This window comes from Lonepinella koalarum (genome assembly GCF_004565475.1).
Taxonomy (GTDB): domain Bacteria; phylum Pseudomonadota; class Gammaproteobacteria; order Enterobacterales; family Pasteurellaceae; genus Lonepinella; species Lonepinella koalarum.
The window spans coordinates 1-47,954 of the sequence record NZ_SRHX01000013.1 but is presented as its reverse complement, the minus strand read 5'-3'; the positions used below and the strand labels follow the sequence as shown (position 1 = coordinate 47,954).

At 38.5% G+C, this 47,954-nt stretch carries 47 protein-coding genes and 1 rRNA gene; 26 read left to right on the top strand and 22 right to left on the bottom strand.

Going from position 1 to position 47,954, the window contains the following annotated elements:
- Positions 1-447: 447 nt before the first annotated feature.
- Entirely contained in the window at positions 448-1,002 is a 555-nt protein-coding gene (gmhB, locus tag E0709_RS11670) for a D-glycero-beta-D-manno-heptose 1,7-bisphosphate 7-phosphatase (RefSeq protein WP_132302932.1), read from the bottom strand.
- Positions 1,003-1,164: 162 nt separating this feature from the next.
- Here gmhB and metN point away from each other — a divergent pair, with 162 nt between their 5' ends.
- Genes metN through E0709_RS11655 form a run of 3 tightly spaced genes read left to right on the top strand, consistent with a single transcriptional unit; the run spans position 1,165 to position 3,739 of the window.
- Positions 1,165-2,202 carry a methionine ABC transporter ATP-binding protein MetN gene (gene metN / locus E0709_RS11665; RefSeq protein WP_132302931.1) on the top strand — a complete coding sequence of 346 codons (1,038 nt, stop codon included), beginning with the start codon at positions 1,165-1,167 and terminating at the stop codon, positions 2,200-2,202.
- The gene (locus tag E0709_RS11660) at positions 2,192-2,881 is read left to right on the top strand and encodes a methionine ABC transporter permease (protein ID WP_132302930.1); all 690 of its coding nucleotides are present in this window, start codon (positions 2,192-2,194) and stop codon (positions 2,879-2,881) included. The genes metN and E0709_RS11660 overlap by 11 nt, the downstream gene beginning before the upstream one ends.
- A 27-nt stretch (positions 2,882-2,908) precedes the next feature.
- Positions 2,909-3,739: a MetQ/NlpA family lipoprotein gene (locus E0709_RS11655; RefSeq protein ID WP_132302929.1), complete on the top strand. Its 831-nt coding sequence runs from the start codon at positions 2,909-2,911 to the stop codon at positions 3,737-3,739.
- A gap of 177 nt (positions 3,740-3,916) precedes the next feature.
- On the opposite strand, the gene mnmE is transcribed toward E0709_RS11655, so the two are convergent.
- Entirely contained in the window at positions 3,917-5,275 is a 1,359-nt protein-coding gene (gene mnmE, locus E0709_RS11650) for a tRNA uridine-5-carboxymethylaminomethyl(34) synthesis GTPase MnmE (RefSeq protein WP_132302934.1), read from the bottom strand.
- Positions 5,276-5,518: 243 nt separating this feature from the next.
- Between mnmE and sodA the strand changes: the two genes are divergently transcribed.
- Positions 5,519-6,160 carry a superoxide dismutase [Mn] gene (gene sodA, locus E0709_RS11645; RefSeq protein ID WP_132302928.1) on the top strand — a complete coding sequence of 214 codons (642 nt, stop codon included), beginning with the start codon at positions 5,519-5,521 and terminating at the stop codon, positions 6,158-6,160.
- Between the two features lie 171 nt (positions 6,161-6,331).
- Positions 6,332-6,694: a YgiW/YdeI family stress tolerance OB fold protein gene (locus tag E0709_RS11640; protein WP_132302927.1), complete on the top strand. Its 363-nt coding sequence runs from the start codon at positions 6,332-6,334 to the stop codon at positions 6,692-6,694.
- A gap of 35 nt (positions 6,695-6,729) precedes the next feature.
- Here the strand turns inward: E0709_RS11640 and E0709_RS11635 are convergent, their stop codons facing one another.
- Complete coding sequence (locus E0709_RS11635; protein WP_132302926.1) at positions 6,730-7,893, bottom strand: amidohydrolase; 1,164 nt, start codon at positions 7,891-7,893, stop codon at positions 6,730-6,732.
- A gap of 196 nt (positions 7,894-8,089) precedes the next feature.
- Between E0709_RS11635 and E0709_RS11630 the strand changes: the two genes are divergently transcribed.
- Genes E0709_RS11630 through E0709_RS11605 form a run of 6 tightly spaced genes read left to right on the top strand, consistent with a single transcriptional unit; the run spans position 8,090 to position 12,866 of the window.
- Positions 8,090-8,848 carry an amino acid ABC transporter ATP-binding protein gene (locus E0709_RS11630; RefSeq protein WP_132302925.1) on the top strand — a complete coding sequence of 253 codons (759 nt, stop codon included), beginning with the start codon at positions 8,090-8,092 and terminating at the stop codon, positions 8,846-8,848.
- Between the two features lie 14 nt (positions 8,849-8,862).
- Complete coding sequence (locus E0709_RS11625; RefSeq protein ID WP_132302924.1) at positions 8,863-9,282, top strand: GNAT family N-acetyltransferase; 420 nt, start codon at positions 8,863-8,865, stop codon at positions 9,280-9,282.
- Positions 9,283-10,263, top strand: a complete 981-nt coding sequence (locus tag E0709_RS11620; protein WP_132302923.1) for a glutathione S-transferase family protein — start codon at positions 9,283-9,285, stop codon at positions 10,261-10,263. It begins immediately after the preceding gene.
- Positions 10,264-10,266: 3 nt separating this feature from the next.
- Positions 10,267-11,274 (top strand): glutathione S-transferase C-terminal domain-containing protein, encoded by a 1,008-nt coding sequence (locus E0709_RS11615; protein ID WP_132302922.1) that lies wholly within the window; start codon positions 10,267-10,269, stop codon positions 11,272-11,274.
- A gap of 41 nt (positions 11,275-11,315) precedes the next feature.
- Positions 11,316-12,143: a transporter substrate-binding domain-containing protein gene (locus E0709_RS11610; protein ID WP_207905265.1), complete on the top strand. Its 828-nt coding sequence runs from the start codon at positions 11,316-11,318 to the stop codon at positions 12,141-12,143.
- Between the two features lie 9 nt (positions 12,144-12,152).
- Positions 12,153-12,866, top strand: a complete 714-nt coding sequence (locus E0709_RS11605) for an amino acid ABC transporter permease (protein WP_132302920.1) — start codon at positions 12,153-12,155, stop codon at positions 12,864-12,866.
- 70 nt (positions 12,867-12,936) lie between these two features.
- Here E0709_RS11605 and E0709_RS11600 read toward each other — a convergent pair whose 3' ends face one another.
- The 6 genes from E0709_RS11600 to epmA all read right to left on the bottom strand — a co-directional run bounded on the left by E0709_RS11600 (position 12,937) and on the right by epmA (position 19,040).
- Positions 12,937-13,548 carry a YfgM family protein gene (locus E0709_RS11600; RefSeq protein WP_132302919.1) on the bottom strand — a complete coding sequence of 204 codons (612 nt, stop codon included), beginning with the start codon at positions 13,546-13,548 and terminating at the stop codon, positions 12,937-12,939.
- A 3-nt stretch (positions 13,549-13,551) separates the two neighbouring features.
- Positions 13,552-14,829, bottom strand: a complete 1,278-nt coding sequence (hisS, locus tag E0709_RS11595; RefSeq protein WP_132302918.1) for a histidine--tRNA ligase — start codon at positions 14,827-14,829, stop codon at positions 13,552-13,554.
- Between the two features lie 23 nt (positions 14,830-14,852).
- The gene (locus E0709_RS11590; protein WP_132302917.1) at positions 14,853-15,842 is read right to left on the bottom strand and encodes a 2-hydroxyacid dehydrogenase; all 990 of its coding nucleotides are present in this window, start codon (positions 15,840-15,842) and stop codon (positions 14,853-14,855) included.
- 14 nt (positions 15,843-15,856) lie between these two features.
- Positions 15,857-16,969, bottom strand: coding sequence for a flavodoxin-dependent (E)-4-hydroxy-3-methylbut-2-enyl-diphosphate synthase (gene ispG, locus E0709_RS11585; protein WP_132302916.1), 1,113 nt, complete (start codon positions 16,967-16,969; stop codon positions 15,857-15,859).
- 11 nt (positions 16,970-16,980) lie between these two features.
- Positions 16,981-17,979: a RodZ domain-containing protein gene (locus E0709_RS11580; protein ID WP_132302915.1), complete on the bottom strand. Its 999-nt coding sequence runs from the start codon at positions 17,977-17,979 to the stop codon at positions 16,981-16,983.
- Between the two features lie 89 nt (positions 17,980-18,068).
- Positions 18,069-19,040, bottom strand: coding sequence for an elongation factor P--(R)-beta-lysine ligase (epmA, locus tag E0709_RS11575; protein WP_132302914.1), 972 nt, complete (start codon positions 19,038-19,040; stop codon positions 18,069-18,071).
- Between the two features lie 293 nt (positions 19,041-19,333).
- On the opposite strand from epmA, the gene frdA reads away from it, so the two are divergent.
- The 10 genes from frdA to E0709_RS11525 all read left to right on the top strand — a co-directional run bounded on the left by frdA (position 19,334) and on the right by E0709_RS11525 (position 28,322).
- On the top strand, positions 19,334-21,142 hold the full coding sequence (gene frdA, locus E0709_RS11570; protein WP_132302913.1) for a fumarate reductase (quinol) flavoprotein subunit: 1,809 nt from the start codon (positions 19,334-19,336) through the stop codon (positions 21,140-21,142).
- Complete coding sequence (locus E0709_RS11565) at positions 21,135-21,905, top strand: succinate dehydrogenase/fumarate reductase iron-sulfur subunit (RefSeq protein ID WP_132302912.1); 771 nt, start codon at positions 21,135-21,137, stop codon at positions 21,903-21,905. The genes frdA and E0709_RS11565 overlap by 8 nt, the downstream gene beginning before the upstream one ends.
- 8 nt (positions 21,906-21,913) lie before the next feature.
- Positions 21,914-22,306 carry a fumarate reductase subunit FrdC gene (gene frdC / locus E0709_RS11560; RefSeq protein ID WP_132302911.1) on the top strand — a complete coding sequence of 131 codons (393 nt, stop codon included), beginning with the start codon at positions 21,914-21,916 and terminating at the stop codon, positions 22,304-22,306.
- A gap of 12 nt (positions 22,307-22,318) precedes the next feature.
- A complete protein-coding gene (frdD, locus tag E0709_RS11555; RefSeq protein ID WP_132302910.1) occupies positions 22,319-22,663 on the top strand; it encodes a fumarate reductase subunit FrdD in 345 nt (114 codons plus the stop codon).
- Positions 22,664-22,847: 184 nt separating this feature from the next.
- A complete protein-coding gene (gene manX, locus E0709_RS11550) occupies positions 22,848-23,843 on the top strand; it encodes a PTS mannose transporter subunit IIAB (protein ID WP_132302909.1) in 996 nt (331 codons plus the stop codon).
- A 10-nt stretch (positions 23,844-23,853) separates the two neighbouring features.
- The gene (locus E0709_RS11545) at positions 23,854-24,654 is read left to right on the top strand and encodes a PTS mannose/fructose/sorbose transporter subunit IIC (RefSeq protein ID WP_132302908.1); all 801 of its coding nucleotides are present in this window, start codon (positions 23,854-23,856) and stop codon (positions 24,652-24,654) included.
- Positions 24,655-24,667: 13 nt separating this feature from the next.
- The gene (locus E0709_RS11540; RefSeq protein ID WP_132302907.1) at positions 24,668-25,504 is read left to right on the top strand and encodes a PTS mannose transporter subunit IID; all 837 of its coding nucleotides are present in this window, start codon (positions 24,668-24,670) and stop codon (positions 25,502-25,504) included.
- Positions 25,505-25,587: 83 nt separating this feature from the next.
- Positions 25,588-26,061, top strand: a complete 474-nt coding sequence (locus tag E0709_RS11535; RefSeq protein WP_132302906.1) for a DUF986 family protein — start codon at positions 25,588-25,590, stop codon at positions 26,059-26,061.
- On the top strand, positions 26,058-27,251 hold the full coding sequence (gene manA / locus E0709_RS11530; RefSeq protein WP_132302905.1) for a mannose-6-phosphate isomerase, class I: 1,194 nt from the start codon (positions 26,058-26,060) through the stop codon (positions 27,249-27,251). The genes E0709_RS11535 and manA overlap by 4 nt, the downstream gene beginning before the upstream one ends.
- A 330-nt stretch (positions 27,252-27,581) precedes the next feature.
- Entirely contained in the window at positions 27,582-28,322 is a 741-nt protein-coding gene (locus tag E0709_RS11525) for an HAD-IIB family hydrolase (RefSeq protein ID WP_132302904.1), read from the top strand.
- Between the two features lie 29 nt (positions 28,323-28,351).
- On the opposite strand, the gene iscX is transcribed toward E0709_RS11525, so the two are convergent.
- The 9 genes from iscX to trmJ form a co-directional block, all read right to left on the bottom strand.
- Positions 28,352-28,546 carry a Fe-S cluster assembly protein IscX gene (gene iscX, locus E0709_RS11520; protein WP_132302903.1) on the bottom strand — a complete coding sequence of 65 codons (195 nt, stop codon included), beginning with the start codon at positions 28,544-28,546 and terminating at the stop codon, positions 28,352-28,354.
- Entirely contained in the window at positions 28,546-28,887 is a 342-nt protein-coding gene (fdx, locus tag E0709_RS11515; protein ID WP_132302902.1) for an ISC system 2Fe-2S type ferredoxin, read from the bottom strand. The genes iscX and fdx overlap by 1 nt, the downstream gene beginning before the upstream one ends.
- Before the next feature lie 31 nt (positions 28,888-28,918).
- Entirely contained in the window at positions 28,919-30,766 is a 1,848-nt protein-coding gene (hscA, locus tag E0709_RS11510; protein WP_132302901.1) for a Fe-S protein assembly chaperone HscA, read from the bottom strand.
- Positions 30,767-30,788: 22 nt separating this feature from the next.
- On the bottom strand, positions 30,789-31,304 hold the full coding sequence (gene hscB / locus E0709_RS11505; RefSeq protein ID WP_132302900.1) for a Fe-S protein assembly co-chaperone HscB: 516 nt from the start codon (positions 31,302-31,304) through the stop codon (positions 30,789-30,791).
- Positions 31,305-31,327: 23 nt separating this feature from the next.
- Complete coding sequence (gene iscA / locus E0709_RS11500; protein ID WP_132302899.1) at positions 31,328-31,651, bottom strand: iron-sulfur cluster assembly protein IscA; 324 nt, start codon at positions 31,649-31,651, stop codon at positions 31,328-31,330.
- A 48-nt stretch (positions 31,652-31,699) separates the two neighbouring features.
- Entirely contained in the window at positions 31,700-32,083 is a 384-nt protein-coding gene (iscU, locus tag E0709_RS11495) for a Fe-S cluster assembly scaffold IscU (RefSeq protein ID WP_132302898.1), read from the bottom strand.
- A gap of 20 nt (positions 32,084-32,103) precedes the next feature.
- Positions 32,104-33,318 carry an IscS subfamily cysteine desulfurase gene (locus E0709_RS11490; protein ID WP_132302897.1) on the bottom strand — a complete coding sequence of 405 codons (1,215 nt, stop codon included), beginning with the start codon at positions 33,316-33,318 and terminating at the stop codon, positions 32,104-32,106.
- A 33-nt stretch (positions 33,319-33,351) separates the two neighbouring features.
- Positions 33,352-33,816, bottom strand: a complete 465-nt coding sequence (gene iscR, locus E0709_RS11485; RefSeq protein ID WP_132302896.1) for a Fe-S cluster assembly transcriptional regulator IscR — start codon at positions 33,814-33,816, stop codon at positions 33,352-33,354.
- Between the two features lie 64 nt (positions 33,817-33,880).
- On the bottom strand, positions 33,881-34,618 hold the full coding sequence (trmJ, locus tag E0709_RS11480; RefSeq protein WP_132302895.1) for a tRNA (cytosine(32)/uridine(32)-2'-O)-methyltransferase TrmJ: 738 nt from the start codon (positions 34,616-34,618) through the stop codon (positions 33,881-33,883).
- Positions 34,619-34,804: 186 nt separating this feature from the next.
- On the opposite strand from trmJ, the gene suhB reads away from it, so the two are divergent.
- The 5 genes from suhB (at position 34,805) to E0709_RS11455 (ending at position 40,215) form a co-directional block, all read left to right on the top strand.
- Positions 34,805-35,608 (top strand): inositol-1-monophosphatase, encoded by an 804-nt coding sequence (gene suhB / locus E0709_RS11475; RefSeq protein ID WP_132302894.1) that lies wholly within the window; start codon positions 34,805-34,807, stop codon positions 35,606-35,608.
- Between the two features lie 171 nt (positions 35,609-35,779).
- Positions 35,780-37,588 carry an aryl-sulfate sulfotransferase gene (locus E0709_RS11470; RefSeq protein WP_209300510.1) on the top strand — a complete coding sequence of 603 codons (1,809 nt, stop codon included), beginning with the start codon at positions 35,780-35,782 and terminating at the stop codon, positions 37,586-37,588.
- Between the two features lies 1 nt (position 37,589).
- Positions 37,590-38,342 (top strand): ABC transporter permease, encoded by a 753-nt coding sequence (locus E0709_RS11465; RefSeq protein WP_132302893.1) that lies wholly within the window; start codon positions 37,590-37,592, stop codon positions 38,340-38,342.
- Between the two features lie 25 nt (positions 38,343-38,367).
- Positions 38,368-39,159, top strand: coding sequence for an ABC transporter ATP-binding protein (locus tag E0709_RS11460; RefSeq protein WP_132302892.1), 792 nt, complete (start codon positions 38,368-38,370; stop codon positions 39,157-39,159).
- Between the two features lie 9 nt (positions 39,160-39,168).
- Positions 39,169-40,215, top strand: a complete 1,047-nt coding sequence (locus E0709_RS11455; protein WP_132302891.1) for an ABC transporter substrate-binding protein — start codon at positions 39,169-39,171, stop codon at positions 40,213-40,215.
- A gap of 245 nt (positions 40,216-40,460) precedes the next feature.
- On the opposite strand, the gene E0709_RS11450 is transcribed toward E0709_RS11455, so the two are convergent.
- The 4 genes from E0709_RS11450 to rrf form a co-directional block, all read right to left on the bottom strand.
- The gene (locus tag E0709_RS11450) at positions 40,461-42,248 is read right to left on the bottom strand and encodes an ATP-binding protein (RefSeq protein ID WP_132302890.1); all 1,788 of its coding nucleotides are present in this window, start codon (positions 42,246-42,248) and stop codon (positions 40,461-40,463) included.
- Between the two features lie 99 nt (positions 42,249-42,347).
- Positions 42,348-45,935, bottom strand: coding sequence for a bifunctional proline dehydrogenase/L-glutamate gamma-semialdehyde dehydrogenase PutA (putA, locus tag E0709_RS11445; protein ID WP_132302889.1), 3,588 nt, complete (start codon positions 45,933-45,935; stop codon positions 42,348-42,350).
- Between the two features lie 87 nt (positions 45,936-46,022).
- The gene (putP, locus tag E0709_RS11440; RefSeq protein WP_132302888.1) at positions 46,023-47,546 is read right to left on the bottom strand and encodes a sodium/proline symporter PutP; all 1,524 of its coding nucleotides are present in this window, start codon (positions 47,544-47,546) and stop codon (positions 46,023-46,025) included.
- 284 nt (positions 47,547-47,830) lie between these two features.
- Positions 47,831-47,946, bottom strand: a 5S ribosomal RNA gene (rrf, locus tag E0709_RS11435).
- Positions 47,947-47,954: the final 8 nt, after the last annotated feature.

Below are 47,954 nucleotides of genomic sequence, written 5' to 3'. Positions count from 1 at the left end.
GTTAAGCCTGCCGCCAGCGTTCAATCTGAGCCATGATCAAACTCTTCAATTCAAGTTTTTTTTAAACTTAATCAAGTTCAATCGCTCAATAAATACTGACTTTTGCAAGGGCGTATGCAATACGCCCTTACATTAAAGTTCATTTTGTAGGGGCGTATGAAATACGCCCCCAATGAATTTCTAAGTTAAGCACCTATCAAGACTTCAAGTTTTTAAAATTTTTTTTAAACCGAAATCAATCAACAAGTGCCCACACAGATTGTCTGATAAATTTTTAAAGAACGTTTTTGCTTTTCCATATTACTATTTTAAAGCGAAAATAAAACGACGCACGTTAGAAAGTTTATATTTTCACAACTGTGCGTCGTTGTGTGGGGCGTATTATAGAGATCTGGCAATCCTTTGCAAGTGTTTTTTGTAAAAATATTGAGAAAATTATTTGAATGTTTAATTTTTCAACTGTTTAATTAATTTTGGTAAATCTGCTACACTTTCTATCACATAATCGGCTAGCTTTTTTCCTTGTTCGGTTACTGGTTTGCCTGTTTTCACCAAAACTTTATTTGCTACATTCGCTTTCATACCTGCTTGTAAATCTTCGATTTTATCTCCAATCATAAAAGATTTACTCGGGTCAATGTTTAATTCTTTAATTGCTTGCAATAACATTCCCCCTTTTGGTTTACGACAATCACAATCTTGGCGAAACTCCCCTTTTCCATCAGGGTGATGCGGACAATAATAAATCCCGTCCAAATCCACTCCACGATCCGCCAATGACCAATCAAACCATTCCGTTAATTGCAAAAACTGTTCTTCCGTAAAATAGCCACGCGCAATCCCTGACTGATTTGTCACCACCACCAACAAATAACCCATGGATTTCAGTTCTTGCAAAGCTTCAATACTACCATCAATGAATTGAAAATCATCAATTTTATACACATAACCATGATCAACATTCAGTGTGCCGTCTCGATCTAAAAAAATCGCTTTCTTCATTTTCTTTCCTTTAAAACCACATTTATTCTGTTATTATCCCACAAATATTATAATTGATAACAATATATTCTAAAAAGCTAACGAATAATGATTGACATAGACATATAGACGTCTAAAATAGATAAAATTATCTCTTTTTTAATCATAACTTAAAGGGCTTATATGATTAAGCTAAAAAATATCACTAAAATTTTTGATATTGCAGGAAAAAAATTAACCGCATTAGATAACGTTTCATTAAATGTACCGGCAGGTAGTATTTGTGGCGTAATCGGTGCGTCTGGAGCAGGCAAAAGTACTTTAATTCGTTGTGTTAACTTATTAGAACGTCCAACATCTGGTTCAGTCATTGTTGACGGTAAAGATCTGATGGCACTTAACGATCATCAACTTATCGCAGAACGCCGTAATATCGGCATGATCTTCCAACATTTTAATCTACTCAGTTCCAGAACAGTGTTTGACAATGTAGCTTTACCATTAGAATTAGAAAAAGCCAACAAACAAAAAATCCAACAAAAAGTCACCGCACTTTTAAATTTGGTTGGATTAACTGATAAAAAAGATGTCTATCCTGCTAACTTATCCGGTGGTCAAAAACAACGTGTTGCCATTGCCAGAGCCCTAGCCAGCGATCCACATGTACTTCTCTGTGACGAAGCTACCAGTGCATTAGATCCAGCCACCACGCAATCTATTTTAAAATTATTGAAAGATATTAACCGCACTTTAGGTATCACAATCCTATTGATTACACATGAAATGGATGTAGTGAAACGTATCTGTGACCAAGTCGCCGTAATTGACCGTGGTTCATTAATTGAACAAGGCACTGTCAGCGAAATCTTTTCTAATCCCAAAACCGAGCTTGCACAAGAATTTATTCAAGCGACATTCCAAAACCATTTACCAGAAGAATATTTAGCCTTGCTCACGGACGCTCCGAAATCCCCAAATTCATCACCGATTATTCGTTTTGAATTTACGGGGCGTTCCGTTGATGCTCCATTAATTTCACAAACATCACGACGGTTTAATGTGTCTTTTAATATTTTATTGTCACAAATTGATTACGCAGGTGGCACAAAATTTGGTTTCACTATTGCTGAAGTAGAGGGTGATGAAGATGCTATCACTCAAGCAAAAATTTATTTAATGGAAAGCAATGTTCGCGTGGAGGTACTCGGTTATGTGGGATAATTTTATCAACGGCTTTATGGGTCAAATCACACCCCAAGTATGGCAGCTCATCGGCTTAAGTACCTATGAAACGATTTATATGAGCTTTGCTGCAACAGTCTTTGCTATTGCTTTCGGTTTACCATTAGGGATCTGGACATTTTTGACCCAACAAAATCAAGCCTTAGCAAGTCCTAAAATTAACCGAGTGTTAGAAGCAATAATTAATATCGGGCGTTCTATCCCCTTCATTATTTTATTATTTGACTTAATGCCTGTCACTCGTTTTTTAGTGGGAACCACTTTAGGCACGACCGCCTCAATTATTCCATTAGGTGTCGCTGCCATGCCGTTTTTTGCTCGTTTGACATCCAATGCACTCGGTGATATTCCAAGTGGCTTAACCGAAACGGCAAAAGCCATGGGAACAACCGTGTGGCAATTAGTCACCAAATTTTATCTGCCCGAAGCCTTGCCAATGCTGATTAAAGCGACAACACTTACCTTAGTGACACTTATCGGTTACTCCGCGATGGCTGGAGCTGTTGGTGGTGGTGGCTTAGGTAATACAGCCATTTCTTATGGTTTACACCGTAACATGCCTTATGTACTTTGGGTGGCAACTATTATCCTCGTATTAATCGTTATGATCTGCGAAAGATACGGCAACAAACTCGCTGATCATTTTGATCATCGTTAATTAAACTTTACTTATAAGGAACATTCCATGAATTTTAAAAAATTACTCACTATCACTGCACTCACATCAATATTTGCTTTAACAGCATGTAACGATGATAAAAAAGCAGAAGTAGTTACTCCACAACCAACAACACAAACCATTACGGTGGGTGTAATGGCAGGACCTGAGCATCAAGTTGCTGAAATTGCGGCTAAAATTGCCAAAGAAAAATATAACCTAGACGTTAAATTCATTGAATTCAACGATTATGCTTTACCAAATCCAGCGGTAAGTAAAGGTGATTTAGATATCAATGCCATGCAACATAAACCGTATTTAGATAGTGACACTAAAGCGAACAATATTACTAACCTTGTTATTGTTGGTAACACATTCGTTTATCCATTAGCGGGTTACTCCAAAACCATTAAAGATGTCTCAGAATTAAAAGAGGGAGCCAAAGTCGCTGTACCTAACGACCCATCTAACCAAGGTCGTGCCTTAATTTTATTAGAAAAACAAGGTTTAATTAAATTAAAAGATGTCAACAACTTAAATGCAACACCTCTTGATATCGTAGAAAATCCAAAAAATCTACAAATTAGTCCGGTTGATACGGCAGTTGCGGCTCGTGCCTTAGATGACGTAGATTTAGCAGTGGTAAACAATACTTATGCTAGCCAAGTAGGGTTAACTACAACTGATAACGGTGTTTTTGTAGAAGACAAAGACAGCCCTTATGTAAATATCATTGTAGCTCGCCAAGATAACAAAGACAGCACAGCAGTACAAAACTTTGTAAAAGCCTACCAGACCGAAGAAGTTTACCAAGAAGCAGTTAAACACTTTAAAGATGGTGTAGTGAAAGGTTGGTAATTTTAATCTGCTGGTGTAAATAGTGAAAATGCGCTAAAAAAATGTTCTGCACCCCAAAAGTTGGACTCATAACCAACCTAGTAGGGTGCAAATTTTATGGATAATGACAAGCTTATCAACTAAGGGTTGCCTAACTATGAAATTAGTAGAAGACTAAAAAATATTACATTTTTTGATCTACTTACCGATACAAAACGAACTAAAAATATTCCCTAGCAAATCATCCGATGTAAACTTACCTGTAATTTCACTTAAATATGTTTGTACTAAGCGTAATTCTTCCGCTAACAACTCCCCAGCGTGAAATTGAGTAAGTTGAATATGCCCGAGTTGTAAATGTTCTGCGGCTTTTTCTAAAGCTTCTAAATGACGGCGACGGGCTAAGAAACCTCCTTCAGTGGTAGTCTGATAGCCCATAGTTTGTTTTAAATGTTCACGTAATAAGTCAACACCTTGTTGGGTTTGAGCAGATAAACGGATGGTAATATAGCCATTTTCTTCACTTAATCCTGTATTTTCTCCACTTAAATCGGTTTTATTGCGAATAATCGTTACAGGGAGACTTTCAGGTAATTTTTGCAAAAATTCTAACCGCACTTTATTGAGATCTGCACTATCAGCATCCGTACTATCTAACATTAATAACACTCGATCTGCCTGTTCAATTTCGTGCCAAGCACGGTTAATCCCGATACGTTCTACTTCATCTGTAGCATCACGTAAACCTGCAGTATCAATAATATGCAGAGGCATGCCATCAATATGAATGTGTTCACGCAATACATCGCGAGTTGTACCCGCGATATTTGTTACAATAGCAGCGTCTCGCCCTGCTAACGCATTAAGCAAACTGGATTTACCCGCATTCGGACGTCCTGCAATGACCACTTTCATACCTTCACGTAAAATTGAACCTTGTTTAGCTTCGGCTCTTACTTTATCCAGTTGAACAATAATTTCATTTAATTTATTCTCAATTTTTCCATCTGCTAGGAAATCAATTTCTTCATCAGGAAAATCAATGGCTGCTTCAACATAAGTACGTAAGTAAATCACATTATCGACTAATTGATTCACTTTATTGGAAAATTCCCCTTGTAAGGATTTTAACGCAGAACGTGCCGCTTGTTCCGATGTGGCATCAATTAAATCCGCAATAGCTTCCGCTTGAGCAAGATCGAGTTTACCATTTAAAAATGCTTGTTCAGAAAATTCTCCGGGGCGAGCCAAGCGTACACCTTGCACTTGTAAAATACGCTTAAGCAGCAAATCTAACACCATCTGACCACCGTGTCCTTGCAACTCCAACACATCTTCTCCGGTAAAAGAATGAGGGGATTTAAAAAATAACGCGATGCCTTGATCTAATACGGTATCATCAACATTTTTAAAAGGTAAATAATTCGCAAAACGTGGCTTTAACGCCTTTCCTACCACGGCTTGAGCCACCTCCATTGCCAAAGGTCCTGATACGCGCAAAATGCCTACACCACCACGACCAATAGGTGTAGCCTGTGCGACGATTGTTTCTATTATATTATTTTCGACTGTCATAAAACTTTCCTAAAATAGATATCTAAATTTTTCTAATTCTACTTTAATACATCCATTATTGTAATAGTCAAACAATCTTTTATTTTTTCAAACTAACTTAGCAGTTTACTTAACAAAAATTTACATTTTTAATGATCTACATCAAATTTTTTGTTAATATAGTTATGGCATTTGTAGATTCGTTCTACAAAAACATCTACTCACTCATTAAAAAAGGAAAATATTATGGCTTATACTCTACCAGAATTAGGCTATGCCTATGATGCATTAGAACCTCATTTTGATGCTCAAACCATGGAAATTCACTACAGCAAACATCACCAAGCGTATATTAATAATGCTAATGCCGTATTAGAAAACTCACCAGAATTAGCTGAATTAGCCGCTCAAGGTTGCCCGGGCTCATTCTTAAAAAATCATTTAGCTAACGTACCTGCCGATAAATTTACTGCGTTGCGTAACAATATCGGTGGACACACTAACCACAGTTTATTTTGGAAATCATTGAAAAAAGGCACAACTCTACAAGGTACATTAAAAGCTGCCATTGAACGTGATTTTGGTTCTGTTGAAGCATTCAAAGCAGAATTTGAGAAAGCTGCAGCCACTCGTTTTGGTTCAGGTTGGGCGTGGTTAGTGTTATTAAACGATGGGAAATTAAGCGTTGTTTCTACCGCTAATCAAGACAATCCATTAATGGGTAAAGAAATTGCTGGTTGCGAAGGTTTCCCATTATTAGGCTTAGACGTTTGGGAACATGCTTATTACTTAAAATTCCAAAACCGTCGTCCAGATTACATTAAAGAATTCTGGAATGTAGTAAACTGGGATTTTGTAAACGAACGTTTTGAAAAAAATGCTAAATAAATTTAAATAAACACGACAGGAATCGGCTCAAATGAGCCGATTTTTTTCTCAAAAATAACCCTTTCTTAAGATTTAATTAAGATTTCCATGTTTTAATTAACATAAATTAAAACTGAACAGTTTTCCCCAAGCAATGTACTAGCACTACAATATATCAATAAGGAGAAAAAAATGAAAAAATTACTAACTATTGCACTAATTGCTGCATCAACTATCGTATTTGCTAAAGCTAACGATAATCTAAAAGGTGGTTTTAGCGGTGGTTATAGTGGAACCCAAACCACGGTAGCGCAAGCCTTAAAAGCGAAAGATGATACTCAGGTTATTTTAACGGGTTACATCACAAGACAAATTGATCATGATGAATTTTTGTTTAAAGATTCAACAGGTGAAATCAAAATTGAGGTGGAAGATCGCGCTTGGAATGGTCTAAATATTTCACCAAATGACAAAATTATGATTCAGGGTAAAGTGGATCAAGAGGCGTTCAAAGCCGCTGAAATTGAAGTTTATAACATTCGGAAAGCAGACTAATGTCTGAATAAGCAAAACGGGCGAAAGCCCGTTTTTTATGAATGTAATGCTAAATATTCCGTTGCCAATGTAGCTAAATAATTTGCTGTTGGAAAAAGTGCAGTATCATCTACTCGGAATTTGGGGTGATGTAAAGCATAAGGTCCGCCTGAACCAATCATAATAAAGACCCCTGCGATTTTTTGTTGGTAAAATGCGAAATCTTCTCCGATTGGGCTGGCATCCACCAATTTTGCTTCAAAGCCATTTCGGCGAGCGACATCTAAAGTAAAATCAATCCATTCAGGACTATTCATTACAGATGGTGGTCCAGCATGCCAATATAATTGAATATCCGCATCAAATGCTAATTTGATGCCGTCAATAATCGTTCTAAAGCGTTGCTCAATTTGCTCACGCACAGCTTGATTGAAACTTCTCACCGTACCTTCTAAATAAGCATTATCAGGAATCACATTCCACGTATTACCACTATGCACTTGAGTAATTGATACCACGGCATTTTCATTAGATGCCACATTACGACTCATTATTGATTGCACCGCATTAATAAGCTGAGCCAAAATAATGATCGGATCATTACCATCGTGCGGACGTGCAGCATGAGCTCCTTTAGCATTAATTTTAATTTCAAAACGATCTACGCCTGCCGTCAGAGCATTTGGCTTCGTCCCCAATACCCCTACTGGCAAAGTAGGATCATTGTGAATACCAAAAATCACATTGGCATCATTCAACACGCCCGTGTTAATCACATCCAATGCTCCCAATCCTGTTTCTTCGGCAGCTTGGAACAAAATTCGCACCGTACCTTTAAGGTCTGCTTGACGTTGCTTTAATAAAATCGCCGCCCCTAACGCTGCGGTCTGGTGAAAATCGTGACCACAAGCGTGCATTACACCATCCTTTTTGGAAGAATAATCCACTCCACTTTCTTCTAAAATCGGTAACGCATCAATATCTGAGCGTAACACCACGATTTTCCCTGTTGGCTCACCTTGAATTTCGGCAACCAATCCTGTTTTAAGCGGTAAATCTAAAATCGTAATCTGATGTTGTTCTAACACCGCACGCAAGGCTTTGGTCGTTTCCACTTCCTGATTAGAGAGTTCTGGATATTGGTGACGTTCACGGCGAAATTGAATCAAATATTGGGTTAATTCACTATATTGGTTATCCACAGATTCAAAGATTTTCATAAAACTTTTCCATATTTTTGTGTTTTCTTGACTAAAATCTTCATTTATTGAGTACCATAAAACTCCATATAGTCTATCTTATATTTATTTTTTATTATATTACTTATCGTTATAACTAAGGTCAATTTGTTATAGGACAACATTTTCGCTTTTGATTATTATTACTATTTCAACGAAGAACATAATAATAACAAATATGATCACAGTTACTAATCTGATTAAAAAATTCCACCACAATAACGTCTTAGACGGTATCTCCTTTGAGGTACAAAAAGGCGATATTGTGGCAATTATTGGTTCATCAGGGGCAGGAAAATCTACTTTATTAAGAGCCATTAATTTTTTAGAACGCGGCGATGCGGGCAAAATTGAAATTGATGATGTCCGTGTGGAGATTGAAAAAGCTAAAAAAGCGGATATTTTGGCGATTCGTCAGCGTACGGCTATGGTGTTTCAACATTTTAATCTATTTGAACGCAAAACTGCTTTGCAAAATGTCATGGAGGGTTTAGTGGTGGTGAAAAAATTACCCAAACAACAAGCTCAGCAAATTGCGGAAGAAAAACTTGCCAAGGTAGGCATGTTAGACAAAGCCCATTTTTATCCGCAACATTTATCAGGTGGACAAAAACAACGCGTTGCCATTGCACGAGCCATCGCTTTAAATCCGCAATTATTGCTGTTAGATGAACCCACTTCCGCCCTAGATCCTGAGTTGGTGGGGGAGGTGTTGGAAACCATTAAAGCTTTAGCCAAAGAAGGCAATACCATGTTGTTAGTTTCCCATGAAATGAATTTTGTGCGTAAAGTGGCTAATCGGGTGCTGTTTTTGGATAAGGGGAAAATTATTGAATCTGGCACTGCACAGGACGTTTTTGAGCATCCTAAACATGAGCGTACCAAGAAATTCTTGGAAACCTATTACAGTAGTTTTTATTTTGATTATGCCATTTAAAGCTTAGGGAAAAAATGATGATCACAGAAGTATGGCAATTAGCGTTAGTTTACGAAGTGCGTAAATCATCTGTTGTTATTGATGAAAATTTACCCATAGACAAAGAGTTTGATGAAGAATATGGTAAAACCTATCACTATGTTTTAATTGAACAAAATGGTGTTGGTATTGCTACCGCAAGACTGAATATCAGCAATAAAGATTATGGCAAAATTGAACGTGTTGCGGTAGCAAAAGGCTTTAAAGGGCAAGGCTATGGGCGACAAATTATTCAAAAAGCAGAAGCTGAACTTAAAAAATTAGGCTATCACAGAATTGTGATTAAAAGTCGTCAATCAGTCGTGGAATTTTATCAGAAACTCGGCTATGTGGCTGATGAAAACAGCAAAGAAGATGGCTTTATTGCCACAATTATGGTGGAAAAGGAAGTATAAATGTCGAGCATAATCAATCAACATGAACCCTTAAATAAATCCGTTAGCCCATTAGAACTTAGCCAAGACGGGCGTTTTGTACGACAAACATCTCGCTTTATTACACCATTTGGTGATCAAGCAGGTCAACTTCCTATTGAATCTAATCGTTATCGTCTACTGGTTTCTTACGCTTGCCCTTGGGCGCATCGTCAACTGATTGCATTGAAATTATTGGGATTAGATAAACACATTTCTATTGGTGTGGTCAACCCCGTACGACCTACGAATACAGATAAAAAAGATTGGGCGTTTGATGAACCCGATTCCGTATTAGGTATTCGCTATTTAAGTGATATTTATCTCGCCACTGATCCTGATTATATTGGGCGTTTTACCGTGCCAGCAGTGGTAGATTTAAGCACAAAGAAAGTCGTGAATAATGATTTTTTAAATCTACTCCGTCATTGGCAACTCGCTTGGAAAAGCTTGCATAAAGCCAATGCATCTGATCTGTATCCTGAACCGTTAAGAACACAAATCGATGAATTAAATGAACTGATTTTTAATGATGTCAATAATGGCGTATACAAGGCAGGATTTGCTACCAGTCAAACGGCTTATGAACAAGCCTATGATCAATTATTCTCTACGCTAGATAAACTAGAGCAGCGTTTAGCACATTCTCGCTATCTATTTGGCGATCAAATTACCGACTCCGATATTCGCCTGTATGTGACCTTAGTACGTTTTGATGTGGCTTATTACAACGGCTTTAAATGCAATCGTCAGCGTTTAATTGATTTTCCCAATTTATGGGGTTATGCCCGAGATTTATATCAACAAGATGCGTTTAAGCAAACCACACATTTTGATCACATTAAAGCTCATTATCATTTAAGTGCAACCATTAACCCTTATCAAATTTTACCGAAAGGCCCTGATTTAAGCTTGTGGGATAGTCCACATCATCGGGAACAACTCGCACAATATGGAGAATAAAAAATGACAACGACACCAAGATACAGACCCAGTGAAATTGAAAATGAAGTGGATGAAAAAGGCTATTTTCATCGTCAAAAAAACCGTTTTACCGACTCTTTTGGCGAAAGTGCGGAGCAAAATCCGATAGAATCAGGGCGTTACCGTTTAATTTGGGCAGAAACTTGTCATTGGTCTAATCGAGCGGCGATTGTAATTGAATTATTAGGTTTAGAAAAAGCCATTAGCGTCAATAAGGTAGGTATTAATAGTGGATTTAGCCGAGAAAAATCCTTAGGTTGGGAATTTATCTATGATGAAAATCATCATGATCCCGTACTCGGCGTGCAATATTTAAGCGAGCTTTATTATAACTCCGATCCCAATTATCAAGGTCGCCCCACTGTGCCAGCGTTAGTGGATATTACCACTAAAAAAGTGGTCAATAATGATTACACATGGCTCACCAATTATTTAGAACGTGATTTTAAGGCTTTTCATAAGGCGCACGCCCCCGATCTTTACCCTGAACATTTACGCCAACAGATTGATGAATTTAACAATTTTCTGTTTGATAACGTCAATAATGCCGTTTATAAAGCGATGTTTGCTCAATCGATTGAAGCCTATAACGATGCCTACAATAGTTTATACCGAGCTTTCGATCTGATTGAACAACGCCTTGAAACTAAACGCTTTTTATTTGGCGATTTTGTTACTGATGCCGATATTCGGTTATTTGTGACCTTAGCACGTTTTGATGCGGGTTATGCAAAAAATCTCGGGCCTTTACGCAATCGCATTGTCGATTTTAAAAATATTTGGGGCTATGCCCGTGATTTATATGAAATCCCTGCTTTTAAACATAATACCTATTTTAAAACCTTTGCCAAAAAACAGGGTGATCGTTCAGGCGTATTTATTGATTATTACACGCGTTTTTGGGACAAAATTGATTATGAGGCATTATGGAGCGAACCACATCAACGCCAAACATTAAGCCAAACCCCAGATGAAAAATTTATTTATTAATTTCACTTTTAACCTTTAACTTTTAACCTATGGAGAACCATATGATGAAAAAATTTGCTTTTATTGTTTTAGCCAGTTTATTGAGTTTAACCGCTTGTGGTGATAAACAAGATAACACCACCAGCACGCAAGCCGCCAAACCGCAAATCACCATTGCCACCAGTGCTGCCCCAAAACCCTTTACTTATGTGGATCAAAACAATCAGTTAGTGGGTTATGACATTGAAGTGGTAAAAGCCATTTTTGATAAAATTGGTAAATATGACATTCGCTTTGAAGCGACAGAATTTCCCTCTGTATTATCCGGTTTAGATTCTGGGCGTTATGATGTGGGAGCAAATAATTTTGGTATGAATGAAGTGCGTAAAGCTAAATATATTTATACCGATCCTATTTTTAAAAATAAATATGCCATTGTGGTACGTCCAGAACGTGATGATATTACCAATTTTGAACAACTGCGTGGTAAAAGCACTGAACTTACCCCAGGGTTAAACTATGCTACTGCATTGGAAGTGTATAACGAAAGTTTGCCCGATAATAAAGTGATTTTAGAATACAGCGAAGCGGATCTTGCCTCTATTTTACAACGTGTTGAATCGGGTAAATATGACTTTCAATTGTTAGATAAAGCTATGGGCGAACAATTTATCAAAGAACATGGTTTTAAATTAAAAGCATTGCCTGTGCCTGATGATGAAGTGAGTAAAATCGGTACGCCATTTAGCTATTTGTTAGTGAGTAAAACTGAAAAAGGGCAAGCCTTAACGGAGGAAATTAACCAAGCCTTAAAAGTGCTGATTACAGAAGGCAAATTGTCAGAAATCAGCAAAAAATACTTTAATGATGATTTTGCACCAAAACAATAAAGGAAAAATATGGGCGATATATTTAGTTTAGTAGCAATTTGGGACACCATCCCAAAATTGTTACAATATTTACCTGTCACCCTTGAAATTACCGTGCTTTCTCTCTTTTTTGGTTTAATTTTAGGTTTTCTGTTTGCCTTAATTAAAATCAACAAAACGCCAGTCATTCGGCAAATGGTGGCAGTATTAGTGTCTTTTGTGCGTGGCACACCGCTGATCGTACAACTGTATTTAACCTATACGGGGATTCCTTTGTTGCTTAAATATTATAATTATAGCTATGGCACAGATTATAATATCAATGCGGTCCCTGCTATGTTGTTTGTGTTAGTGACGTTTTCCATTAACCAAGCTGCCTATAATTCGGAAAATATCCGAGCCGCATTGCAATCGGTAGGTAAAGGAGAAATTGAAGCAGGACATTCTATTGGTATGACCTATTTTCAAATTATGCAGCGTATTATTCTCCCCAAAGCCTTTGTCTATGCCTTGCCTATTTTAGGTAATACCTTAATTGGCTTGCTAAAAGGCACATCGTTGGCATTCGTATGTGCTGTAGTGGAAATGACTGCTCAATCCAAAATTATTGCAGGTGTTAGCTATCGTTATTTTGAAGCTTATTTAGCATTAGCGTTAATTTATTGGGTAGTGACCATTATTATTGAGCAAATTGTGAATTTCATTGAACGAAAAATGATGATCCCAGACAATATATTAAGATAAAAAATATAAAACAAAAAAGCCTATATAATCAAACAGATAAATAGGCTTTTTCTTCATTAAAGAATCTATGTTACAAATTATTCAACAACACCTTCACTTCTTGCTGTTCCAATGCCGAGCCATCTTTTAACACTTTCTCAAACTGTTGTCTAGCTGCATCTTTATCGCCTTTGGCTAACTGAACTTTGCCATTTAATAAGTTTTTTCTCGCCGTCCAACTAGCATCTTTCACTAAATTTAAGGTACTTAATACATCATCAAATTTATCTTGTTGTAGTTGCACTTCTGCTAACCGAATACCCGTCACAGAATTTAGAATTTCATCTGGTGCCTGTGTCATTGCCTCTTTTAAATCGGCTTCTGCTTGAGAAAATTCTTGATTTTGTACCGCACTTTTGGCTTTTTCTAATAACGCTAAAGTCGCATAACTCGTTTTACTATGCTCTTTTACAAAGGCATCAATTTGTGCATTTTTAGTGGTCGCGTCCGTATTGCTATAAATCACCTGATCGTATTGTGCTGATATTTCTTGTGCTTTAGTGATTTGGTAATCTTGCCAAAAACGCCAACCAAATACTCCTCCTGCCCCAATAATCACGGCTGCGGTAATGCTTTTATAATTTTCTTTCCACCAAGATTTAATTTCATTGAGTTCTTGTTCTTCTAAACTGGTATAAGCCATAATTTATTCCTTAAATACTTGCGTTAAATAAGCCACTAATTCATCAACTGCAACTGCTTGTTGTTCGGTGTTGCCTAATAAATCTTTTACCATAACTTGGTTAGATTGTATTTCACTTTCGCCAATCACAATAGCGAGTTTTGCCCCGACTTTATCGGCACGTTTAAATTGTTTTTGGAATTTGCCACCACTACAGTGAGTCATCACGCGCAACTGCGGTAATGCTGAACGCAGTTTTTCAGCAATTTTGAAAGCTGCCAAAGTAGTGCCGTCGCCTGCAAAAACAAGGTAAATATCCACCGCACGTTGTACTGGAATAGATTTATTTACTTCTTGTACTAACAACACTAAACGCTCTAACCCCATCGCAAATCCAACACTTGGCGTAGCATGTCCGCCTAATTGTTCCACTAAGCCATCATAACGACCACCACCGCAAACTGTGCCTTGAGCGCCTAATGCGGTAGTCACCCATTCGAATACCGTTTTGTTGTAATAATCTAAACCACGCACTAATTTCGGGTTAATTTCGTATTGAATACCCATTTCATCTAATAAGGTACAGAGTTGAGCAAAATGTTCACGGCTTTCATCGTCTAAATAATCAAGTAATTTAGGTGCATTGTTTAACACCTCTTGTAACGCCTGATTTTTAGTATCTAAAATACGTAATGGATTTTTCTCTAAACGATCTTTTTCTTCATCACTCATCAAATCCACATGATTTTGCAAGAAATCAACCAATGCCGAACGATAATTTTGCCGTGCCTCTAGCGAACCGATAGAATTGAGTTGTAAAGTGACATACTGATCGATACCTAATTCTTTCCATAAGCGAGCAGTAAGTAAAATCAATTCTGCATCAATTTCTGGATTGGCAATCCCAAAAATTTCTACTCCTGCTTGATGAAATTGACGATAACGCCCTTTTTGTGGACGTTCATGACGGAACATCGGTCCGATATACCACAAACGTTGTTCATTATTATAAATCCAGCCATGTTCTATTGCTGCACGTACACAACCTGCGGTACCTTCAGGGCGGAGCGTAAGTTGCTCATCGTTATCCCAAAAAGTGTACATTTCTTTAGAAACCACATCAGTGACTTCACCAATGGCACGAGCGAATAAGGGGGTGCTTTCCACGATTGGCATACGCACTTCACTGTAACCGTAGCTTGCCAATACTTGACGCACCTTATTTTCAACCCATTGCCACAGCGGTGTATCGGTCGGCGAACTGTCGTTCATGCCACGAATAGCTTGAATGGTTTTTGCCATAATTTTGTCCTGTTTCTCCTGTTTTATTCTACTTGATTCGGGCAAATTTCACCTAAATTGACTTGCTGAATATTTGCCAAGGTGACATCGGAAATATTCAATAAGGCTTCTTCCGTTAAAAAGGCTTGATGTCCAGTCAGTAACACATTATGGCAAGATGAAATACGACGGAATACATCATCTAAAATGACTTCGTTGGATTTATCTTCAAAAAATAACGACTGTTCATTCTCATACACATCCAAGCCTAAAGCACCGATTTTACTCTGTTTTAGGGCTTCAATAGCGTCCTTGGTGTTAATCAATGAACCACGGCTGGTGTTAATGATCATTACGCCATCTTTCATTTGCTTAAAGGTTTTTTCGCACAATAAATGGTAGTTATCTGGCGTAGCCGGGCAATGTAAAGAAATAACATCTGACTGGGTAAAGAGATCATCCAAACTCACATATTTACCGCCTAAAGCTTCTACTTGCGGATTTTCAAAGGGATCAAAAGCCAATAATCGCATACCAAAGCCTTTTAAAATACGCATAGTAGCAATCCCAATTTTACCCGTACCGATAATACCCGCGGTACGACCATGCATATTAAAGCCGATTAAACCTTCTAATGAGAAATTTGCATCTCGAGTACGCTGATAAGCACGATGAATATGACGATTTAGGCTCATCATTAAGCCCACCGCATGTTCTGCCACCGCTTCTGGGGAATAGGCTGGTACTCGCACGACGCTTAAACCTAATTGTTTTGCCGATTTAAGATCCACATTATTAAACCCTGCGCAACGTAACGCCACGATAGTTACACCATACTCTGCTAACTTTTTCAACACCGCTTGATCAGCATTGTCATTAACAAAAATACACACTGCTTGACAGCCTTCTGCCATTTTGGCAGTGTCCACATTTAGTTGAAAATCAAAGAAATGCAGATCAAAGCTGTATGTAGTATTAGCTTGTTGCAAATACTTGCGATCATAATTCTTACTACTAAAAACGGCAATTTTCATATTTTTCCCTTCTATTAAAGCTGTGAAATATCAATACGTTGTGATTGCCGTGCCACTTTGGCACGAATTTTGGCTTCAAGCTGATCAATGAGATCATCATTATCAAAGCGTTCTTTCTGACGCTCACCATCTAAATAATAACCGCTTTTTTTGTTACCACCGGTAACACCTAAATCAGATACCAAGGCTTCACCTGGTCCATTCACCACACAACCAATAATTGATACATCCATCGGCGTAATAATATCTTCAAGTCGTTGTTCTAACGCATTCACTGTTCCTATCACATCAAATTCTTGACGAGAACAGGTTGGACAAGCAATAAAGTTAATGCCACGAGAACGAATGCGTAAGGATTTCAAAATATCAAAGCCTACTTTGATTTCTTCCACGGGATCCGCCGCTAATGATACTCGCAACGTATCGCCAATCCCTTCCGCTAAAAGCATGCCTAAACCCACCGCACTTTTTACCGCACCTGCTCTGGCACCACCAGCTTCGGTAATACCAAGATGTAACGGCTGTTTAATCGCTTTGGCTAACAAACGGTAACTTTCCACCGCTAAAAACACATCTGACGCTTTTACGCTCACTTTAAATTGATCGAAGTTTAAACGATCTAAAATTTCAACATGACGTAACGCACTTTCTAATAAGGCTTCTGGGGTTGGTTCGCCGTATTTTTCCTGCAAATCTTTTTCCAACGAACCTGCATTTACGCCAATACGGATCGGAATATTATTATATCTAGCACAATCTACTACGGCTCGAATGCGATCTTCACGTCCGATATTACCGGGGTTAATCCGTAAACAATCCACACCGTATTCTGCCACTTTCAGGGCAATCCGATAATCAAAGTGAATATCCGCCACCAACGGCACATTCACTTGCTGTTTAATTAATTTAAAAGCTTCGGCTGCGTCCATGGTTGGCACAGAAACTCGTACAATATCCGCCCCAACTCGCTCAAGAGCTTTAATTTGAGCAACCGTCGCTTCTACATCTGTGGTACGAGTATTGGTCATAGATTGTACGGCAATGGGAGCATCGCCCCCTACAGGCACTTTACCTACATAAATTTTTGTCGATTCACGACGTTTAATGGTTGGTTTAAAATCTGACATAATTCTCGTTATTATGGTAATTTAATGCGAGCAACACGACCATCAATTTTCAATGGGTAGTTTTCGCCTTTGTAAGTGATTTTGACGTTCGCTGGAGCCCCAATAGTTAATGCATAAGGACCTTTACCATCAAGGGTAATCACTTCGCCTTGTTTATACTCTTTTTGTGCCACTAAATTATGACGTTTTGCATCACGTACGGCAATCCAGCTTGTCGCCGTAGTGACTTCAATTTGTAAATCCCCTGACACAGGATTATCTACTGTATTTTGAGTATGATTATCCGTAGCAATCGAATCCGTAGTATCCACATTATCGTTCACGCTATGTTGCATAAGAATCCCCTGTGCTGGACTATCTACACTTTCCGTGGTATTTTCTTTTTCTTGTGGGTTAATGGCTGTCGATGTCATCGCATTACTATTATTTTCTGGATTATTTTGCACCGCACTTTCTACTATTTGTGCGTTAGCTTGTGCTGAATCCACAATAGTCGTCTCTGTCATGGTTGCTACATGATCACTATGCTCTAGCGCTTTATTCTGTCCTTCCGTTGAGACATAATTTTGCACTAAATTATCGCGCTCAGAATTAGTTTGTTGATAATTTTCCCACCACCAAAGGGCAGTCATTCCAATCACAAATAAAAGTACAAGAGCCGTTAACCAACCTACCCACCGACCATGTGAAGAGTGGGGATTCACCACTTTTTTGACTTTAACATGCTTATTTAAATCATTTCTTACCACGCCACCAAAATCAATAGCGCCATCTTTCCATAAGCTATCTGGCAATTTCAAAAATTCAGCATAATTACGCACATATCCTTTCATAAAAGTAGCAGGAATATTTTTCTGCACAAATTCATTATTTTCGATACTTTCTACCACAATAGGACGTAAATTCACTTTTTCTGCGGCTTGTTCAATTGTCAAATTGAGCTTTTGACGAGCTTGGCGGAAAGTTTCTCCTACGGTTATTCTTTCTGCTGAATTAATCTGCGTATCCATAAGTTCAAGTATTTCCTAAAAAATATAAAGATAAAATTAAATGGTTAAGTTTAAAGTTGTCATGGCGGTTTTGCAACTGTTATTTATTGCTAAGCAGTTGCGATCGCAAAAGCCATCACTTGTTCAATAGTTTCAGCACCTAAAGCAATCATCATTAATCGATCCACCCCTAAAGCCACACCTGATGTATTAGGCATTCCGGCTTGCAAAGCCGCTAAAAAACGAGAATCAATTGAACGTATCGGCAACCCTAATTTTTGACGTACGCGATTATCCTGCTCAAAACGATTAAATTGCTCATGCGCATCGGTTAACTCATGGAAACCATTAGCCAGTTCTAAGCCTTTATAATAGAATTCAAAACGCTCTGCTACACGGTGATCTTCCGAACTAATTTGCGCTAACGCTGCTTGACTCGCGGGAAAATGATAAATGGCCACTGGACGATTTTGACCAATTTTAGGTTCCACGACTTCACTGAACAGAAATTGTAGCAAAATATCTCGATCTTCATTTTCATCACACATAAAATTATATTTTTTGGCTTTATTGACTAACTCGGTTTTACTCGCTGATAAAGGATCTAAACCAACATATTGTTGAAAAACAAATTGATAGCTTAAACTTTCAGTGGGTTCACAATCTAAAATATTCTGTAACAAATCATCCACCTCATTAATCAATCGATACATATCAAAAAATGGACGATACCATTCTAACATAGTAAATTCAGGATTATGACAACGACCTGCTTCTTCATTACGAAAAACATGACAAAGTTGGAAAATCGCCCCTGAACCTGCCGCTAATAGACGTTTCATATGATATTCCGGGCTGGTATTTAACCATAATGTCTTCGATTGTTTGTTAAAAGGAGCAACAAACTCTGTGCTAAAGGTGGATAAATTAACATCTGTCACACCAAATTCACTCAGAATTGGCGTTTCCACCTCCAAAATACCACGTTCAGAAAAAAAACGACGAATTTCTGCTATGATTTTAGCACGAGCCAGTAAATTCTTAATTGGGGCAGTTGGCTGCCATGAAATCTCTGTTGACATAAAAATAAATCAATGTGAAAAAATAGACTTTATTTTAACTTGAATTCAATAAAAAACCAAACGTAACGAAGTAGGGTGAAGTAGCAAAATGTGCAATCTTTATTCTCTTCAATAATAATAAAAATCATCTTTAACTTATTAATAATTCTTATTTTTGCTAACTGTAGTGAATTTTACCTAAATTTTTGAGCTAGATCACATTTCTAACAATTAGATTAAAAAAGAGATAGTAATTTATTAAAATTTAAGTAACATTATTATTGTTAATTAATTCTTTTGTGGGGGACATAATTGTGCAAATTGTCAATGTAGATATTGCGATTGTCGGTGCTGGTGGTGGTGGATTACGCTCCGCAATTGCGGCGACAGAAGCCAATCCTAATCTTAAAATTGCTTTAGTTTCAAAAGTTTATCCTATGCGTAGCCATACAGTTGCGGCTGAAGGTGGTGCGGCAGCGGTTATCAAAGAAGAAGATAGCTACGATAAACACTTTAATGACACCGTATCCGGTGGTGACTGGTTATGTGAACAAGATGTGGTAGAATATTTTGTTAAACATTCTCCAGTAGAAATGACCCAACTCGAACGTTGGGGCTGTCCTTGGTCTCGTAAACAAGATGGTGATGTGAACGTTCGCCGTTTCGGTGGGATGAAAATTGAACGTACTTGGTTTGCCGCTGACAAAACTGGGTTCCATTTATTACACACGCTTTTCCAAACATCCATTCAATATCCACAAATCCAACGTTTTGATGAACATTTCGTATTAGATATTCTAACGGATGATGGTCACGCCTGTGGTTTGGTCGCGATGAATATGATGGAAGGTACCTTAATTCAAATCAATGCCAAAGCCGTGGTTATTGCAACGGGAGGGGGTTGCCGTGCGTTTAAATTTAATACTAACGGCGGTATCGTTACCGGTGACGGTCTTTCTATGGCATATCGTCACGGAGTGCCACTACGTGATATGGAATTTGTACAATATCACCCAACAGGTTTGCCAAATACGGGTATTTTGATGACTGAAGGTTGTCGAGGTGAAGGGGGTATTCTGCTAAATAAAAATGGTTACCGCTACTTACAAGATTATGGACTAGGTCCTGAAACACCAGTAGGTAAACCAGAAAACAAATATATGGAATTAGGTCCCCGCGATAAAGTGTCCCAAGCATTCTGGCAAGAATGGCGTAAAGGTAATACATTAAAAACAGCCAAAGGTGTTGATGTGGTGAATCTTGATTTACGCCACTTAGGGGAAAAATACTTACATGAACGTTTACCATTTATTTGTGAGTTAGCACAAGCCTATGAAGGAGTAAACCCGGTTGAACAACCAATTCCTGTTCGTCCAGTTGTTCACTATACTATGGGTGGTATTGAAGTAGATTTCAACAGCGAAACCTGTATTAAAGGCTTATTTGCGGTGGGTGAATGTGCATCTTCTGGCTTACATGGTGCCAACCGTTTAGGTTCTAACTCATTAGCAGAACTTGTCGTATTAGGTCGTGTGGCAGGTGAATATGCTGCACAACGTGCGGTAGAAAATGTTTCTATAAATCAGGATGCCGTTGATGCTCAAGCTCGTGATGTGATTAAACGCTTGGAAGATTTATATAACCAAGAAGGCACCGAAAGTTGGGCTCAAATTCGTGAAGAAATGGGTATGTCCATGGAAGAAGGTTGTGGTATTTACCGTGACCAACAAAGTATGCAAACGACCGTGGATAAAATTGCCGAATTAAAAGAACGCTATAAACGTATTCGCATTCAAGATCGTTCTAGTGTCTTTAACACCAACGTGCTTTATACGGTGGAATTAGGTTATATCTTAGATGTAGCACAATCCATTGCCAACTCAGCCATTGAACGTAAAGAATCTCGTGGTGCGCATCAACGTTTAGACTATGTGGAACGTGATGATGTGAATTACTTACAACATACCTTGGCGTTCTACAATGGAGAGAGTGCACCACGCATTGAATACAGTCCAGTGAAAATTACCAAATCACAACCGGCGAAACGTGTTTACGGTGCAGAAGCAGATGCGGCGGAAGCAGCTAAAGCAGCGGCTAACAAAGGGGAGAAAGCAAATGTCTAATGAATCAATTATGACGGTAGAAGTGCTACGCTATAATCCTGAAGTGGATCAAAAGCCACACCTATGCACTTATCAAGTACCTTATGATAACCAAACATCTTTATTAGATGCGTTAGGTTACATTAAAGATAAACTGGAACCCGAACTTTCCTACCGTTGGTCTTGTCGTATGGCAATCTGTGGTTCTTGTGGGATGATGGTGAACAATAAACCAAAACTCGCATGTAAAACGTTCTTACGTGATTACAGCGGTCATATGCGGATTGAACCGTTAGCCAACTTCCCAATTGAACGTGATTTAGTGGTGGATTTAAGTCACTTTATTGAAAGTTTAGAAGCCATCAAACCTTATATTATTGGCAACAAAATGCCTGAATTAGATGGTCAACCACATCCGTCAGCAGAATTGGCGAAAAGTCGTACCAAACAAACACCTAAACAACTTGAGAAATATCGTCAATTCTCCATGTGTATCAACTGCGGTCTTTGCTATGCAGCTTGTCCACAGTTTGGTTTAAACCCTGAATTTGTAGGACCTGCAGCGTTAACCTTGGCTCACCGCTACAATTTAGATAACCGTGATCACGCTAAAGCACAACGTATGCCGATTATCAATGGTGATAATGGTGTTTGGTCTTGTACTTTCGTTGGGGCTTGTTCCGAAGTTTGTCCGAAACACGTTAACCCTGCGGCAGCAATTAACCAAAGTAAATTAGAAAGTGCTAAAGACTATCTAATTTCAATGCTTAAACCAAAAGCTTAGGGGGAGTTATGACTGAATTAGCAAGTAAACGTAATAAATATCATCGTGAAATGACCGCCACTTGGTGGAAAAAATGGAATTTTTATCAATTCTATATGCTGCGAGAAGCCACTGCATTTTCCGCTGTTTGGTTCTGTTTAGTTTTACTTTATGGCATCATTTCTTTAGGTAGTGAAAATGGCTTTGTAGAAAACTTTATTCCTTTTTTGCAAAACCCTATCGTCATTATTTTGAATCTGATTTCAGTGGCCGCATCCATTTTACATTCCGTGACATTTTTCCATATGTCTGGCGAAGTAATGTCTGGCACATTAGGCGTAAAATCCGAGCTAATCCGTAAAGGATTCTACGTTATTTTCGCTGTAGTCAGTGTTGTTCTTCTGATTTTAGCTTTTATTTAAGGGGATAGAACTATGGTTGATCAAAATCCAAAACGTTCTCAAGAACCACCAGTATGGTTACTATTTAGTGCCGGTAGTGCTATCAGTGCGTTGGCTTTTCCTGCATTAATTTTAATTTTAGGTATTTTATTACCCTTTGGGATAATTTCACCTGACAGTATTATTGCATTTAGTCATCACTGGTTAGGCAAATTAGTAATTCTCGTGTTAGCTATTTTTCCAATGTGGATGGGATTACACCGTATACATCACGGTATGCATGATGTAAAACTCCATATGCCAAATGGTGGACTTATTTTCTATGGTTTAGCTGCAATTTATTCAATTGTTGTGATTGGTGCAGTGATCGCCATCTAAATTACATATAATTAGAAATAGGTATCCTTGCGGTACCTATTTTTTTGTTTATTTTCACCGCAGTTAGATTCTAAAATGTGATCCAGATCACAATTTAGTAAAAAATATTTCGCTGAAACGTGTAAACTATATCTGATTCATATTAGAATACATCACCTTAATTTTAAAACCAAAGGAGTCAACTATGACTATTGCAATTATTATTGCAACTCACGGTGTCGCAGCAAATCAATTGCTGAAGACCACCGAAATGCTGATTGGTGAGCAAGAAAACGTGGCAACAATTGATTTCGTGCCGGGTGAGAATGCGGAAACCATTATCGGCAAATATCAAGAAAAACTTGCCAATGAATTGGCTCACTGCGATCAAGTGCTATTTTTAGTCGATACTTGGGGCGGTAGTCCATTTAATGCAGCAAACCGAGTGGCAAACGATCAAGACAATATGAACGTCGTCACGGGCGTAAATGTGCCTATGTTAGTGGAAACTTTTATGGCGCGTGATGATAATCCAAGCCTTGAAGAACTCACTGCGATTGCGCTTGAAACAGGTCGTACTGGCGTACGTGCATTGCGTTTTGATGAGCCAGAAAAAAAATCGACTCAAGCGGCTCCCGTTACTCCAGCTCCAGCAGCCCCTGCAAAACCTGTTGAACCGGCGGTGGTAACACCAAACGCTGAAGGGCATTTAGTCATCGGTTTAGCCCGTATTGATGACCGTTTAGTGCATGGTCAAGTGGCAACCCGTTGGACGAAAGAAAGCCGTGTAACCCGTATTGTGGTTGTAAATGATGATGTGGCGAAAGACAGCGTACGTTCTACCATGCTAAAAAGTGTCGCACCGCTAGGCGTAACAGTACATGTTGTACCTGTGGATAAAATGGTTCGAGTCTATAACAACCCAGAATATGCGGGCGAGCGTATGATGTTATTATTCACTAATCCGACCGATGTAGTACGTTTATCTGATGCAGGTATAGAATTTAAATCGATCAATATCGGTGGAATTTCTTACAAAGAAGGTAAGAAAATGGTGACGAGTGCGGTTGCAGTAAACGAACAAGATATTGCCGCTTTCAAAGCCTTAAATGCCAAGGGCATTGAGCTTGATGTACGCAAAGTATCCAATGATAGCCGTCAATATATGATGGATCTATTAAAGAAAAATAACTTAATCTAAGGAAATTATTATGGAAATTTCTACCTTACAAGTCGTTCTGGTATTCCTTGTTGCCTGTATTTCAGGTATGGGATCGATTCTTGATGAATTTCAAACTCACCGTCCGTTAATCGCTTGTACCTTAATTGGTTTAGTATTAGGCGATATGAAGACAGGGATCATCATTGGTGGTTCACTTGAATTATTAGCCTTAGGCTGGATGAACATCGGTGCCGCACTTGCTCCAGATGCGGCTCTTGCTTCTGTAGTATCAACTATCTTAGTTATTGTGGGTGGTCAAGAAATCCCAACTGCGATTGCTCTTGCGATTCCATTAGCAGCTGCTGGTCAAGTATTAACCTATGTGGTACGTGCAATTACCGTAGCATTTCAACATGCAGCAGATAAATCTATTCAGGATGGGAATCTTAACCGCTTAGACTGGATTCACTGCTCTGCTTTATTATTACAAGCAATGCGTATTGCCATTCCTGCCTTAATTGTTGCATTAACTGCGGGCACAGATACTGTTCAAGAAATGTTAAATGCTATTCCTGAAGTCGTCACAAATGGTTTAAAAATTGCCGGTGGTATTATCGCAGTAGTAGGTTATGCCATGGTTATTAACATGATGCGTGCAGGTCACTTAATGCCATTTTTCTATGCTGGTTTTGTGGTAGCCGCATTCACTGATTTTAACCTTGTAGCATTAGGTATTCTTGGTGCTATTATGGCAGCACTTTATATTCAACTTCACCCTAAATACAATCAATCAAAACAAGTGGTGCAAGTCGTAGCAAACAACAACGATCTGGATAACAGATTAGATTAATGGGGTAAGAAAAATGACAACTGAAATCAAAAAAGTCACCCAAAGTGATTTAAATTCTGTGGTATTACGTTCAAATTTATTCCAAGGTTCATGGAACTTTGAGCGTATGCAAGCTTTAGGTTTTGCCTATTCAATGGTACCTGTAATTAAGCGCTTATATCCAGATCCAAATTCACAAGAACGTAAAGATGCCATTAAACGCCACCTTGAGTTTTTTAATACCCAACCATTCGTAGCAGCACCAGTATTAGGTGTAACTATCGCCATGGAAGAACAACGTGCTAACGGTAAAGAAATTGACGATGCAGCGATCAATGGTATCAAAGTGGGTCTAATGGGTCCTTTAGCTGGTGTAGGTGACCCAATTTATTGGGGAACAGCTCGTCCAGTATTTGCCGCTCTTGGTGCTGGCGTTGCTTTAACAGGGAGTATTTTAGGACCTTTATTATTCTTTATCCTATTTAACCTTGTACGTTTAGGTACACGTTATTATGGCGTGACTTACGGCTATAAAAAAGGCTTAGATGTAGTACAAGATATGAGTGGTGGTCTGTTACAAAAACTCACCGAAGGAGCATCTATTCTCGGCTTGTTTATTATGGGGGCATTGGTACAAAAATGGACCAGTATTAACGTACCATTAGTGGTATCTACCATTCAAAAACAAGACGGAACAACGGAAATTACCACGGTACAAAGTATCTTAGACAGCTTAATGCCGGGTTTATTACCATTACTATTTACCTTCGCTTGTATGTGGTTACTACGTAACCGTGTAAACGCCCTTTGGATTATTATCGGTATCTTTGTTATCGGTATTTTAGGTGCGGCAACAGGGATTTTAGCGTAATCTTTCTTTTCCGTAGGGGCGTTTGCATACGCCCTTTGTACATTATTTAGGGTGTATGCAATACGCCCCTACATTTTTTCGTTATGACCAATTCCATTCTCATTCTCTGTATTCTCACGTTCTTCGCCTACGCTTTTTACGAACAATTTGGCTTAGATAAACGTAAAGGTAATACACTACTTAAAGTGCGGTTAAAAAAACGCACGAAATTAGATAGCCTGATTTTTATGGCATTAATTGGTATTATCATTTGGCAAACCGAAGGAAAAATAGCACCCGATACTTTGTATTTACTCGCTTTCTTAATTCTTTTAAGCCTGTATATGGCATTTTTTCGTTCTCCCATGCTGATACTCAAACCTAACGGATTTTTCTTTGAGAACTTTTTTATTGAATTTACTAAAATACAACAAATTAATTTAGCCGATGATTTCAAATTAGTGTTTGATTTAACCAACGGCAAACGTCTTGTAGCACAGTTAACCGAACCATCAGATGTAGAAAAAGTTGTACAATTTTTTGGTGGCTACAAACAAGAACAACAGGATAAAAAATGACCACACTTTATAAATTGACTGGCACCCTACAGCAATATACTTGGGGGGGAAAAGACTACATTCCAAATCTTATCGGATTTACTGCACAAAAAGATCAACTCTATGCAGAGTGGTGGCTCGGAGCACACCCGTCTTCCCCATCAACAATTAAAGTTGACGATAAAACCATGCCTTTAAATCAATTTTTAAGCCAAAATCCCACCGCACTTGGTCAACAAAGTCGTTCAATTTTTGGTGATGAACTACCCTACTTATTGAAAATCTTAGATGTTAAACAGCCGTTATCTATTCAATTACACCCAACAAAACAACAAGCCGAAATCGGGTTTGTGGAAGAAAATGTGCGGGGTATTGATTTAACAGATCCCAAACGAACTTATAAAGACAAGAATCACAAACCAGAAATGATGATTGCTTTATCAGACTTCTGGTTGTTACACGGTTTCAAACCCAAAACAGAAATTTTAAAAACATTGCGTGAACGTTCATCTTTGCAAACCTTAGCAAATCAGCTAGAAACACAGGATTTACACCATTTCTATTCAGATATTATGCAAGCAAATCAAACGCAATTAGCCAGTTGGTTATTGCCAATTTTTGAACATAATCGACTTGAGGACTTATCCCCTGAAAATCCTGATTACTGGGTCTTGTATAGCCAAAAAGAAATGAACATTTCATTAGCGCAATTAGATGCCGGCTTAATGTGTTTCTATTTATTCAATATTGTGCAAATCAAACAAGGACAAGGTATTTTTCAAGATGCCGGTATTCCACACGCTTATTTGCGTGGACAAAATATTGAATTAATGGCATGTTCAGATAATGTCATTCGTGGTGGTTTAACATCTAAACATGTGAATATTGATGAATTATTAAAAGTGATTGATTGTCGTGAAGTGATTCCTGAATTAATCAAGGCAGCCCCACCAGATAATGGTTCATTTACCTATACTACGCCAGCTAAAGACTTTGCACTAGAAAATGTACGTTATGATGATACAGCCCAAATCAACGGAAAAGCAGAAAGTGCGACTATTTTATTAGTCATGCAAGGGTGTTTAAAAATTAGTGATAAAAACACCGCGCTTGAATTAAAACAAGGTGAATCTGCGTTCATTTGTGCAGATACGGCATATCAAATTTCTGGACGTCAAGTAGGTTATTGCGTTTTAGCAAAATTACCGTAAGAACAAAAATCTTTTCCCCCAAAAGTTAGTAGCTAATCTAACTTTTGGGTGAGCAATTTTCTATAAATATGATTCTCTTCTCTAAAGTTTTTCTAATACACTCAAAATACCATGACAATACGGTTTATCAAGACAATGTCCATAAGTATGAATAGTGTTTTTATCCAGATCACAGCAAATTAATTTATTTACCGACGCTGGAATAGGAAATTCTATTGGCAGGTTATTTTTTGAGAAAACCATTTATCACCTCGTAATATTTTATTATAAATACCATTTATGATAGACTAAAAATCGTTAAAATAATTACCATGATTTAAAGGATTAACAATGAAAATATTCGTTTTTGATATTGATGGTACTATATCAAAAAATGGTCTAAAAGTCAGTGACGAAATTTGTGATGCCATGGCGCATCTATTAGTAAAGCACCGGGTTATTTTTGCGTCCGCAAGACCTATTCGCGATATGTTACCTATGTTAAACCGTAAAATTACCGAACATAGTAATACCATTTTAGTGGGTTGTAATGGTGGTATGGCATATCAACAAGGAAATTTTATCTTGACTAAATTCCTCGAGAAACCCTATGTCGAAAATTGTTTACTTCGCTTAAAAGCGCTGAATTTACCTTATGTACTTGATGGCAAATGGGCCTTTTCCTTATCCGAAAAAGAACATAATTTTCATCATTATATCAGTTCATTAAGCCATGCTCGCCTAGATGAAGTAGATTTATTGCATGATGGTGTGAGTAAAATCCTAGTTTTACTTGATAAGGCTAATCAAGAAATTTATACACAGTTTAATCACGATAACATTAGTTTCCATATTCATAAAAAAGAAAACTTTTTTGACATCACGCCGCACGGGAATAATAAATACAATACCCTTAAACAGCTAATCGGTAAGCAAAAATATGTGGCTTTTGGCAATGATTTCAACGATTTCCTTATGTTAAAAAATGCTAAAACTTCCGTTTATTTAGGTGATAAACAAGAGATTGAAACAGATTATTATTTAGATGATGTAGATTTAGTGGGAGAATTTCTTTATCAGCATTTTCTCTAATAAAAAATCGCCTTAGGGCGACTTTTTATTTATTCATACTCATCTAGCCAACACAACAAAATACTTTCTAAGATCTTCTCATTGCTGGCTTCAGGGTCATCATCAAAATCTTCTAAATCACAAACCCATTGGTGCATATCAGTGAAACGTACCGTTTTGGGATCTAAATCAGGATCGCGATCATATAAAGCTTCGGCGATTAATTGAGTGTCTGTCCATTTCATCAGTGAGCCGCCTCATTTGCATGGTTCAAGTTATATTTCGGAATTTCTACCACTAAATCTTCATCACCCACAATACATTGGCAAGACAAGCGACTTTCGATCTCTAAGCCCCAAGCTTTATCTAGCATATCTTCTTCTTGATCCGAGCTTTCATTTAAACTGTCATAACCCTCACGGATCACCACATGACAAGTGGTACAAGCACAAGAACCATCACAAGCATGGTGAATTTCCACCCCCGCATCGTGAGCTAAATCTAATAGATTATCTCCCTTTTTCGCTTCCACCACCATACCTTCAGGGCAAAATTCTTCGTGGGGTAAAAACACAACTTTTGGCATATTTTCTTTCCTATTTTATAAATTCGTTAAACTATAGATTCTCGACCGATTGCCCTTTTAAGGCTTTTTGAATGGATTTATTCATTCGGCGAGCAGCAAATTCTTGAGTAGCTTGATCTAAATCTTTAATCCCTTGCTTAATCGCTAAGGTATCTGTACCTTGCTGTAAATTATCTAAGGAAACTAAGGCTTTTTTCACCGCACTTAGTTCTGCCTCATTGAGTAAATCTTGATCATCATCTAATGCCGTTAATACTGCTTCAATTACTCGGCGAGCTTCTACACGTTGCTCGGCTAACAAACGAGCATCAATGTCTTGTTTGGCATTTTCCATTGATGATTTAAGCATATTAGTAATCTCATCATCTGTTAAGCCGTAGGACGGTTTCACTTGGATAGACGATTGTACACCAGTAGATTTTTCCATTGCTGTCACGCTTAATAAACCGTCTGCATCCACTTGATAAGTTACTCGAATATGCGCCGCTCCGGCGGACATTGGTGGAATGCCCCGTAAAGTAAAACGAGCCAGCGAACGACAATCTTCCACCATTTCACGTTCACCTTGTACAATATGTACTGACATAGCGGTCTGACCATCTTTAAAAGTGGTAAATTCTTGGGCTCTTGCCACAGGAATCGTGGTATTGCGTGGAATAATTTTTTCCACCAAACCTCCCATAGTTTCAATACCTAAAGAAAGAGGAATCACATCAAGCAATAACATATCGGAATCAGGTTTATTCCCCACTAAAATATCCGCTTGAATCGCCGCGCCTAAAGCCACCACTTTATCAGGATCAATAGATGTTAATGGCGTTCTACCAAAAAACGCCCCCACTTGCTCACGTACAAATGGCACACGGGTTGAACCTCCCACCATCACCACTTCACGCACATCTTCCACGCCAATATTCGCATCTTTTAACGCACGACGACAAGCCATCAATGAGCGTTTGACCAAGGATTGAATTAGCTGATTAAATGTCGTTCGAGTCAATTCACCGTGCCATTTTTTAAAGTTCACCGCAACCGTTTCGCTCTCACTTAATGCCACCTTTAACTTGTTGGCTAACTCAATTAATTCACGTTGCTGCTGAGCATTTTCAGGTTGCTGACCTGACTGATTGACGATCCACTCCGTAATGACGTGATCGAAATCATCACCACCCAATGCGGTATCTCCCCCCGTTGCCAACACTTCGAAGACCCCTTTGGATAAGCGTAAAATAGAAATATCAAAGGTACCTCCGCCTAAATCATAAACCGCGATGACACCTTCTTGTGCGCTATCCAAACCATAAGCAATCGCTGCGGCAGTAGGTTCATTCAACAAACGCAATACGTTCAAACCTGCTAGTGTTGCCGCATCTTTGGTACTTTGGCGTTGAGCGTCATCAAAATAAGCCGGAACAGTAATCACCGTACCAGACAACTCCCCCCCTAAACGCTGCTCTGCAAGTGCGGTTAATTTTTTTAGAATTTGGCTAGAGACTTCAACCGGGCTCACATTACCTTGTCTGGTGTGAATCAACGGCAAACCATTTTCAGTTTGATTAAATTGATAAGGTAAATTTAAATAACGCTGTTGTACATCTGACAAACTTCGCCCAATTAATCGTTTCACTGAAATAATCGTATTTTGTGGATCAAGGCTAGCTAATGCACTTGCTTTATCACCCACCAATACACCATTTTCTGCATAATGCACAATAGACGGCGTCAAGGCTTGTTCTTGTTTATCTAATAAAATAGTCGCTTGCCCACTACGCACGGTGGCAACTAATGAATTAGTTGTCCCTAAATCAATCCCCACCGCTAATTTATGTTGATGCGGTGCGGCTGTTTGCCCCGGTTCTGCGATTTGTAATAATGCCATTGTTTATCTTCTTTTTATTTCATCAAAATAGCTTTTCTTCCACCATTTCAATCTGTTCAATCAATTTTTTGATAAAACGCAATTTATCGGCAGTTACCTGTGCTGATGACCAGTCACTTTGGGTTAATTCAGTTTTTAGTTGATTTAATAAAATTTTTTGTTCTGCCTCAATGTCAGAACGAAATTCATCAAGCGCGGTATCATCCTTGTTAGTTTCGATCTCTTCTAATTGCTCACGCCATTGTAATTGCTGCATTAAAAAAGCCATATCTTGGGTGCTTTTTTGCTCCAAATCCTGTACTTCACCTGTATGAATTTGAATAATAGCTTCCGCTCGCAAAATCGGATCTTTTAAGGTTTTTAAGGCATCATTAATTTCTGCCGATTGTTGCATTGCCAAACGCTGCTCTTGAGTGGATTGAGTAGCAAAATTATCAGGATGAAATTGTTTTTGTAACTGTAAAAAATGTTCAGACAACAATGTCTGATCGATCTCAAATTGTACTGGTAACTTAAATAGAGAAAATGGATTTGTCATAACTATGTTCATCACAGGTTTAATTATACGTTAAAACTTTCGCCACAACCACATTGATCTTTAACATTCGGGTTGTTGAATTTAAAACCTTCGTTCAGTCCTTCTTTAACAAAATCTAACTCTGTACCATCCAAATATACAAGACTTTTAACATCTACAATGATTTTTACGCCATCTTGTTCAAACACTTTATCATCTTCGTTTAAAGTATCGACAAATTCTAATACATAAGCTAAACCTGAACAGCCAGATGTTTTAATACCTAAGCGCAATCCCACACCTTTACCACGGTTTTGTAAAAAAGTTCTGACACGATTAACTGCACTTTCAGTGAGAGTTACTGCCATTTTATGCTCCTAATTCTTCGGGCGGATATAAGTCCGCCCTATAATTAATTATTTTGCTTGTTTTGCCTTATAATCCGCAATCGCTGCTTTGATGGCATCTTCCGCTAAAATTGAGCAATGCACTTTTACCGGCGGTAACTCCAGCTCTTCTGCAATTTGACTATTTTTAATTGCTCCTGCTTCATCTAAAGATTTACCTTTTACCCATTCAGTAATGAGTGAGCTAGATGCAATCGCCGAACCACAACCATAGGTTTTAAATTTGGCATCTTCAATAATGCCGCTATCATTCACTTTGATTTGTAACTGCATAACGTCACCACAAGCCGGTGCACCCACCATGCCAGTTCCCACGTCAGTGGCTTTTTTATCCATTGCTCCCACATTACGTGGATTTTCATAATGATCTAATAATTTGTCGCTGTATGCCATTTTCTTATTCCTTCTAAAAATTAATGAGCTGTCCACTCAATTGTGTTTAAATCAATGCCTTCTTTAAATAAATCCCAAAGTGGTGATAAATCTCTTAATTTTTGCACCGCACCTTGCATGAGGCTAATGGTGTAGTCAATTTCTTCTTCGGTGGTATAACGACCTAAAGTGAAACGAATTGAGCTGTGGGCTAATTCATCGTTTAAACCTAAAGAGCGCAATACATAAGATGGCTCAAGGCTGGCTGATGTACAAGCAGAACCGGATGAAACTGCAATATCACGCAATGCCATCATTAGGCTTTCACCTTCTACATAGTTGAAACTAATGTTTAGGTTGTTGTCTAAACGGTGTTCCATTGAGCCGTTTACATAGGTTTCTTCAATGTCTTTTAAGCCATTGTATAAGCGGTCGCGCAGTGCTTTTAAGCGTGGCATTTCAGTAGCCATTTCTTCTTTACAAATGCGGTAGGCTTCGCCCATCCCCACAATTTGATGTACTGCTAAAGTGCCTGAACGCATACCACGTTCATGACCACCACCATGAATAATCGCTTCTAAACGAATACGTGGTTTACGACGGACATATAATGCTCCAATACCCTTTGGTCCATATAGCTTATGACTTGACATGGACAATAAATCCACTGGTAATTCAGCCAAATTAATTGCCACTTTACCCACGCTTTGGGTCGCATCGGTATGGAAAATCACTTTATTAGCACGGCAAATTTCACCAATCGCTTTAATATCTTGAATGACCCCAATTTCATTATTAGCATGCATAATCGACACTAAAATAGTATCAGGACGAATCGCCGCTTTTAATACGTCAAGATCAATTAAACCGTCGGTTTTCGGCTCTAAATACGTGACTTCAAAGCCCTCACGCTCCAACTGACGACAAGTATCTAACACCGCTTTATGTTCGGTTTTGCAAGTGATAATATGTTTGCCTTTGGTTTGATAGAAATGAGCCGCCCCTTTAATCGCAAGGTTATCTGACTCCGTCGCCCCTGATGTAAAGACGATTTCACGGCTATCTGCGCCAATAAGATCAGCAATTTGATTACGGGCAATATCCACAGCTTCTTCCGCTTGCCACCCAAATTTGTGTGAGCGTGATGCAGGATTACCAAAGTTGCCGTCAATGGTTAAATAATCCATCATTTTTTTCGCTACACGTTCATCCACTGGACAAGTTGCTGCATAGTCCAAATAAATCGGTAATTTCATTAAATTCACTCCTAAAAATATGTTGTTTATAGCCTAACTATTTACGACCAAAAGATTGTCAAAATCTTGATGTGATTGGTGAATATGCTGTTTTGCACTCTGCTTATTAACCAATTCAGCCAACGTAATTTGATCTAAAAAGCTCTCAATGCGATGACTTAATTCTTCCCACAAGGAATGGGTTAAACATTCTTGACCATCACGACAATTCCCTTTTCCAAGACATTTGGTCACCGCAATATTCTCATTCACTGCGGTAATAATCATTCCAATAGAAATTTTATCTGTTGGCAACCCAAGCTGATAGCCACCACCCGGTCCACGCACACTTCGCACTAAGCCATGTCGGCGTAATTTGGCGAAAAGCTGCTCCAAATAAGAAAGAGAAATGCTCTGTCGCTCGGAAATATCCGATAACGTCACAGGATTATTCTCGCCATTCAGGGCAATATCCAAAATGGCAGTAACTGCATAACGTCCTTTTGAAGTCAGTTTCATCTTTCTTTCTCTTTGTTTAAAATCAATAGCAATAGTTTACTTAACCAAGTAAAATAGTCAACTATTATTCCTTATGAAAATCTAGGTGTTTTTCCACCGCAGTTAACATGCCACGTAAAATATTTAACTCATTTTGCTCCACCGCCGCACGCTGATATAATCGTCTTAATTTCTGCATAACCCCTTGATTCTGAATAAAACCTAAAGATTGATACAAACGTTCAGTATGCTCAAAAAAATATTCTAACTGTTGTGCGGTTGCTAAGTGTATAGTCGTTTTAACGATATTTTCTATAGTTGCAACAGGTATTTCCTGCAAAAATGCCATGCGCAGTTCATAGCATACCAATTGCACCGCCATCGCCAAATTTAATGACGAATATTCCGGATTGGCAGGGATGGTCAAATGATAGCGACATTTCAACAATTCTTCATTATTTAAACCCACTCGCTCACGGCCGAAAATAATTGCGACTTTTTCACCGCACTTCACCGATTGAATAGCAATTTCACCACATTGACGAGGTTCAATCAGACTATTTTGTAAATGTCGTAATCTTGCACTCGTACCAATCACTAAAGAACAATCACTAATTGCCTGTTCAAATTGCGTCACAATCACCGCATTTTTCACTACATCATCTGCTCCTGCCGACAAAGCAATCGCTTGTTGATCAATGCCTTGTTTCGGCGCAACCAAATATAGCTCACGCAATCCCATAGTTTTCATCGCCCGAGCTGCCGAGCCAATATTGCCAGAATGAGAAGTTTCGATTAAAACAATGCGGATATTGTCTAACATAATACTTATTATCAAATGAAATTGACAGCTATTTTAGCACAATATCCATATAATTTAGTAGGTTTTATAAAAAATTTTTAATACTAGAAAATTGTTGAAAAAGTCACTATAATGCACCGCAGTTTAAGGCAAAATGTAAAATACCGTTTGCCATTGTTCTTTTCACAATCTCTAATGGATATTCTTATGAACCCAATGTTAAATATCGCCATCCGTGCAGCACGAAAAGCAGGCAATATCATCGCAAAAAGTTATGAAAACCGTGCAGATATTGAAACCCAAGTTAAAGGCAACTATGACTATGTGACAAATGTAGATAAAGCTGCTGAAGCCACGATTATTGAAACCATTCGTGCTTCTTACCCTGATCACAGCATTATCACCGAAGAATCAGGCGTGTTAGATGGTAACGACCGTGATACACAATGGGTGATCGATCCATTAGACGGCACCACTAACTTTATCAAAGGTTTTCCACAATTTGCTGTTTCTATCGCTATTCGTGTCAAAGGTCGCACTGAAGTAGGCGTAGTTTATGATCCAATCAAAAATGAATTATTCACCGCAGTACGTGGTGAAGGGGCGAAATTAAACGATATCCGTTTACGCATTGCCAACCGCCGTGATATCAAGGGTACCGTGTTAGCCACTGGTTTCCCATTTAAACAGCCTAAATTAATGCCCGTACAAATGGCAATGATGAATGCTTTAATTACCGATGTTGCCGATTTCCGCCGTGCAGGATCTGCTGCTTTAGATTTATGTTACACCGCTGCGGGACGTGTTGATGGTTTCTTTGAAATGGGTTTAAAACCTTGGGACTGTGCCGCAGGTGAATTAATGGTGCGTGAAGCGGGTGGTTTAGTTTGTGATTTCAATGCGGGACATAACTATTTGAAAGACGGACACATTATTGCCGCTCATCCAAGAGTAGTGAAAGAAATTTTGAATAAAATTCAGCCTTGTTTAGGGAATGTATTCAAAAATTAATTGGTCGCTTTTCATTAGGGGCTATGCCCCTTTTTTATTTACCATATTTTCTCATCATATATTCCCTTTAGTTATATAAAATAAAGTAAAAGTCTTTCACAAATGCCTTTTAAACTTATTTAATAAAGATAAATTAAATTATCCAACAAATTAACAAATAAAAAGGAGTGAATGATGGGACATCCTAGCGTATATCCAACCGGCGTAACAATCTACAAACCTGAAAAATGCTGGAACGGCTATAATCTTGTGCAGACAATCCGTTCTGGTGCATTATTATTTGATATGAATGGTAATGAAATTCGTCGTTGGGATGAATTTCACGGTTTCCCCAATAAACTTTTACCCAATGGCGATTTAATCGGCTACTCAGGTGATCGTAATCCCCGATATGGTATGCAAGACGGCGTAGACTTAGTGCAAATTGATTATGATGGCAATATTGTCTGGAAATTTGATAAATTTGAATTTATTACAGACAAAGGCGAAGAACCACGTTATATGGCAAGAAGCCATCATGATTACCAACGTGAAGGTAATCCCGTAGGTTATTATGTTCCAAACCAATTGCCACAAACTCGTTCAGGTAATACCTTGATTTTAGGTCATACTACATTATCAAATGAAAAAATCAGCCCAAACAAGCTATTAGATGATGTGTTTTATGAAGTTGACTGGCAAGGCAACATTGTATGGCAATGGAAAGCTAGCGATCACATTGATGAAATCGGCTTTAGTGAAGAAGCAAGGCAATCATTGTTTAACAATCCTAATATCCGTGCAGCTGATGGGGGTGTCGGTGATTGGTTACATATTAACTGCATGAGCTATTTAGGTGAAAATAAATGGTATTCTGCTGGTGATGAACGTTTCCACCCTGAGAATATTATTTTTGATAGCCGAGAAGCAAATTTCATTGCCATTATTTCTAAAAAAACAGGACAAATTGTCTGGCAAATCGGTCCAAACTGGCAGCAAAAAGAGGTCGCACATATTAGCAATATTATCGGTCCGCATCACGCCCACTTAATTCCACAAGGTCTTCCCGGTGCAGGTAATATTCTGGTGTTTGATAATGGTGGTTGGGGTGGTTATGGTTCCCCTAATCCTGCTAGTCCAGACGGTACCAAAAATACTTTGCGTGATTATTCCCGCGTATTGGAAATCAATCCGATAACTTTAGAAATTGAATGGCAATTTACCCCTGAGGATATTCGTGCAGCCATACCAACCGATGCCTCTAAATTTTACAGTCCTTATGTAAGCAGCGCCCAACGCTTACCTAACGGCAACACCTTAATTGATGAAGGTTCAAATGGACGGTTAATTGAAGTTACTCGAGAAAAAGAAATTGTATGGGAATGGATTTCGCCTTATTTCAGTAACAATGATCCTGACCGTCCAACCAATAATATGATTTATCGTGGCTATCGTTATCCTTATGATTGGGTGCCACAAGAGCCACGCCCGATAGAAACCGCTATTGAACCTATTGATGTTGTTCATTTCCGTGTACCAAATGCAGGAAAATTTGGCGCTAAATCTGTAGTGAAAGTAGCCGGTACCTTACCTTACCAAGAAAGTGCGGCATTATGTGTCGCAAAGACAGATGAAACCACAGATAAACCAAAGCTATTCACGGTGAATACACAATTATTTAGTATAGTAACTGAGCAAAACTTTGAAAACTCAGGACAAAAGATCATCCTACAGCTATTTGGAGCAGAAAGATGTGTACACTGCAAGACACTCCATCCTGTATTAGAAAAAATTCTCCAATCCGATTTAGCAAAATGGATTAAAGCAGAATATGTAGATGTTGATCATAATCCGAAATTAACCGAACTACACCAAATTCGTGGCATTCCCACCGTCATTCTATCTGATCAGGAAAAAGAACTAGGCAGAAAATCCGGTGAATTAAGCTATACACAACTTTATCAATGGCTGTCGGGTATTATCCATCAAGGGGAAAAATAGAATGAAAATACTGTCTGAAAAATATCTTAAATTCTTATTGCCTCTCATCATTTTATTTTTGTGGCACCTTTCCACCACAATAGGAAATTTACCTGAAACGGCATTACCAAAAATCATCTCAGTTTTTTCAGTCTTGATCGAGATGCTCAAATCGGGGGAATTATACGCTGATCTCGGCGTAAGTATCCGTCGAGTGATCGCAGGTTTTCTGCTTTCTAGTGTTATCGGGGTCACTTTAGGCTTACTCATGGGAATCAGTCCAAAGGCAAAAACCTTTTTTCAGCTTACTCTAACATCTATGCGACAAATCCCGATGGTGGCTTGGATCCCACTGATTATTCTATGGGCGGGCATTGATGAAGCTTCAAAAATTGTTGTTATTCTTTTCGCCGCTACATTCCCGATTATCGTAAATACCATTAACGGCATTGAATCTACATCGGAGAGTTTCCTAGAAGTGGCAAAAGTCTATCGTTTAAGTAAATGGCATACCTTTACTAAAATCTATTTACCCTCTGCCCTGCCAAGTCTATTCACAGGATTACGCTTAGCTTTGGGGATTTCTTGGATGGCAGTTGTTGCTTCCGAACTTATCGCATCTTATTCAGGTATTGGCTTTCGTTTGAATGATGCCCGCAGTTTAATGCGTTCTGATGTGGTAATTGTTTGTATGATTATCATTGGTATGGTGGGATTACTGATGGATAAAGTCATCTGTATTCTCGCTGATATAGCAACTGCCTGGAAAAAATAAGATCATCAATATATTGGAGTGAACGATGACAGAACAAATTGTGAAAGAACAGGTTGCTATTGAAATTAAAAACCTGTCAAAGCACTATCAAAAAGAAAATAGCCAAATGACGGTACTGGATAATATCAATTTAACCATTAACAAGGGCGAATTTATTACCATTGTGGGACATAGTGGCTGTGGGAAAAGTACCTTACTGAAAATGATTGCCGGTATGGTAAATATTGACGCGGGATCTATTGAAGTTAATCAACAGCCCATAGAACAAAGTAATGAGCATTGCGCCATGATTTTTCAAGAATCCCGTTTATTTCCTTGGTTAACTGTATCTGAAAATGTAGGAATTGGGCTAAAGCATCTTAACAAACAAGAAAAATATGAAAAAATTAATACTTATTTAAATTTGGTTGGATTAAAAGACTTTGAAAATGCCTATCCGAAAGCCCTTTCAGGCGGTATGGCTCAACGTGCGGCAATTGCCCGTGGTCTGGTAATGAATACAGATATTTTATTATTTGATGAACCCTTTGGCGCATTAGACGCCATGACCAAAATTCAAATGCAAAATGAAGTATTACGCATTCGGCAAGAGGAAAAGAAAACCATGATCTTAGTCACCCATGATATTGAAGAAGCGATTTATCTCGGTGATCGTGTCGTCGTGCTTTCTTCTCGTCCCGGTAAGATTCGAGATATTGTGCCAATTCATATTGACGGTAAGAAAGAGCGTACACACGATCAATTTATTTCTTATAAAAATAAAATTCATGATTATTTCTTTGAACCACATCGTGACGAAATTGAATTCTATATTTAGGCGGGAATAATGAAAAAATGCAATAAACAACACTACACCTTATTTTTCTATTTAGCGATACTGGTTGTACTAGCTTTCGGAGGCATAAACCTTGACGATAAAACATCAGAAAAAAACACCGCGCTTTCCGCGCATCATGAACAAAAAACAGTGCGAATTGGTTTCCCAGGCATATCCAATAGCACACTGGAAGCCGGTGGTATTGCCATTAATCAACAATATTTTATCGAAGAATTAGCAAAAGTCGGATTTAAACCTGAAATTGTGTTTTTTCAACAAGCCGGTCCCGCTCTAAATGAGGCACTGGCTTCCGATAAAATTGATGTGGCCTTATATGGCGATTTACCGATTGCTATTTTAAGAACTAAAGGTGCTCCCGTGAAAGTGTTTGCCATAGATAATTCTCGTTTACAATTTGGTACCATTGTGCAATCGGAAAGCCCGGCGAAAAACATTGCCGCTTTACAAGGGAAAAAAGTCATCTTCGGCAAAGGCACTGTACAACAACGTTACTTTAAAGAAATTACTCAATTTTATGGTCTTAATCCTGATAAATTTGAAATGGTTAATGCGGTAGGGGCAGATGCCAACTCAGTATTTAGTGGACAACAAGCCGAAGCCATGTTCACGTTCTACTACACAGTACTTTATATGCAACAAAAAGGCATGGGGAAAGTGATTGATTCCACATTAGATAAACCCGAGTTAAGCTCACAAAGTTTAGCTGTCGGACGAGAAATCTTTTTACAGGAAAATCCGCAAGCCGCCGTGGCAATCATCAAGGCATTACAACGTGCAAAACAATTCGCCAGTCAAAATCCCGAACAGGTATTTAAAATTTTCTCGCAAAATAATATTCCAGCGGATATTTATCGACAAGCCTATTCAGCAGATCTTAGTTTCTCCAATTTTGACCCGAAAATTACACAAGAATCGGTAAATAAACTCAGCCGTCTCATTGATTTTTTGGTAGAAAACAAATTAGTGAATAATCGTATTAATGTAGAGGAATTAATTACTACAGAATATTATGAGCGTTTTTTACAAGAAAAATAACAAGTATCAACATAGATCGAACTGATCTGACAGACACTTAGTTTTGGGCTTAATAGATAAAATGGTTGGTAAAAAGTGGGTTAAAGCCTTATAGTAATTGGCTTTAACCCACTTTTTACCAACCATTTTATCTACTATGCCCTTTTAAAAAATAAAAATCAATGACACTACAGCGAAAACATGATAGACGTCACAAAAATAACTAAACTAAGCTTAAATTTTAATCAAAAGAAAAAGATTTATACTTAACTTACGTTCATTTCCCCTAACCACCGCCCTATCAAATCTAAACTATTTTTTGTTTGTTGCTCAACTTCTGTTACCCAAAGTCCAATATTCTCTCTCCATTCTGGTAACTCCCCCTGTTGCATTAAATTCGCCACATTTTGCACAGATTGCATGGCAAGACTTGCGGCTGCACCTTTTAATTTATGGGCGGTGTCGGCTAATTGCTGTTTGGTGATGTTACCTTTCAAATACTCTTGATAGACTTTAGCGACATCTAAATCCCCACCGTTGATTTCCTGTTTAAATAAGCGAATATTTTCTGCATAAAGATCTTTACCGATAAATTCCAATAATTCTGCTAGAATTTCAGGGTTAAAATAATCAGCTAAATCATCAGGGATCACTTGATTTACGTTCATCTTTGAATGATTCACAACCGTTTCATTTTCACCAAAATAGGTATTCAAACAAGCGGTTAATTCATTCAATAACAACGGTTTACGCAATACGTCATCCATACCTTGGCGTTGATATTCGGCTTTGTTTTGCATCACATTAGCGGTTAACGCAATTAACGGTGGCAGATAATCATAGCGATCATTTTGATAGCCATCACGCAAATAACGAGCAATTTCAAAGCCAGTCATATCAGGGAGTTGAATGTCTAATAACAATAAATCATAGCTATTATGTTCAAAGGCTTGAATCGCTTCTTTGCCGGACATTGCCACATCCACCTGATGTCCTAATTTTTCTAATAAGGTTTTCGCCACAGTAATATTAAGCTGAATATCTTCCACCAATAAAATTTGCAAATTTTGCACCGCACTTTTTTCTATTGGTTTCTCTTGTTTTTCAATAGATTCAGCTTGAATCGTCAGCGTAAAGGTTGTTCCTTTTCCCAATTTGCTAGCGACCGTTAAATCACCGTGCATTAAATGAGCAATATTTTTTGAAACAGCTAGCCCAATACCACTGCCAGCGGATTTTTTACCACTGTCTGCCACTTGATAGTACATGGTAAAGATTTTCTCTAACTCTTGGCTTGGAATACCTTGCCCGGTATCGCTAATCGCAAAGCTATATTGATTATTAGATAATTTTTTAACTTCTAGCATAATCACGCCATTTTCGGTGAATTTCACAGCATTACTCAGCAAATTCCATAACACTTGGCTTAGACGAGTTTGATCTAATTGCAAAAAGTGCGGTAGATTTTCATTGAGTTTCATTTGAAATTGTAGACCTTTTTCACTTGCTAATAAGATCGCTATATTTTGTATATTGGTCAAAAAACTATAAAAATCCGTTTCACTATAACACAGCTCAAGATTGTGACTATCAATTTTCTCTAAATCAATAATATCATTAAAAATATGCCCTAAAGACACCGCACTTATACTGATGGTATTCAAGTAATTACGCTGTTGCTGATTTAATGGTGTATCTTGGAGCATTTGGCTTAACCCCAAAATACCATTTAACGGCGTACGGAGTTCATGGCTAATGGTAGCAAGTAGCGTACTTTTATCTTGAATAGATTTTGCCAAAGCAAGACGAGAACGCTCAAGGCGATCCACTAATAAGGTAAAAAAGTAAATGACAAAAGGTGCGGAGATTAGACCAAAAATAATGGCATAAGCCAAACTTTGCCAATCAATTCTCCCCACGACCAACAGGCTTAACACAATATGGGTCAGCAATGCAAAGACAGCAACAATCAAAAAACCAAGAATAGAAAATTTTAGCCGACCGAGTTTGACAACCCAATCAATATATTTCTGTGTGAAGTGATTAACGTTCATAAATTATCTCATTAAGAATTTTTGCTTATCTTAACAAAATTTAATGAAATAAGGGGCAAATTTGTGATCTGCCCCTATTTTTATTTTACCAATGACCTGTTAATCCATTGCCGCCATTAAACTGGCATTTCCTCCCATTGCAGCAGTGTTAATGCTCACCGATTTTTCGTGCATTAACGGTAATAAGGATTGGGCTAATGCTAGGTTCTCCACAAAGGTCATAATCGACCCGTTACGTTCCGCATAATGGGCTTTATCAGCTTGAGAAAGTGGGTTTAACACAATAAGTTGGCTTAACGGGTCAAGACTGTTAAAGTCATTTACTACAGTAATAAATTTACTCAATTTATTGGCGTGTTGGGCTAATGGCGAATTTGCACTTACCACACCACGGCTGCCTGCTGCGACAATCGCGACTAATGCTAATACTTGTTGGAATAAATCACCGTCACCAATAGCAATTTGACCACGAGGTTCAAAACGTAAGAAATTGTTTTCACCTGTCACGCCGTGCATTTGGTGAATTTTGCCTAACGGTGAGCTTGCACTCAAGGTTTGCAAGGATTGTTGAGCTTGAGCCAATTCATCACCTGTCAATACCTGATTAAGTGCGGTGGAAAATTCGCTAATATTTGGCGTAATCCCTTTGGTTAATCCATCAAAATTCCATGCCGTACGGTTATTTAAACGTTGTAAGTATAATGCACCGCCCGCTTTTGGTCCCGTGCCTGATAAGCCTTGTCCACCAAATGGTTGAACACCAACGACCGCCCCGACAATATTACGGTTGGCATATAAGTTACCTGCTTGAATGCCTTGCTCCCATTCACGTTGAGTTTGGTCGATACGGCTATGTAAACCGCAAGTCAAACCAAAGCCCGTGGAATTAATTTCACGAATGACATCGTCCAATTTTTCTGCGTCATAACGAATAACATGTAATACTGGACCAAACACTTCGTGTTTTAATTGGCTAATATTGTCAATTTCTAGCAAGGTTGGGGCGACAAAAATGCCGTTCTCTGCCACATCTTTGGCAATCGGTACTTGATAACAAGATTTGGCTTGTTTTTTCATCACTTCAATATGATCAAGTAAGCGTTGTTGAGCCACTTTGTCGATAACAGGTCCCACATCAGTAGTAAGCCGTGCTGGGTCGCCCACCACTAATTCCGCCATGGCACCTTTAATTAATTCAAGCAAGTAATCCGCATTATCTTTTTGTAAATAAAGCACACGTAAAGCGGAACAACGTTGACCTGCTGAGTCAAAGGCGGAGTTTAACACATCAATCGTCACTTGTTCACCTAAAGCCGAACTGTCCACAATCATGGCATTTTGACCGCCCGTTTCCGCAATTAATGGAATAAGGCTGTCATGTTTTTGTAGGTTAGTATTAATCCGTTTGGCGGTATCGGTTGAACCTGTGAAAATTACGCCATTAACACGCTCATCAGTGGTTAGACTTTCACCGATGGTTTTACCTGAACCTGTTAATAATTGTAACGCTTCTTTTGGAATACCTGCTTGATGGAATAAATTCACCGCAAAATACGCCATTAAAGAGGTTTGTTCTGCGGGTTTGGCTAATACCACGTTACCTGCCACTAAGGCGGAAGACACTTCACCAATAAAAATCGCTAATGGGAAGTTCCACGGACTGATGGCTACCACAACACCCCGTGGATCCTTAAAGCCTGCTGGATTGGCTCGCACTTGAGCAGCATAATAACGGCAGAAATCCACCGCTTCACGCACTTCGGCAATGGCATTATTTAAGGTTTTACCTGCTTCTCGCACGGCTAAATCAAAGAGTTCTGGCAAATGTTGTTCCATTAAATCTGCCATTTTCTCTAATTTTTCTGACCGCACTTCGGGGGCGGTATTCGCCCATTGTTGTTTAAAATTCACCGCTGTTGTGAACGCTGTATTCACATCTTGCTCGTTGGCATCGATCACTTCACCCACAATTTGGCTTTGCACTGCTGGATTGTAAACGGTGCGAGAACTATTTCCTGTCACTTCACCGACAATTAACGGTTTCGCTTGATATTGTTTATCACTTAATTCGTTAAGCTGAGTTTGTAACTGTTGTAAGGAAATTGCATCGCTCAGATCATAACCTTTTGAATTACGGCGTTCACCGTAAATATTCACAGGTAACGGTACTTTCGGGTGAGCCGTACCTTGGGTTTCTTTCGCTTTATTGACTGGATCTTCCGCCAAACTCTCTACGCTAAAATGTTCATCGACAATTTGGTTCACGAAAGAACTGTTTGAACCGTTTTCTAATAAACGGCGAACAAGATAAGCCAACAAGGTTTGATAGGAACCGACTGGTGCATAAATACGGCATTGTACATTCAGATTTTCTTTGCCGACCACTTGTTCATATAGGGTTTCACCCATGCCGTGCAGGCATTGAAATTCAAAGTGTTTATCTTTAGCAAGATGATAAACGGTGGCTAAGGTTTGTGCATTGTGCGTTGCAAATTGCGGATAAATCACATCTTGTGCAGACAATAATTTTTTCGCACAGGTGATATAGTTGATGTCAGAATGGACTTTACGGGTAAATACGGGATAATCCGTTGCCCCTTCCGCTTGGGCTAATTTGACTTCGCTATCCCAATATGCCCCTTTTACTAGGCGGATCATTAACTTACGATTATTAGCGCGAGCTTGAGCAATAATATGATCGATGACTCGGCTACAACGTTTTTGGTAGGCTTGCACCACAAAGCCAATGCCGTGGAAACCATCTAAATCAGGGTCGGCAATTAAACGGTCAAGTAAATCAAGGGATAATTCAAGGCGAGCGGCTTCTTCCGCATCAATATTTAAGCCAATATCATATTTTTTGGCTAATAAAAATAATTCTTTGAGTTTCGGATAAAGTTCATCAATTACCCGTTGATGTTGGCTTAAACTATAACGGGGGTGAATAGCAGAAAGTTTGACGGAAACCCCTGAAGATTTATAAACGCCTAAGCCTTTTGATGTTTCCCCCACGGCACGAATGGAATTCACATAATCATTGTAATAACGATCCGCATCCTTTTGGGTTAAGGCGGTTTCACCTAACATATCGTAGCTATAACGGAAGCCTTTCTCAAAACGTTTTTCACCATTTTTAATCGCAGCATCAATGGTTTCACCCGTCACAAATTGTTTACCTAATAAACGCATGCCTACATTCATACCTTGACGAATCAATGGCTCGCCACCTTTGCTAATTAATTTGGATAAGGCACTGGATAATTCTTTATCACTGTGGGATACAATTTTTTGTGCCACAATCAATCCCCATGCAGCGGAGTTAACAAATAAAGAGGGGCTATTACCTAAGTGAGCTTTCCAATCGCCATGCACCAATTTATCGTGAATCAGTTTATCTGCAGTGGTTTTATCTGGAATCCGCAATAAGGCTTCCGACAAGCACATTAAAGCAATCCCTTCCGCACTAGAAAGAGAAAATTCGTGCATTAACGCATCTACCCCACTGGCCTTTTTGCGATCAGCTCTCACTTTGCTGACTAACTTTTTACACAGTTCAGCAATAGATTGAGATTGCTCGCTCATATCCGCTTTTTCAATTAGCTCCGCCACAATTTTTTGTTCGGGAATGCGATAAAATTCGCTTAATATCGGACGGATTGTTGTTTTAGGTAAAATCTCGTAACTCATAGATAACCTTCTTTTTAATATTTTCACTGAGTAAAGCGGTTGTAAAAACAACCGCACCTTTATAAAAGTAGTTCGCTAATAAACAAACTAGATGTATTTTTTCACGCCTTGCATCTCTTTGTGATAAGCCTTTTCCGCTTTATCAAAGGTTTCTGCAATTTCTGCTTTCGGGGCTGGTGTAATTAAAGAAACAATCAAAATGGCAATCGTTGCACAGATAAAGCCAGGGATCATTTCATAGATTCCACTGTTTGGCACAAGCGTATTCCAGAACACCACAACCAATGCCCCCGTGATCATTCCTGCCATTGCCCCTGCTGCATTCATGCGTTTCCAATAAAGTGATAACAATACCACAGGTCCAAAGGCACAACCAAAACCAGCCCAAGCATAAGAGACCAAGCCAAGCACTTTACTGTTTGGATCCTGTGCCAATGCAATGGCTAAGATAGCAATCAATAGCACCATTATACGCCCTAACCAAACTAGTTCTTTTTGACTGGCATTCGGACGTAAAAAACCTTTATAAAAGTCTTCGGTAATGGCACTAGAACAAATCAATAATTGACAGCTTAACGTACTCATTACCGCCGCAAGAATAGCTGAAAGCAAAATACCTGCAATCCAAGGATTAAACAATAAACGAGAAAGCTCAATAAAGACTTGTTCGTGATTCGCATTCACCAGTGTCGCTTTATCAGGATTCGCAAAGAAATAGGCTTGTCCCCAGAAACCGATACTTACGGCACCAATTAAACAAATAAACATCCACGTCATACTGATACAACGAGCTTTAGGTATGGATTTTACCGAATCCGTCGCCATAAAGCGTGCTAAAATATGAGGTTGACCGAAGTAACCCAATCCCCATGCTGATAAACTTAATAGACCAATAAAGGTAGTACCATTAAACATATCGGTAAAATCTCTACCAGCTGCTTCACCGGCTTGGGCTAAAGCTTCAAAAGTCGGTTCAAAACCACCTAATTGCGTTAGAATAAAAATCGGAGTGAGAAATAAGGCAAAGAACATTAAACTCGCTTGAATGGTATCCGTCCAACTTACCGCTAAAAAGCCACCAATAAAGGTGTAAGCAATGGTCGCTAATGCCCCTAACCAAAGGGCGGTTTCATAAGGCACACCAAATAGATTCTCAAATAAACGCGCTCCAGCCACTACGCCTGATGCACAGTAAATGGCGAAGAAAAATAGAATAATGGTGGCTGATACAATTTTTAATATTCTCGTTTTATCATTAAAACGATGATAAAAATAATCCGGCAAAGTGAGTGCATTGGCATTAAATTCCGTTTGCATACGTAATCTACCTGCGACAAATAACCAGTTTAAATACGCACCAATAGTTAAGCCAATAGCAATCCAACTTTCTACAAGTCCTGCTGCATAAACAGCACCGGGTAACCCCATTAACAACCAACCAGACATATCAGATGCACCAGCTGAAAGTCCTGTCACAAAGCTACCTAAACTACGCCCCCCCAGAATGTAGTCCGACAAATTATTGGTAAAACGATAGGCAATCAGCCCAATTGACACCATTCCGACAATATAAATCAGAAATGTCGTTGTGGTAGGATCAAGACCAAACATAGTATATTCCTTTTATTAAAGATAAATTCGTATTGTAGAATACTCTACTGCTGTTTATAAAACCTTATTAAATACTCTTCTAAAATAGAAAAAGCATTCTATTCATAAGGTTTTTTCAGTATATGCTAATTCAGAATAATATGTTACATTTTTATAACAAATTTGTGACGTAGTTAACACTTTTTCTAATAAATTTTATATACACAGAAAAATTTAACGATAAAAATAAAAAATAACAAAAAACCCCAGTCACAATCGTAACTGGGGTTCGCTTTAAATTAAAAACCTGATGGTGACCTACTCTCACATTGGGAGACCCAACACTACCATCGGCATCACAGCATTTCACTTCTGAGTTCGGCATGGAATCAGGTGGCGCTACTGCATTATGACCATCAGAAATCAGGG

Coding starts and splice junctions, on each gene's coding strand:
- gmhB (WP_132302932.1), bottom strand. CDS start 1,002: ATGAAGAAAGCGATTTTTTTAGATCGAGACGGCACACTGAATGTTGAT.
- metN (WP_132302931.1), top strand. CDS start 1,165: ATGATTAAGCTAAAAAATATCACTAAAATTTTTGATATTGCAGGAAAA.
- E0709_RS11660 (WP_132302930.1), top strand. CDS start 2,192: ATGTGGGATAATTTTATCAACGGCTTTATGGGTCAAATCACACCCCAA.
- E0709_RS11655 (WP_132302929.1), top strand. CDS start 2,909: ATGAATTTTAAAAAATTACTCACTATCACTGCACTCACATCAATATTT.
- sodA (WP_132302928.1), top strand. CDS start 5,519: ATGGCTTATACTCTACCAGAATTAGGCTATGCCTATGATGCATTAGAA.
- E0709_RS11640 (WP_132302927.1), top strand. CDS start 6,332: ATGAAAAAATTACTAACTATTGCACTAATTGCTGCATCAACTATCGTA.
- E0709_RS11635 (WP_132302926.1), bottom strand. CDS start 7,893: ATGAAAATCTTTGAATCTGTGGATAACCAATATAGTGAATTAACCCAA.
- E0709_RS11630 (WP_132302925.1), top strand. CDS start 8,090: ATGATCACAGTTACTAATCTGATTAAAAAATTCCACCACAATAACGTC.
- E0709_RS11625 (WP_132302924.1), top strand. CDS start 8,863: ATGATGATCACAGAAGTATGGCAATTAGCGTTAGTTTACGAAGTGCGT.
- E0709_RS11620 (WP_132302923.1), top strand. CDS start 9,283: ATGTCGAGCATAATCAATCAACATGAACCCTTAAATAAATCCGTTAGC.
- E0709_RS11615 (WP_132302922.1), top strand. CDS start 10,267: ATGACAACGACACCAAGATACAGACCCAGTGAAATTGAAAATGAAGTG.
- E0709_RS11610 (WP_207905265.1), top strand. CDS start 11,316: ATGATGAAAAAATTTGCTTTTATTGTTTTAGCCAGTTTATTGAGTTTA.
- E0709_RS11605 (WP_132302920.1), top strand. CDS start 12,153: ATGGGCGATATATTTAGTTTAGTAGCAATTTGGGACACCATCCCAAAA.
- E0709_RS11600 (WP_132302919.1), bottom strand. CDS start 13,548: ATGGCTTATACCAGTTTAGAAGAACAAGAACTCAATGAAATTAAATCT.
- hisS (WP_132302918.1), bottom strand. CDS start 14,829: ATGGCAAAAACCATTCAAGCTATTCGTGGCATGAACGACAGTTCGCCG.
- E0709_RS11590 (WP_132302917.1), bottom strand. CDS start 15,842: ATGAAAATTGCCGTTTTTAGTAGTAAGAATTATGATCGCAAGTATTTG.
- ispG (WP_132302916.1), bottom strand. CDS start 16,969: ATGTCAGATTTTAAACCAACCATTAAACGTCGTGAATCGACAAAAATT.
- E0709_RS11580 (WP_132302915.1), bottom strand. CDS start 17,979: ATGGATACGCAGATTAATTCAGCAGAAAGAATAACCGTAGGAGAAACT.
- epmA (WP_132302914.1), bottom strand. CDS start 19,040: ATGTCAACAGAGATTTCATGGCAGCCAACTGCCCCAATTAAGAATTTA.
- E0709_RS11565 (WP_132302912.1), top strand. CDS start 21,135: ATGTCTAATGAATCAATTATGACGGTAGAAGTGCTACGCTATAATCCT.
- frdC (WP_132302911.1), top strand. CDS start 21,914: ATGACTGAATTAGCAAGTAAACGTAATAAATATCATCGTGAAATGACC.
- frdD (WP_132302910.1), top strand. CDS start 22,319: ATGGTTGATCAAAATCCAAAACGTTCTCAAGAACCACCAGTATGGTTA.
- manX (WP_132302909.1), top strand. CDS start 22,848: ATGACTATTGCAATTATTATTGCAACTCACGGTGTCGCAGCAAATCAA.
- E0709_RS11545 (WP_132302908.1), top strand. CDS start 23,854: ATGGAAATTTCTACCTTACAAGTCGTTCTGGTATTCCTTGTTGCCTGT.
- E0709_RS11540 (WP_132302907.1), top strand. CDS start 24,668: ATGACAACTGAAATCAAAAAAGTCACCCAAAGTGATTTAAATTCTGTG.
- E0709_RS11535 (WP_132302906.1), top strand. CDS start 25,588: ATGACCAATTCCATTCTCATTCTCTGTATTCTCACGTTCTTCGCCTAC.
- manA (WP_132302905.1), top strand. CDS start 26,058: ATGACCACACTTTATAAATTGACTGGCACCCTACAGCAATATACTTGG.
- E0709_RS11525 (WP_132302904.1), top strand. CDS start 27,582: ATGAAAATATTCGTTTTTGATATTGATGGTACTATATCAAAAAATGGT.
- iscX (WP_132302903.1), bottom strand. CDS start 28,546: ATGAAATGGACAGACACTCAATTAATCGCCGAAGCTTTATATGATCGC.
- fdx (WP_132302902.1), bottom strand. CDS start 28,887: ATGCCAAAAGTTGTGTTTTTACCCCACGAAGAATTTTGCCCTGAAGGT.
- hscA (WP_132302901.1), bottom strand. CDS start 30,766: ATGGCATTATTACAAATCGCAGAACCGGGGCAAACAGCCGCACCGCAT.
- hscB (WP_132302900.1), bottom strand. CDS start 31,304: ATGACAAATCCATTTTCTCTATTTAAGTTACCAGTACAATTTGAGATC.
- iscA (WP_132302899.1), bottom strand. CDS start 31,651: ATGGCAGTAACTCTCACTGAAAGTGCAGTTAATCGTGTCAGAACTTTT.
- iscU (WP_132302898.1), bottom strand. CDS start 32,083: ATGGCATACAGCGACAAATTATTAGATCATTATGAAAATCCACGTAAT.
- E0709_RS11490 (WP_132302897.1), bottom strand. CDS start 33,318: ATGAAATTACCGATTTATTTGGACTATGCAGCAACTTGTCCAGTGGAT.
- iscR (WP_132302896.1), bottom strand. CDS start 33,816: ATGAAACTGACTTCAAAAGGACGTTATGCAGTTACTGCCATTTTGGAT.
- trmJ (WP_132302895.1), bottom strand. CDS start 34,618: ATGTTAGACAATATCCGCATTGTTTTAATCGAAACTTCTCATTCTGGC.
- suhB (WP_132302894.1), top strand. CDS start 34,805: ATGAACCCAATGTTAAATATCGCCATCCGTGCAGCACGAAAAGCAGGC.
- E0709_RS11470 (WP_209300510.1), top strand. CDS start 35,780: ATGATGGGACATCCTAGCGTATATCCAACCGGCGTAACAATCTACAAA.
- E0709_RS11465 (WP_132302893.1), top strand. CDS start 37,590: ATGAAAATACTGTCTGAAAAATATCTTAAATTCTTATTGCCTCTCATC.
- E0709_RS11460 (WP_132302892.1), top strand. CDS start 38,368: ATGACAGAACAAATTGTGAAAGAACAGGTTGCTATTGAAATTAAAAAC.
- E0709_RS11455 (WP_132302891.1), top strand. CDS start 39,169: ATGAAAAAATGCAATAAACAACACTACACCTTATTTTTCTATTTAGCG.
- E0709_RS11450 (WP_132302890.1), bottom strand. CDS start 42,248: ATGAACGTTAATCACTTCACACAGAAATATATTGATTGGGTTGTCAAA.
- putA (WP_132302889.1), bottom strand. CDS start 45,935: ATGAGTTACGAGATTTTACCTAAAACAACAATCCGTCCGATATTAAGC.
- putP (WP_132302888.1), bottom strand. CDS start 47,546: ATGTTTGGTCTTGATCCTACCACAACGACATTTCTGATTTATATTGTC.